This window comes from Hyphococcus luteus, assembly GCF_002943565.1.
Taxonomy (GTDB): Bacteria; Pseudomonadota; Alphaproteobacteria; order Caulobacterales; family Parvularculaceae; genus Hyphococcus; species Hyphococcus luteus.
Genome location: NZ_PJCH01000005.1, coordinates 443113 through 498424 on the forward strand (window position 1 = coordinate 443113; position 55312 = coordinate 498424).

A 55312-nucleotide genomic window follows, 5' to 3' on the forward strand; every position below is an offset into this window, starting at 1 on the left:
GACGGGGATCCAGATAATGCGGAACAGCCATTTCTTCATGATCGCATTGTCGCCGAAAGCGCCGTCATCCCGCAAGCCAGATCAGAGCGTCTTCATTCGCCGGGCCCCGGCTGCGGCTGGGAGTCGGCCTGTGAAAACCGGCCCGCCCCATTGAGGCGGTCGCGCAGCTCCTTGCCGGCCTTGAAAAACGGCGCCCATTTCTCCTCAATATGCACCGCCTCGCCCGACCGCGGGTTGCGCCCCACGCGCGAAGGACGATGCTTCACCGAAAACGCGCCAAAGCCCCTGAGCTCCACGCGGTCGCCGCGCGCCAGCCCATCGGAGATTTCCTGAAACACGATAGACACGATCCGCTCGATGTCCCGATGAAACAGGTTCGGGTTTTCGTCGGCGAGTTTTTGCACCAATTCCGACTTGATCATAACGGGACCCCTTTTCCCGGAGAGCATTGAAAACGCAGCGAAATTCAACCGGTTAACACTGTCAAAGGACGGATGCGGCGTCAAGGCGCTTTTCGCAGAGCATTCAAGGGATTAAGCCCTTTTTTATGGGACAGAGCGGCGATCAGGAAACCTCTTTCGGCTTTCGCACCGTGAAAACGGGCGAGAAGGCGCGCCTCGTGCGCTCGGTCTTCGACAGCGTGGCGTCGAAATACGACCTGATGAACGACCTCATGTCCGGGGGCGTCCACCGCATCTGGAAATCGGTGATGCTCGACCGCATCGCGCCCATGCCGGGCGAAGCGTTGATCGACGTCGCGGGCGGGACCGGCGACATCGCGGCGGGATTTTTAAAACGCGCCGACGAGCGCCCTTCGGCGGGAACGAAACCGCCGGCGACGGCCGTCGTCTGCGACATCAATTATGAGATGCTGAAAGCCGGCGAAGCGCGCGCCGACATGGCGCGCTATGGCGAGCGCCTGACCCGCGTGACGGGCGACGCGGAAGATCTTCCGTTCCCGGATAAATCCTTCGACGCCTATACGATCGCCTTCGGCATCCGCAATGTCACCGACATGGAGGCGGCGCTCCGCGAAGCCTGGCGCGTGTTGAAACCGGGCGGGCGTTTCTTCTGTCTTGAGTTTTCGCATATGGCGACGGAAGGCTTGCAGAAAATTTACGACGCCTATTCCTTCAACGTCATCCCGAAGCTCGGCGAGATGGTCGCCGATGACCGCGAGTCCTATCAGTACTTGGTCGAATCCATTCGCCGCTTTCCCGCGCAGGAGGCCTTCGCCGCAAAAATCCGCGCCGCCGGTTTCGCGCGCGTGAAATATGAAAACCTCACTGCGGGGGTGGCGGCCATCCATTCCGGCTGGCGGGTTTAGGCGCGCGCATGATTTCCGCCCTTGCCGATTATGGACGCCTTCTCCGCGCCGGCTGGACGCTGTCGCGCCGGGACGCGCTTGTGCCGCGGGAGTTCGCCTATCTCGCCCCGGCGCCGGTCCGGGCCTTCGGCGCGCTCTCGCGCCTCGGCGCGAAAGGCAGGGACGAGCGGCCGGGCGAGCGTCTCGCCCACGCCTTCGAAAAGCTCGGCCCCGCCTATGTGAAGCTCGGCCAGTTCATGGCGACGCGCCCCGACATTATCGGCTTCGACATGGCCGCCGATCTCGGCCGTCTTCAGGACAAGATGCCGCCTTTCTCCGAGGCCGAGGCGCGCCGGGAAATCGAAACCGCGTTCGGCAAGCCGGCGGACGCGCTTTACGACGGCTTCACCGCGCCCATCGCCGCGGCGTCGATCGCGCAGGCGCACAAGGCGCAGCTGAAAGACGGGCGCAAGGTCGCGGTCAAAGTCCTCCGCCCCCGGATCGAACAAAAGGCGGGCGATGAATTCCGCGCTTTCGGGCGCGCCGCCCGCGCCGTCGAGGCGGTCTCGAAAACCGCGCGGCGCATGGAGCCGGTGAAATTCGTCGAAACCTTGAAAGCCGCCGCCGCCATCGAGCTCGATTTGCGCATGGAGGCGGGCGCGGCGTCGGAACTCGCCGAAGATCTCGCCGACGAACCGAAAGTGCGCATCCCCGAAGTCATCTGGCCCTTGACCGCCAAGCGCATCCTCACCATCGAATGGATCGACGGCACGCCCTTGGGCGATGTCGCGGCGCTCGACAAACGCGGCGTCGACCGCCAGGCGCTCGCCCGGCTCGTCATTCATGTGTTTTTAAAACAGGCGCTTCATACGGGCTTTTTCCACGCCGACATGCATCAGGGAAATCTCATCGTCGACAATGAAGGCCGCCTCGGGCTCGTCGATTTCGGGATCATGGGCCGGCTTGACGAGAACACCCGCAATGTCTTCGCCGAGATCATCTACGGCTTCATCACGCGCGATTACGCGCGCACCGCGGACGTGCATTTCGCCGCCGGCTATGTGCCGCCGGGCCATTCGCGCGAAGCCTTCGCCCAGGCCCTGCGCGCCGTGGGCGAACCTTTACAGGGACGCAATGCGGCGCAAGTCGACATGTCCCGCGTGTTGCAGCAGCTCTTCGACGTCACCGCGCTCTTCGACATGCATCTGCGCCCCGAACTCGTCCTCCTCCAGCGCACCATGGTGACGGTGGAAGGGGTCGCGCGCCTCCTCGACCCGGAGATCGACATGTGGGCCGCGGCGACGCCCGTGGTGAAGGAGTATGTGAACAAGGCGATCGGCCCCATGGCCCAGGCGGAAAAGCTGAAGGCCGCGGCGATAAAAGCGGTCGAGCTCGCGCCAAAGCTCCCCGACTATATAGAAACGCTGCACCGGGCGGCGGAAAAAATTGCGGCGGAAGAGGCGAAAGCGGACGAAAAGGCCGCCGCGCGCGGCGCGGGCCTCGCCCTCTGGACGCTTGCGGGCGCCGCGCTCCTCATCGCCGCCGCGCTCCTCATTCAGTAAAATTGAATCGATTCCGGTTACCGATTTTTCGGAGCTCTCACCGATCTTTAATCAAATTATCGGGAGGGCTCCCTCATGTTCGGATTGAAATTCGGCGGCGCCAGGAAACAGGAAGCGGCGCCGCAAGGGGAAACTGTCACCGCACGGCTCAATGCGAAGCTCCAGCCCATCGACCGCGGCGATTATTACGAAGACCCGCTGACCGAAACGCTCGAAAAGGCCGGGCTCGGCGAAGTGACGGGCGGCGGCACGCAGCTTTCCGAAGAGCCCTGCGGGATCGAATTCTGCGATCTTGAAATCCGCATGAACGAGGTCACCGAAGAAGGCCTCGCCATGGTCATCAAGCGCCTCAACGATCTCGGCGCGCCTAAGGGCTCGCGCCTGATCATCGAATCCACCGGCAAGGAGATTCCGTTCGGCGTCGCCGAAGGCCTTGCGGTTTATCTCAACGGAACCGAGCTTGAAGACGAGGTCTACCGCACCTGCGACGTCAATTTCGTCATCGACGAATTCGACCGGCTGCTCGCCGGCAAGGGCGCTTTTCGCGGCTATTGGGAAGGCGACCGGGAGACCGCGCTTTTCTGCTACGGCGCGTCCTTCACGGAGATGAAAACCGCGCTTGCGGATTTTCTCGCCGACTATCCCCTTTGCGAGAAGGCCCGGGTCGAGCAGATCGCGTGACTTTAAGGGGCCGAGGCCTTATTTAAGGCCCATGAACGAAAGACGCATTCTTCTGATCATCGGCGGCGGCATCGCCGCCTATAAAAGCCTCGAGCTGATCCGCGAGCTCGCCCGCCGCGGCGTGAAAACCAGCGCCATCCTGACCAAGGCGGGCGCGGAATTCATCACGCCCCTGTCGGTCTCCTCCCTCACCGGCGAAAAGTGCTTCACCGATCTCTTCGACCTCACCGACGAAGCGGAAATGGGCCATATCGAGCTGTCGCGCTCGGCGGGCCTCGTGGTCGCCGCTCCGGCGACGGCGGACCTCATGGCTAAGGCGGCGAACGGGCTTGCGAACGACCTCGCCTCCACCGCGCTCCTCGCCACCGACAAGCCGGTGATGATGGCGCCGGCCATGAACGTCAAAATGTGGGAGCATGCGGCGACGCAGCGCAATCTCGAAACCTTGAAGGGCGACGGCGCGATGATCGTCGGACCGGAAAAAGGCGACATGGCCTGCGGCGAATATGGCGAAGGCCGCATGGCCGAGCCCGCCGACATCGCCGACGAGATCGAGGCGTTTTTCCTGAAAGACGCCGCCGGACCTCTTTCGCACCGGCGCGTGCTCGTCACCGCCGGGCCGACGGTGGAGCCTATCGACCCGGTGCGCTTCATCGCCAACCGGTCATCGGGCAAGCAGGGCTACGCCATCGCCGCGGCGCTCCGCAATCTCGGCGCCGACGTGACCCTCGTCACCGGCCCCACCAACGAAAAACCGCCGGCGGGGATCAATGTCGTACGTGTGCAGACGGCCCGCGAAATGATGAGCGCCAGCGAGGCGGCCCTGCCTTTCGACTGCGCTGTATGCTGCGCCGCCGTCGCCGATTACCGCCCGGAGATTGAAACGCCGCACAAGATCAAGAAAGAGCGCGGCGGGCTCACCGATATTCCGCTGACGGAAAATCCGGATATTTTGAAAACCCTGTCGAAAATGACCGAAGGCCGCCCGCGCCTTGTTATCGGTTTTGCGGCGGAGACCGACGACGTGCTCGGCCACGCCGAAGCCAAACGCAACCGCAAGGGCTGCGACTGGATCGTCGCCAATGACGTCTCGCCCGGCGAGCACTGCGCCATGGGCGGCGAGCGCAACACCGTCATCCTCATCACCGAGGACGGCGACGAGGAATGGCCGGAAATGTCCAAGGGGGAGGTCGCGCGCAAACTCGCCGACCGCATCGCCGGCGCGCTGAAAGGCCCGGCCCTCGTCAAAGCGGCGGAATAGGAGCGAGCCCCTTGGAAGTCGCGATCATCGTCCCGCTCATCGTCTTTGCGAGCATCGTCCTCATAGTCGGCACGCCGTTTTACTTTCACCACCGCAACCGGCGGGTGATTTACGAGGCGATCAAGACGAGCGTCGAGAAAACCGGCGAGGCCGATCCGAAACTGATCGCCGCCATCACGACGGACGCCATCGGCCCCAACGCCGATCTGCGCCGCGGCCTTCTGCTCGTCTCGCTCGGCGCGGCGCTCGCCGTTATCGGCGCGCTTTCCGAAGCCGATATGATCGGCGCGCCCTTGTGGACCGTGGGGCTCCTGCCCGGCCTGCCGGGCCTTGCCTATATCGTCTTCCACTTCTTCGTTCCGCGCGAAGCCACGGTCTGACGTCATGACGCGGGGGGAGTTTGCGTTCATGCGCCGGCCCGACGACATGCGCGCGGGGACGTGATGGAAAGCGTTTTCGCGTTTCTTCACGCCATGATCGGCGAACGGCCCGTAGAGATCGCCGCGTTCTTTCTCGGGCTGGCAAACATCATCCTGCTGGTGCGCCGCTCGATCTGGAACTATCCGTTCGGGATTGTCATGGTCTCGCTTTACGGCTGGATCTTCTATGGCGAGAAGCTCTATTCCGACGTGCTCCTGCAGATCTTCTTTTTCGTGGTGCAGATTTACGGCTGGGCCCACTGGATGGGCCGGCGCGACGAAGCGGGCCGCGTCATCGTCACGGCGCTCGGCGGGCGGGCCGCCCTCGCCTATGCGCTCGCCGCGCTCGCGGGCGTTGCGGCGCTCGGCGGCTTCATGGCGACTTACACCGACGCGAGCTTTCCCTTCTGGGACGCTTCGGTGGCGGTCCTTTCCGTCATCGCGCAGATCCTCCTCGCCCGCAGGCGGCTTGAGAACTGGCTTGTCTGGGTCGGGGTGGACGCCCTTGCGATCGGGCTTTACTGGACGAAGGGACTTTATCCCACCGCGGCGCTTTACACCCTGTTTCTCGTGATCGCCGCCATCGGATATGTGAACTGGCGGCGCGCCTTTGCGCGCGGCGAAGCGATTGAAGAATGAAGGGCCGTAAGTGAGCTTGAAGACCCAGAAACGCCTGACGCTCCTTGGCCCTGAAAGCGTCGGCAAGACGACGCTGGGCGAACGGCTCGCCAGGCGCTTCGACACAAGGCTGGTGCGCGAATATGGCCGCACCTATGACGAACAATATATGCAGACGCGCTTTAAACAGGGCAAAGGCTGGCGCGAGCAGGACTTTCTCACCATCGCCGAGACCCATGCGGCCATGCGCCAGGCGCTGGGCCCCCTCGCCGGCCCTCTCCTCATCGAGGACACCGACGAATTGATGACTTCCGTCTGGGCGGAATATCTTCTCGGCGCGCCGTCGGCGAAACTGGAATCCATGGCCCGCGCCAATCTCGCCGATCATTACATCCTGATGACGCCGGAAACGCCGTGGACGGACGACGGCGTCCGATACGCCGGCCGGCGCGACCAGCGCGACTGGTTCTTCGAGGCCGCAAAAAAACGCCTCGACGATTGGGGCGCCAGCTACACCGTGATCACCGGCGCCGACTGGGACGACCGGGAGAGGCAGGCGATGGAGATTGCGGAAGGGATGATCTCTTAACCCCCGCCGCTCATCCCCGCGAAGGCGGGGATCCATGTTGCAAGCTCAAAATTCTATTTTCTGGATTCCCGCTTGCGCGGGAATGAGCGGAGTTTTTTGCTTTTTACCCTCACTCCAATAACGCGAACCCTACCCTCGGCTTTCATCACATCCGATGAATTCCGGCCGGAATCCCGCATTCGGTGCGGAGTTATCCACGCCTTTCCCGGCGGCCTTATCATCCTTCATTGTCATCCCGGGGCTGACGAAGTCAGAACCCGGGATCCGTTATGGGTCCCGCATCTCGCGCAGCCATATTTCATATTGCAGCGCGTGGGGATGACAGAGGGAAAGGAAGGTTCGCCCCATGAAACACGCCGTGGAACATTTTACGCAAATAGCGCCAAATCGGCCTGAAAGCCAGGAAAGACGCCATTTCAAAAGAAGGAGACATGGAAATACGCAAAATTGTTTCACGGGATAAGGAGCGTGCATGGGAAGCGTTTTGATTCATCGGTCTTCGACTCCCCACGCTTTAAGCGTGGGGTCCAGAAGACCCGCACTCTGGACGCCACGGTCAAGCCGTGGCGAGTCGCAAAAGGAGGGCGCGCCTAAACATCGACGCCAAGTTCTTTCAGCTTCTCCGCCATGGCGTCCGGCGGCGGCGCTTCGACCGTCACCGGCTCCTTGTTTTTCGAAATGGGAACGACAAGACGGCGGGCGTGCAGCATCATCGGCCCCGCGCGCTCTTCCGGCGATAACTCCCCATACTGAGGATCGCCGAGGATCGGCGCGCCGATGGAGGCGAGATGAACGCGGATCTGATGGGTGCGGCCCGTCTTCGGTTTCGCCTCGATGAACGCGAACCCGTCTTTTTGTTTGAGCGTTCTGTAGGTGGTGACCGCGCTTTGTCCGTCTTCCGCAATCACCACGCGCCAGCCGGAACCGCGCGTTTCCTTCTTCAAGGGCGCATCGATAGTCCCCGAGAGTTTTTCGGGGACGCCTTTGGTCACCGCCCAATAGGTCTTTTCGACCTGGCCCTCGGAGAAGAGTTTGCCGAGCTTTCTCAAAGCCTTGGGATGACGCCCCAGAACCAGGCAGCCGGAGGTGTCGCGGTCGAGCCGGTGGGCGAGCGCGGGAAGCCGCGGCAGGCCGAAGCGCAGCGCGTCGAAATAATTCTCGAGATTCTCGCCGCCGCCGGGTCCGCCATGAACTGGCAGCCCCGCAGGCTTGTCGATGACGAGCATCAGCCCGTCGCGATAGAGAAGACGGTCGAGGAGAAAGTCCGGCGGATAGGCCATTCAAGCGCCGGCGCGCTTCGTCCTTCGAGACGCAAAAAATCCTTCATCCTGAGGGCGCGCATGACATGCGCGCGTCTCGAAGGAGAAGGATTTTTCGCTCCTCAGGATGAAGCGCTCCATGTTTATCTTACCCCTTGCTGCGGAGAAAATCGCGCAGGGGCGCGAACCCCCGCACCAGGTCTTCATAAACCTTGCGCTTGAACGGCACGATAAGGTCCGGCGCCTCTTCAAGTTCGCCCCAGCGCCAGTCGTCGAATTCCTGGTAATCGTCCGCCTCGAGATCGATTTCGCTTTCCTCGCCGGTGAACAGCATCGCCGCCCATTTCTGGCGCTGGCCTTTCCAGTTTTTCTTTTTGTAGCCGGGGGGAAAAGCGTAGGCGAGCCAGCCCGGCGTCACGCAAAGAAGCTTTGCGGAGGCAACCCCCGTCTCCTCCTTCAGCTCGCGGAAGGCCGCGGCGGCGACGTCTTCTTCCGCATCGATGCCCCCTTGCGGCATCTGCCAGCGATATTGATCGCGCTCCTCGCCGAGATCGGCGAAATCGCCCACGCGCCGGCCGAACCAGACCTGACCCTGCCGGTTAAACAGGCAAACGCCCACATTGGGGCGGAAACGGCTGAGGAGGTCTTTCTGGCTCATGGGGGCTCGCAGAAGGGCTGGCGGGAAACGCGCCCTCCGGCTTTAGCGGGACGCGGCGGCGGTCCGCAAGAGCGCGGAGGCGGGCGCCTTTTCAAAGCCCTTGCGCTCAAGCGTTCGCGTCCACTCGGCGAGCGCCTCGATGGTCGCGGCGTAGGCGTAAGTCTTGCCGAGGGCCTGGCCGTCGCGTTCGGCGATCTTTTCGAGCTGGCGGAGTTCGCGCTCCACCGCGCGCAGATCGGCGTCGTCCGCCGCGGCCGGGATCATGCGCGACACGCTGGCCATGGCGAGGCCGGTTTCCGCGCCCGCGCGGCCCGCCGCGCCGGTGTCGTCGATATAGCCGACGCCGGCTTCTCTCAGACGCTTCAGGACCGGCGCAATGGCGTCCGCGTCGGCGGAGAATTTGGCGCCGAGATAGTTGGTGGCCGCGAAATAGGCGCCGAACCGGGCCATGAGCCAGTCGAGGCGCTGCAGGTTTTCCGCTTCGGAGCGCGAGGTCAAAAGCGCCGCCGCCCCGAGCGCTTTCACATTGGCGCCGTAGCCTTCCATGGGCAATTCGATCAGCACTTCATGGCCGGCCTGGCGCGCCTTCTTCGTCCAGAAGTCGAGATTCTTGGCGTAAGGCGCGAAGGACAGCGAAACCTCCGGGGGCAGATCGTCGATCGCCCGTTCGGTCACCGTCGCGTTAAGGCCGAGCCCGCCGACAATGACAGCGATGCGCGGGAGGGAGCGGTCGCCGTCGAAGGGCCGCGCATAATAGCGCAGCGCCTTGCGTCCGTCGGGCGCGATGCGCGGCGTCCGGCCGAGCGCGGTCGTGCGCAACAGCGCCGCATCGGCGTCGGGGATCGGGCGCACATGCGGCGTCAGCGACGCGGCCCTGGGCGCTGTGGCTTCTTTTTTCTTTCCGCCGGGAATGGTGATGACGATGTCGCCGGACGCGACATTCTCATCGTCCTCGCCGGGCGCGTCTTGGTTTTCCGCGAAGAAGTCGTTGGCGCCGGGATAGATGAGCTCGAGGCTGTCCTCGGCGTCTTCGCCCGCCATCATCTCCGGTTTGTCGGGCGCGTCCGCAGGTTCATTCTGCGCGACCGGCGCGGCGATGCGCTCCTCGCTGCCGGGCGCACGGGCGAGGCGCTCCACAGCGTCGACAGGCAGCGCGATGCGCTGAGCCCCCTCGCCGCTATTGGCGGCGTGAATGAAATACCCAGCAGCGCCCGCCAGAATGACGAAGGCGCAGCCCCAGGCCAAAGCGAGGCGGCTCAAAACCGGCGGTCTCAATTTTCTGCGGCGGGGCATCCCGTTTCGCCTGCTTGTCGCTCACGCGTTCAACGCCGCGCGCTCATCAGGGCGCGGCTTTCCGGCCTGCAATGTACGAAAAACAGAGTTAACCAAATGAAAACGGGCCCCCAAACGGAGCCCGTTTTCCAAGAATTCTCTCAGCGCGGTCGCTTAATGGGCCCGCGCCGCGCCGGCGTCGGCCAGCGCCTGCCTGTAGGCGGTGGCGTCGGCGAGGATTTCAAGCGCCCTGTCGAGCTGGCAATCCTCGGGGGTTTCGCCGTCTTCCTTATAAGAGCACAGGAACGGTTCGACCTTCGGCGCTTCGGCTTCGACAGCTTCTTCGTCAGCCTCGTCCTCAGCGACGTCGAGCGCGTTCGGCAGGTCCTTCTCCCCCGGCCGTTTGGCGACTTCGTCCTGTCCCGGATAGATCACCGGCATGGCGATGTCCGGATCGATGCCGTGCGCCTGAATAGAGCGGCCCGACGGCGTATAATAACGCTGGGTCGTCAGGCGCAGCGCCCCTTGAAGGCCGTTCTGCAAGGGGATCACCGTCTGCACCGAGCCCTTGCCGAAAGAGCGCGTGCCGAGCAAGAGCGCGCGGTTGCGGTCCTGCAGGGCGCCGGCGACGATCTCCGAGGCGGACGCCGAGCCGCCATTGATCAGGACGATCATCGGCTTGCCGTGAAACTTGTCGCCGGAGGTGCCCATCTCGCGCATGGAATCGCGCGGACGCCGGCCGCGGGTGGAGACGATCTCCCCGCCATCGAGGAAGGTGTCGGAAACCGCCACCGCCTGATCGAGAAGCCCGCCCGGATTCCAGCGCAGATCGAGGATGAGGCCTTTCGGGCCGCCCGGAATCTCTTCCTCGAAGCTTTTCAGCGCTTTTTCGATGCCGTCGTCGGTCTGTTCGCTGAAGGTCGAAATCCGGATATAGCCGAAATCGCCCTCGACGCGCGACTTGACCGATTCCACCGTCACGATGTCGCGCACAATGGTGAGATCGAAAGGCTCCTTGTTGCGGTCGCGGACGACGGCGATGTCGACTTTGGTGCCTTTTTCGCCCTTCAGTTTCGAAATCGCCTCGTCGATGGACATGCCCATGACGTCCTCGCCGTTGATTTCGACGATGAGGTCGTCGGTCTGCATGCCGGCGCGGGCGGCGGGCGTGTCGTCGATCGGCGCGACGACTTTCACATAACCCTTGTCGGGGCCTTCATTGTCCATCACGACCTGAATGCCGAGACCGGCGAAGGAGCCGCGGGTCTGCTCCTGCATGGTGCGGTAGTCTTCGGCGGTCAGATAGCTCGAATGGGGATCGAGCGTGTCGAGCATGCCGTCGATGGCACCCTTGATGAGATCGGAATCGTCCGGGTCGGCCACATAGTTTTCATGCACCTGCTCGAAGACTTCGCCGAACAGGTCGAGCTGGCGGAAGGTGTCCGCCGAGATCGAAGCGCGCGCGAAAACGGCGCTCGAAAGCGCGCCGAAAACGAGCGCGCCGCCGCAGGCGGCCGCGACCAGCGCGCCGCCGGAATAACGTCTGCCGCCCGACTTCGTCGTTGAGGAGCGGAGGGCGGATTTGGGGCTTTTGACCATCAGTAATCTACACCTTGCATTTCGCGCCCGACCTTACATCAGGCTGTCCATAGTCTTGCGCGAGAGCCACAACGCGGGGTTAACAGGCTCTCCGTTTTTGCGGATCTCCAGATCCAGCGACGCGCCCCCGCCGGCCATTTGCGCCACCGGCTCCCCGGCGGTGATGCGCTGGTGCTCGCTCACCAGAATGCGGCCGACGCCAATCAATAATATATGGTAGCCTTCGCCAACGTCCAGAACGATCATATTCCCCACAAGCCCCCAATTTTGCGCAAAAGCCACCCGTCCTTCAAACGGGGCCGTCACAATGGCTTGATCGCGCACGGAAAATCGCAATCCCTCGAAAACGCCGCCATCGGGCTTCGGCTTGCCGAAACGTCCCGTTAACCGTCCTGCGACAGGCGCGCGCAGGGCCCCGAGGGCGTCGCTGAAGGCTTTGGCGGTCAGCACGGGATCGGGCGGGACCCGCTTGATGCTGGGCAGGTTGGGCGTCGAGGAGACCGCAGCCGGCGCCTCTTTCGGGGGCGGGGGTTTAAGGCGCGGGGTGATGGAATGGGCAAGCCGCGTGAGGCGCTCGATCACCTCACGCAGATTCGACGCCTGGGCGGCGATGCGCGCCGTCTCGCGCTGGGCGGAAGCGGCGAGCGCTTCGGCGACGTCGCGCTCCTTTTCCTTCTGCGCCATCAGGTCGGCGAGGACGTCGCGGCGGCCCGCAAGCTTTTCATTCTCGGCGGCGTAACTCGCCCGGTCCTCTGAAAGCTCTTCGGCGAGCTCGGACAGGCGCTCGATGGCGGCGCGCAGGCGCGCCGCGCGCGCCTCCACCTCGGGCGCCGCATCGGAAAGCAGCATCGCCGCGCGCGCCGCCTTGTTGGCGTCTTCGGGCGAGACCAGGAGGGCCGGCGGGCGGGACAGCTCGAGCGACTGCAGCGCCGCAAGCACTTCGGAGAGATTGGCGCTCTCCTTTTTAAGCGCCGTTTCGGCTTCGGCCTTTTCCACTTCAAGATCGTCGATCGAATCTTCGAGATCGGCGATCCTGCGCTCGGACTCCTGAATGGAGTTCGCGGTTTCAATAAGGCTGTTCCTGAGCGCGGCGACTTCGCGCTGTTTCGCCGCCGCCTCGTTCTTGAGACGCTTTTCCTCCTTGGCGCGTTCTTTCAGCTGTTGCTCGACTTTCTCAAGGTCGTTCGGATCCACATCCTGCGCGGCGGCGGAGGACGACAGCAAAAGCGCCAGCAAGAGAAATCGCCAGGTCATGAGCGGCGCCTCTTAAGAGCGATGATAAGGATGGCCGGAAAGGATCGTCATGGCCCTGTATAGTTGCTCCGCCAACATCGCCCTGACAAGCATATGCGGCCAGGTTGCGGCGCCGAAAGAGACAAGCCGCGCCGCCCGCGACCGCACGTCATCGCCGTGCCCGTCTGCGCCGCCGATTAAAAACGCCGCCGACGCGGCGCCGTCATCTCGCATGCGCTCAAAGACCCTCGCAAATTTTTCGCTGGAAAGATTTTCCCCACGCTCGTCGAGCGCGATCACGACGGCGCCCTCCGGGACGGTTTTCAACAGGAGTTCGCCTTCGCGTTTCTTAAGGGCCGCGCCGGACAGGGATTTGGGCGCATCCAGTTCGCTCAGCGCGAAGTCGGAAAAGCCGATGCGCCGGCCGAAGCCCTGGGCGCGGTCGAGATAATCCCCGACCAGCGCCGCTTCGGGACCGCCGCGCTTTTTTCCGATGGCGGCGATCTCAATCCGCATGTCTTGCCGGGGCGCTTACGCGTCCGCTTTTGCGGGCGCGTGGGCGGCTTCGGACCAGACGCGCTCAAGATTGTAGAAGTCCCGAACTTCCGGCCGGAAAAGATGGACGATGACGTCCTCGGCGTCGATCAGCACCCAGTCGCAGGTTGTCGCGCCTTCGACGCGGACGCGGCCGAGCCCCGCCTCTTTGAGGCGGCGCATCACCTTGTCGGCCATCGCGCCCACATGGCGCTGAGAGCGCCCGGAGGCGATGACCATGGCGTCGGCGATGTCGGATTTCCCCTGAAGGGAAATGGTCACGACATTCTCCGCCTTGTCGTCATCAAGCTCTTCAAGGATGAGAGAGAGAATTTTCCGGCTGCGTTCCTCCGGGGACAAATGCGAGAGCAAACTCCCGTCTCCTTCAGCCCCCGACTGTTCCGGTCCTGTGTGATCCGGAACGAGCCCTAATGCGGCCTTTCCCGCGGCCGCGGCGCCATGCTGTGCGTTCAGCTCCAGTCTCCATACGCTGCGCGGGGCACGTTTCCCGCATTTCCAAATATAGGGCCGTTCCGGGGGCGCTCCAACCGGGAGCGTCAAATTATTTGTTGCTTAAAAGGCACGCCGCGAACCAGCCCTTTGGGTCGGTCCAGGCTTTTTCGAGCCGCCAGGGGGTCTCCTTAACCAGATCCTCGATTTTTTCGAGGGTGAATTTGTGAGAGTTTTCCGTATGCAGGGTCTCCCCCTCGGCGAAGGAAAACGCCTTGCCGTCGATGACGATCTCGGTCGGCCGGACCGCGCGCAGATGCATCTCGATCCGGTCTTCCGCGTCATTATAAAAAGCGTAATGCTCGAAATCGCCGATATTGAGCCGCGCATCGAGCTCGGCCTTCATCCGTGTCAGGAGATTCATGTTGAAGGCCGCCGTCACGCCTTCCGCGTCGTTATATGCCGCTTCGAGAATCTTTTTGTCCTTGACGAGGTCGACGCCGAGGAGGAACTGCGCGCCTTCACCCAGCGTGTCCGACGCTCTTTTCAAAAACGCCTCCGCCGCATCGCGCGACATGTTGCCGAGCGTCGAACCCGGAAAATATCCAAGCCAGTGGTTCGGCTCGGGAAGCACGTTTTTGGGGAGTTCAATCGGCGAATGAAAATCGGCGCAGATCGCCGCCACCGGAACCGGCAGCACATCCGCCATGGAGACCGCCGCTTCGAGCAGATATTCCCGGGAAATATCCATCGCCACATAGGCGGCGGGCTTTTCCAAACCGTTCACCAGCCATTCGATCTTCTCGCTCGACCCGGACCCGTATTCGAAAATCGCCGCGCCCGGCCCGACCGCGCCGGTGATCTCGGCGGCGTTGTCCTCGAACACGGCCTTTTCCGTTCGCGTCGGATAATACTCCTCAACCTCGGTAATCCGGTCGAACAGCTGAGAGCCGTATTCGTCATAGAAATATTTCGGTGAAATCGATTTCGGGCTTTTGGACAGCCCTTCAATCGCATCGGCGTGAAAGTCTCCCTGATCGGGATGCAGATCGAGGAAAAAGGCAAGCGCGCCGCAAGGCGCGATAAGGTCGTCGTCGCGGTCTATGGTCTGTGAGTGCTGGATCTTTCTGCTCCTTATCGCAGTTGAGGAAATCGAGTTGTCCGTGTCCTGAAAGAACACCCAGACAGGCGGTTCGGTTGCGCAAAGGTCCGTCGCTTTATCGGAATCTATCCGATAAGACGAAAGCGCCTCAGCCGCTTCGCTTTCAAGCGCCTCGGTTTCATGGCCGGGCCGGTTGAAAACGGCCATGGGAACGGCCTCGGCGATATGGCGCCAGTCGCGCCAGCGGTGAAAATTTTCAAGCCCGTCCGCGCCCATGAGCCAGACAAAGTCGGCGTTCGGATTGAGCGCTTTCAAGGCGTCGATGGTGTCGGCGGTGTAGGTCAGCCCCTTGCGGCGTTCGAAATCGCTAACGACAATGTCGGGATGATGGCTCACCGCCCGGGCGAGCCGCAGACGGTCTTCATAATCCGCATAGCTGCCGGGATCTTTCAGCGGATTGCCCGGCGTCACCAGCCACCAGACGGCGTCGAGGCCGAGGCGCTCGAGCGCAGCGAGGGAAATCTCGCGATGACCCTGATGCGGGGGATTGAAGGAGCCGCCCAAAAGCCCGATGCGGCGGCGTTCTATGGCATTGCTGGACGGCAAGCAGACTCCCCCGCTCCTGACGGCGCGCTTTACTTAGAGGCTGAGCCCGGGGATTCCAACCGGAGAAAATATCAAAGCTTCGTTAGTTAATGACGAAAGATGGGGATCAGGGCGTCCAGCCGTCATCCCCGCTTTCGTCCCCGTCTTCCTTCGCCGGTTCAGGCGTTTCCGGCGCCTCAGCTTTGCGCGTCGCCGCAGCAAGCCTCATGAGCTTGTGCAAGAGCGGCTGGACGCCGGCGCCGGCCGCAGCGGAGATCGCGTAAATTTCAGCGCCGGCGGCGTCTTCGAGCGCCGCCTTGCGGGTCTCAAGCTCCTCCGGCGTAAGCGCGTCAATCTTGTTGAGCGCGACGATTTCCTGCTTGGCGCCAAGCCCCTCGCCGTAAGCGTCGAGTTCATGCCGGACGGTTTTGTACGCTCCGGCCACGTCTTCCTGCGTGCCGTCCACGAGGTGAAGCAGCGCCGCACAGCGCTCCACATGGCCGAGAAACCGGTCGCCGATCCCGGCGCCTTCATGAGCGCCTTCGATAAGGCCCGGAATATCGGCGAGGACGAAACTCTGTCCTTCGCCGACACGCACCACGCCGAGATTGGGATGAAGCGTCGTGAACGGATAATCAGCGATCTTCGGTTTCGCCGCCGAGACCGCCGCGAGAAAGGTCGACTTGCCGGCATTCGGGAGGCCCACAAGACCGATATCCGCGATCAGTTTGAGGCGCAGCCAGATGGTGCGCTGCTCGCCCGGCTGGCCGGGATTGGCCCGGCGCGGCGCCCGGTTGGTCGAGGATTTGAAATGGGCGTTGCCGAACCCGCCATTGCCCCCCTTGGCCAGAAGCACGCGCTCGCCCGGATGATCGAGATCGGCGATCAGCGTTTCCTCGTCCTCTTCGAAAATCTGGGTGCCCACGGGCACCTTGATGACCTTGTCATCGCCGCCCGCGCCGGTTTTGTTCGAGCCCTCCCCGGGACGCCCCTTTTCAGCCTTGAAATGCTGCTGGTAGCGAAAGTCGATCAGCGTGTTGAGATTTTCCACGGCCTCGGCCCAGACATGGCCGCCCGCGCCGCCGTCGCCGCCATTGGGGCCGCCGAATTCAATAAACTTCTCCCGCCGGAATGACAGACAGCCATTACCGCCGGCGCCGCTTTGAACATAGATTTTCGCGCGATCGAGGAATTTCATGAGAGCCGTCTACACGCCCGGTCCCGCCGGGCCAACCGGATTCCTCAAATGCCCGGTTCTCAAATGACTGTGACGCAGACGTGCCTTTTGCGTCCGGGGCCCGTATATGAACCGCCGCCCCATCCGTGACGCAAAGGAAAACCCCGATGGCCGACGCGCGCATTCTCTTCGATCCCATCAATCTCAATGGCTTCGCCCTCAAAAACCGCATCGTCATGGCGCCGATGACGCGCAGCTTTTCGCCGGGCCATGTTCCGGGCGAGGATGTCGCCGCCTATTACCGCCGCCGGGCCGAAGGCGGCGTCGGCCTCATCCTTTCCGAAGGCGTTTCCGTCAATACGACCACCGCCACGGGCACGCCGAATGTCCCGAATATCGTCACCGACGAGGCGAAAGCCGGATGGAAGCGCGTCATCGACGGCGTGCACGCCGCCGGCGGCAAGATGGGCCTGCAGCTCTGGCATGAAGGGGCCATCCGCGATCCTTCGAAAACCGAACATCCGGACATTCCCTCCTGGTCGCCGTCCGGCTTCAAGATGAAAGGCAAACCGCTCTGGGAGCCCATGAGCGAAGCCGAGATCGAAACGGCGATCACCGAATTCGTCGACGCCGCCGTCGCGACCAAGGAGCTCGGCTTCGACTGCGCCGAAATTCACGGCGCTCACTCTTATCTCATCGACGGCTTTTTCTGGGCCGAGACCAATCTCAGAACCGACCAATGGGGCGGCGACTGGAAAGGCCGCACGCGCTTCGCGTCTGAAATCATCCGCCGGACGCGGGAAAAAGTCGGGCCGGATTTCCCGCTGATTATCCGCCTGTCGCAATGGAAGCAGCAGGATTACGCTGCCAAGGTCGCGGCGAGCCCCGAAGAGATGGCGCAATGGCTGACGCCTTTGGTCGAAGCGGGCGTCGATATTTTTCACATGTCCCAGCGCCGTTTCTGGGAGCCGTCATTCGACGGCTCGAGCCTCAATGACGCCGGCTGGGCGAAAAAGCTCACCGGCAAGCCGTCGATCTCGGTGGGCTCGGTCGGGCTCTCCGGCGAGTTCACCGCCGCCTTTGGCGGCGAAAGCTCGGAACCTGAAAGCCTCGACCGCCTGATTGAAATGATGGCGCGCGAGGAGTTCGACCTCATCGCCGTCGGCCGCGCCTTGTTGCAGGATCCGGAATGGGCGCTCAAAGTCCGCGAGGCGCGCACAGACGATTTGAAGACCTTCACCAAAGAGGCGCTCGCGACGCTTTCCTAAAAGAAAGGCCCGGCCATGATTATCGTCCATCATCTCGAAAACTCCCGCTCGCAGCGCATTCTCTGGCTGCTCGAAGAGCTGGGGCTTCCTTACGAGGTCAAGCGCTATAACCGCGACAAGACCACCAATCTGGCGCCGGCTGAGCTGAAAGCCGTTCACCCCCTCGGCAAATCGCCGGTGCTGGAGGACGAAGGCGAAGTCTTCGCCGAAACCGGCGCCATCATCGATCATGTACTCGATCAGTATGCGGAGGGGAAACTGCGTCCGCCGCGCGGCACGCGCGAATTCGAACGTTATCGCTACTGGATGTATGCGGCGGAAGGAAGCTACATGCCGCCGCTGGTGTTCACGCTTTTCCTTAATCGCATGGAGACCGCGCCTATGCCTTTCTTTGCGCGGCCTATTGCAAAGAAACTCGTCAAGGCGGTGCGCGACGGTTATCTCGATCACACCATGAAAGCGCAATATGATTATCTCGAAGCTGCGCTTGCTGATGCGCCCTGGCTTGCGGGCGGCGACATCACCGCCGCCGACATCATCATGAGCTTCCCCGCAGAGGCGTTTTCGGCCCGCGGCTCCAAAAATCAAAATGGGGGCGATTATCCAAACATCGCCGCCTATCTGATGCGCTTTCAGGCGCGGGACGCCTACAAACGCGCGCTGGAGCGCGGCGGGCCTTACGCGCTTCTCAGAGCCTGACCCCATAACCAGCCCACTCATTCGGAGAGAAGAAGATCAGACGCTCTCATCATCAAAACGATGTGTTTCCGGCTCTGCTCTTTAAGAGCAAGAGCTCGGACGGCATCGGGTTCTGGCTGACGAACGTCTGTCCATCCGTTTCATCAGGGATCTGCACGTCCTGAACAGGGCTCTTGGATAACGAATTCGTGCGCGCCCGCCACGCCTGCGCCATAATCGGGACTTTCTTTGGACGCCGGCGTTACCTAGATAGGATGCCGAAAAGCCGGAGTTTTACGCCATGAGCCTTGCGGTGATGTCCGCCCTTTCGCTGATCTGCCTCGACGCGGCCGCAACGGCGCGCGCGCCGCTGCCGGCTCCGCCGACTGAAGCGACAATGGCGGCTGCGTCGGTTGCCATGGCCGCCGCGACTGCACAGACGGAAAGCGCCGCGCCCGAGACAACGCTCGAAACGACGGCGCCGGAAACGACAAAAGTTGACGCCGAACCGGCGCCGCTTCCCGAGGCGCAGGATCTTGCCGTCGAGGGCGTCGCCGGCGACCCGCTCGTCTTCGCGGAAGAAAGCGACAAAGCCGTCGCCGACAAGCTCATCGCCTATATCGAGAATATCGACACGCTGCAGGGCGACTTCACGCAAGTCGCGCCGTCAGGCGCGGTGTCGGAAGGCAAGTTTTACCTGCGCCGCCCGGGTCTGTTGCGCTTCGAATACGAACCGCCGCAGCCGCTCTTGATCGTCGCCAATGGCGGCATGGTCTATGTGCATGACGACGCGCTCGACACCACCGATTCCTATCCGGTGGGGAAAACGCCGCTGAAATTTCTGCTCGGCAAAAAGATCGACCGCGACGACGCGAAGATTGTCGCGGTCGATCGCGGCGTCGACAATGTCGCCGTCACATTCGCGTCAGAAGACGAAGAGACCGAAGGCGACCTCACCCTGATCGCGAGCGCGCCGGATCTTGTTTTGCGGCGCTGGATCGTCCGCGATCTCCAGGGCGGGATCACCGTCGTCACGCTGGACAACATTGTCGCAGGCAAGCGCCTCGCCAACCGGCTTTTCGCCGCGCCCGAAGCGGGCGGCCGGTTTCTGGACAGATAAAGGGCTTGCCGGGACCGCCTTGCCATTTTGTAACAGTGTCACACGCAAGTTTTTTTTCGCGTTCCTATTGAAAAAACGCCTCCTGATGCGTTAATGTAACAGTACGCGATAGGCATCAAAGGTTGGGCCGGCGTTGCCCCCCCGCTTGCAGGCCCGACAGAGCCGGTCGCGTCGCCGGAATATCCCCTCCCGGCGTAGGCGCAACAGCGCAGCTTGGCGTCCGATCTTAACAGGTCGGACGCCTTTTTCTTGCCCCCTAGTTCTCGCATGCTCGGATCGCTACATGCCGGGGGAAAGGATTTTCCATGGACGACACCGAACTCGAAGCGCTGGAGCGCGAATTGCCCGGCCTCGCCCGGCTCTCCCGTTTCGCCCGCTCCCTCGACCGCATTCCCTGGTTCGCCAATATCGGCGAGGGACTGACCCCCGGGGCGAAAGCGGCGGCGGACGACTATTGCGCCGGGCTCGGCTTTCCCGACGCCGAGATCGCCATGCTCCTCGATTGGGAGGATGCGGCGGCGGTCGCCGAGAGCCTCGACTGGCAGAGCCCCGCCTGGGAGGCCGAAGAGTCCCTGCGCGCCGATCTCACCGGCCGTGCGCTCGATCTGTTGTCCGAGGACGCCCTCAGGATCGGCATGGCGCTGATCGCGGAAAAGGTCTCGGAGCCCGCCAAGGACGCGGTGGAGGAGCTTTCCTATCTCAGCGATCTCGACGACGAGCAGATCAAAACCTTATGCGTCGGCGCGGCGGTGCAGGCGGCGAACGGCGCCGCCCTCGCCTTGATCGCCGCCGCCGACACGGACTTCGAAGCCGAAAACCACCCGCTGGCGGCGAAGTTCCGCCTGTTCGAATTCGGCCGCTGGCCGGTCTCGATCACCGGCTCGTCCTTCAACCTGTTCTAAAATCCATCAGGGCGGCCACAAGCAGATAAACGGCGATGGTCGTCAGGATGATCTTGAAGCCGCGCCGGAAGGTCGCCTCCGGCATGGCGCGCAAGTAGTGCGTGCCCGCATAGGTGCCGGCGAAGCCCGAGACGAGGATCGCCGCGATCAGCCAGGCCCAGTCCCCATAGGCGAAACCCAAAAGCCCGAACGCGGCGATCTTGAAGACATGCTGGATCACCATGGCGGCGGCGTGCGTGGCCACAAGATTGAGCCGTTTGAGCCCCGTGACGGAGAGCATCGCCGCGACGAGTGGCCCCGTCGCCCCGAAAAACATGGTGAGGACCCCAGTCACGACGCCGGTGATGAAAAACGTCCAGGGGCCGGGGGCGAAGCCTTTCAGCTTCGGGCCCCAGAGCGACCAGATGACGAACATGCCGACCCCGCCGCGCAGGAGCCAGACCGGCGTCTCCATGGCGAGCCGCCCGCCGATCGCCGCCCCGATGAGCCCGCCGAGGCTGAACCACAGGACGATGCGCCAGACCACCTCTTTCCTCTGGAGATAGAAACGCCCGCCATTGGCCCCGGCCTGCGCCGCCCCGTGGACCGGCACCACCGCCGCAGCGGGGAAAACCGTGCTCATGATGGCGAGGAGCGCCAGCCCGCCGCCGAGCCCGAAAGCCGCAGTAATCGCCGCGGTGAAGAAACTGGCGAAGACCACGAGGCCGGCCGCCCAGAGCGGCGCGGCCTCTGGTAAAATTCCGGCGAACGCGTCCATCGCCGCCGCTCCTACGCCGCGCCGGCTCTCCCGGCAATCGCCCCCGCGCCCAAAACCCGGCTTGACGGTCCCGCGCCCGGACCCTATGCGAGCCTTGTCTTTCACCCTCCTTTCCTCCCGGCCAGCGAGTTCAGCTTCCCATGAAAATCACCACCTGGAACATCAACTCCGTCCGTCTACGGATTGATCAGGTCACGCGATTTCTGAAGGAGGAAGCCCCCGACGTCTTATGCCTTCAGGAAATCAAATGCCTTGAAGACAACTTTCCGTCGAAAGCGCTTGTTGCGGCCGGCTACGAACACCACGCCGTGTCGGGACAGGCGGGCTATCACGGCGTCGCCATCGTTTCGAAACTGCCGCTGAAGAATGTCGAAAAGCGCGGCTTTTGCGAAAAAGGCGATTGCCGCCATATCGCCGCGAGCCTGCCCGGCGGCTATCGCGTGCATAATTTCTACGTGCCGGCCGGCGGCGACGAACCGGATCCGAAAAAGAACGACAAATTCGCCCACAAGCTCGACTTTCTGGACGAGATGGCGGGCTGGTTTTCAGAACTCGGGCCGCGCTCGAAAGCGATCCTTGTGGGCGACCTTAACGTGGCGCCCTGCGAAAACGATGTCTGGTCGCACAAGCAACTCCTGAAAGTCGTCTCGCACACGCCGGTCGAGGTGGAGCGTCTCGCGAAAGTCATCGACGCCCATGGCTGGATCGACGTCGCCCGCGAACTTATTCCCGAGCCGGAAAAGCTTTACACCTGGTGGTCTTATCGCGCGAAGGACTGGCGCGCCTCGAACCGCGGCCGCCGGCTCGACCATATCTGGGTCAGCCCCGCCTTGAAAAAAGCGGCGCTTGGAAAAGGCCGCGACGCCTATCGCATCCACGATGACGCCAGAGGCTGGGAGCGCCCGTCGGATCATGCGCCGGTCTCGCTGACTTTCGACCTTTGAGCAGAAGAGCGCTGACCCGCAGGGACCTCCCTGTCATGGCCTATCCTTGTGCGACTCGCCACGGCTCGACCGTGGCGTCCAGAAGATTGGGGGCCGCTGGACCCCACGCTTAAAGCGTGGGGAGTCGAAAACGGGCGGCCAGGGTTTGCGGCGCGCGCTGCCGTGAAACAATTTGCGTATTTCCATTTTCTCCTTCTTTTAAAACGGCGTCATTCAAGGCTTTCAGACGAGTTTGGCGCCATTTGCGTAAAAATGTTTCACGCGAGAACGCCTTGCTTTCCGCTGTCCTTAGCGCAGGCCCGCGTCAAGGCTCTCAAGGGACAACCCTTGAGAACACAATAAAGCCTTCGCAGACCCTGCGGACGAAATTTAATTTATTAAATTCTATCCCCGCTTTGGCGTCCGGCTTTATGCTGGCGCCCGCCGCCGCCGCTCGCCGTCAGACAAAGGGCGCAAGCGCGGCGGTGAGCGCGTCAATGTCGTTTTCGTCATTATAAAGATGAACCGAGACGCGCACCGCGCCGAGGCGCGTGTCGTGGGCGACGCCCGCTTCGGCGAGCGCCGCCGCCGCCGCATCGTAATCGCGCACGCGGATCAACGCAGCGGAGCCGCGCGCGCCCGCTTTCGCGCTCGACAACACCGCCTCGTCCGGCAGCGCATCGAACAGCCGCGACAGCAACGCCTGGTTATGAGCGTAGATCGCCTCGACGCCATGGGCGTTGATGATCTCATGCGCGGCGCGCGCGCCGGCGAAAGGTGCGATCGAGGGCGTGCCGCCCGTAAAGCGCGCCGCGCCCGGCGCATAGTCGAAATGATGAATGTCGAATTCGAACGGGTCGGCGTGGGAGAACCAGCCCACATCGAGGGGCGCGCATTCATTTGCAGTTTCAGGATCGGCCCAGAGATAAGCCGCGCCCGCCCCGCCGCACAGATATTTCAGCGACGTCCCCACGGCGAAATCCGGGCGCCAGTCATTGAGCTTGAGGGGAACCGTTCCCGCCCCTTGCGCGGCGTCGATCAGCGAATATACGCCCGCCGCGCGCGCCCTTTTTGAAATCTCCGCAATCGGGGCGAACACGGAGGAATTCGAATAAACCAGCATGGGGACGACCATCTGCACGTCGCCGGCGAAAGCCCTTTCCCACGCATCCGGATCGGCGAGCGCCTCGCCGCCAGGCAGAAACTCAAGCTCATAGCCATGACGCGCCCCTTGCGCCAGCGCAAAGCCGACCGTCGGGAAAGCGTCTTCGGTCAGGACGATTTTGTTACGGCCCGGGCGTTCCGGCAGCGAGAAAAGAATTTTCGCAACGCCGGCCGACACATTCGTTTGCGGACAGATGTCTTTCGCATCGGCGCCGATGACCGGCGCCAGTCCTGTTTTGAAACGTTCGAGCGTATCGAACCATGGCCCCCAGACATTGAAGCCTTCGGTGCGCCAGGGCTGAGCGTAGCCTTCGGCGAGCGCCGCGTCATAGCCTTTGGGCTGCGCGCCGACGGAATGAGAGAGGAAGTAATGCTTCCCCGGCAGGTGAAACTTGTCCTTGTCCATTTTATCCTGTGAGGCGTCTTAGCTCGTCACGCGTCATGGCCCCGGGCACCACCGTCACCGGGATCGGCCGGCCGCCGAGATAAGCGGGCTTTTTCGCCAGCGAGGCGACCAAAGGACCCGGCCCTTCCGCTTTCGCCGAAGCGCCAAGCACGAGAATCGAAATCAGGGGGTCCTCCTCGATCAGCCTGCTGATCTCATCGACCACTTCGCCTTCGCGAATGAGCGTTTCGGGATCCTCGCCCGATTGGGCTTTCACCTCCGCGGCGAATTCATGCAAGAGGGTTTCGGCCTTCTCTTCCGCTTCGGCGCGCATGGTTTCCGCCACTGTCGCCCAATGGCCGAATTCCGGCGGCTCGATAATGGCGAGGAGCGCCACCTTCGCATTGGAGCGCTTGGCGCGCCGGCCGGCGAAAAACGCCGCCAGGCGCGCCTCGGGCGCGTCCGACGCGATCACCAGGAATTTTATCCGGTCGCCATTTGCCGAAGAGGTCTCGCTCATGGGCTCACCATGCCCCATAACGCCGCCATCCGTCTACTTGAGCGCCATACCTTGACCGGGCATGCCGGCGGGGCTAGGCGCAGCGAGAAAAGGGAGCGCCCATGCGCGGTTATTTCGGGATCGGATCGGAACGCATATCGAAGGCGATGAATCTCGGCGCCGTCCTCAGAACCGCGCACGCCTTCGATGCGAGCTTCGTCTTCACCGTGAACGCCCATCACAACGCCCGCGAGGTCAATCTCGCCGACACGTCCAAGAGCGGGACGCATGTGCCGCTTTACGAATGGGACAGCCTCGAGGAGATGCGCCTGCCCAAGGGCTGTGTCCTTGTGGGGGTCGAACTCGACGAGACCGCCGTCGACCTGCCGAGCTTCCGCCACCCGCTGAACGCCGCCTATTTTCTGGGCCCGGAAAAGGGCAGCCTGTCGCCGGAGGCGGCGGCGCTGTGCACGCATCTTGTGAAAATTCCGACGCGCTTTTGCGTCAATCTGTCCGTCGCCGCCGCCCTCGTCATGTATGACCGCACGGTCTCCATGGGCGGCTATGCGCCGCGCCCGGTTTCCGCTGGCGGTCCGGTCATGGCGCCGCCCCCGCACGCCGAATGGCGCAAGCCCCGAAGGCGTTGAACAAAAGAAAAACGCCGCCGGAGACCGGCGGCGTTTTTCCTGACTGAAAGACAGCCCCGCTTAACGGCGACGTGTCTTGCGCTTGGCCTTTTTCTTGGCGGTCTTGCGCTTGGCGGCTTTCTTCGCCGGGGCTTTTTTCTTGGCGGTTTTCTTTTTGGTCGCCTTTTTCTTCGCCGGGGCGGCGGCGCCGTCGGCCATCTTGTCGAGGGCTTCGGCATAGGCGCGCAGCGCCTTCATGAAGGCCGCCTGCTGGGTTTTCGGCAGGACCGCAAGCGCGGCGTTTTCAGCCCGCGCCACCTTGGCGTTGGCGGCGTTAAGCATGCGCTTGCCGGCGGCGGTGATCGAGACGGCGTTGGCGCGGGCGTCTTCCTTGGTGCGCTTGCGCGACAGGAGGCCCTTTTTCATCATCCGCGCGATCATGTCGGCGAGCGTCGAGCGGTCGATGCCCGTATGCTGGACGAGGTCGGTCTGGCTCAGCCCGTCATTGGCGGCGACCACATGCAGCACTTCATATTGCCGCGGGGTCGGGCCGGAAGCGCCAACTTCGGTCGAATAAAGGTCATGGGCGTATTGCTGCGCGCGGCGCAGAAGATGGCCCGGGGAGTTCTTGAGAGAGTAAGCCATTTTATTCTCCGTTCTTGGCTCTTGATGGGTGATTTGACCGCCAAAGAGCCGCTTGCTGCGGCTTTAGGTCAACAGAAAGTCCGTTTACGGCTAATATCGCGGAGGAGCAGCGGAAACGGCGTGCGGCGTTCTGCGCGAGATCAGAAAACAGGACGTTTTGCATGAGTCTCATGGCTGTGTAAATTGGCCGCTCGTTCATTCGCGCTTTAATCAAGGCGCTTCCCGCAACAAGCAGCGAAAGGCGTGTCTTGAGAAATGCATATCGCGCATCATTGATTAAATTGCAACCGTGTCCGCTGCGATAAATAGGCTTTAGGCGGATATTCAGCGGACTGTGATCAACTTTTTGTCAGGATAGAAACAATGGCGAAGCCGACACAACCCCCGCATTTCAAAAGAGAGATTCCGCCCGGGGACAATATGGAGCGCTCCGTATGCGCCACATGCGGGTTTGTGGACTATGAGAACCCGAAAATCGTCGTGGGATCGGTGGCGACGTGGGAAGGTAAAATTTTGTTATGCAAACGCGCCATCGAACCCCGGCTCGGGTTCTGGACCCTGCCCGCGGGCTTTCTGGAGCAGCATGAATCGGCCGAGGACGGCGCGGCCCGCGAAGCCTATGAAGAGGCCACGGCCTCTATAGAGATCGAACGCCTTCTGGCGGTCTATTCGATCCTGCGGATTTCGCAGGTGCAGCTCATGTTCCGTGCGCGCCTTTTGTCGCCGGAAATCGCCGCAGGCCCCGAAAGCGAGGCCGTGGGGCTTTATGACTGGGATGAGATACCATGGGCGGACCTTGCTTTCCCGAGCGTCAACTGGGCGCTCCGGCATTATAGCGAGACGAAAGACCGCAGCGACTTTCCGCCCTTCTCCAACCCCGTGGAGGGGCTTTAGGTTTCCGCCTTTTCGTCTTCCGGCGTCTTTTCTTCCGGCGCCGGGGTCGCGCTGTCCTCTTCCTCAGGCATGTGTCTGGCGATGAGCGGCGCCTGGAAGGCGGTGAAGACGAGACTGACCAGTGTAAAGCCGAAGACCTTGAGATTAACCCAAGCGCCTTCGCCGGAACAGGCGGCGGCGCCAGTGAGATCGCAATCGCGCATCAGCCAGCGCCAGGCGATTTCATTGGCGACAGCCAGCGCGAAAAAGAAGATCGCATAGCGCTTGGTCAGCACCCGCCAGGCGTCGTCGGGCAGGTGAAGCGCGCCGTCGAACACGATCTTCAGGAAGTTCTGCCGGCTGAAGAGCCCCGCCGCCAGCACCGCCGAGAACAGCGCATAGACGATGGTCGGCTTCATGTAGAAAAACGTCTTGTTGTGAAGGATCAGCGTCAAGGAGCCGAGCACCCCGACAATGACGCCGGTGACGAGCAGCATGGGCGCAACCCGGCGCTCCTTCCAGACCGAATAGATGAAGGCGATGAGAAAGGCCGGCATGAAAAGGCCGACCGCGAGATACATCTCCTCGCCGTCAGCGATGGTCCAGTCGCGCCCGACAATCTTGCCGGCGAGCGGGGCGATGCGCTGGCCCAGAAAATAAGCGACCATGAACACCAGCAGCGGGCCCATATCGACCGCGAATTTAGCGCCGCCGGAGAGTTTCTGCCCTTTGGCCGTTTCTTCTGATACCGTCATTTTACGCCTTTTCGTTTTCGGGAACCGCTGTATCCGCGACGCCGGCAAGCGCCGCGGCGAACTCACCCGCATTGAATTCCTGTAAATCCTCGACGCCCTCGCCGACCCCTATGAAATGGATCGGCAGCTTGAACTTGTCGGCGAGCGCCACAAGGACCCCGCCCCGCGCCGTGCCGTCGAGCTTGGTCATGACGAGGCCGGTGACCCCTGCGATCTCGGTGAAGACTTTCGCCTGGCTGATGGCGTTCTGACCCACCGTGGCGTCGAGGGTGAGGATCACATTATGGGGCGCCGTCTCGTCGAGCTTTTTGACGACGCGCACGATCTTGGCGAGCTCTTCCATCAGCTCTTTGCGGTTCTGGAGCCGGCCCGCCGTGTCGATCATCAAAATGTCCGCGCCTTTTTCCTGCGCCTCCTTGACCGCATCGAAGGCGAGCCCCGCGGCGTCGGCGCCGGTGGGGCGGGAGACGACAGGGGCGCCGGTGCGTTCGCCCCAGACCTGGAGCTGCTCGATGGCGGCGGCGCGGAAGGTGTCGCCGGCGGCCAGCATCACCGACTTGCCCTCATCGGCGAATTTCTTCGCCAGCTTGCCGATGGTGGTCGTCTTGCCGGCGCCGTTGACCCCGACCATCAGGAGGACCTGGGGTTTCTTCGCGCCGTCGATGACGAGCGGCTGTTCCAGCGGGGCCAGCGTCGCCGCCACTTCTTTCGCAAGCGCGGCGCGCACCTCCTCGGCGGTGATGTCCTTGTCGTATTTCTCCCCGGCGAGCGCCTCCGTGATCCGGGTGGCGGCCGGGACGCCGAGATCGGCGGTGATGAGGAGGTCCGTCAGCTCCTCCAGCATCTCGTCGTCAAGCTTGCGCTTGGTGAAGATCGCGGCGACGCCTTCGGTCAGCTTGCTCGAGGATTTCGACAGCCCGTCGCGCAAGCGGGACAGCCAGCCCTTTTTCTTTTCGGGCTTTGCTTCCGGTTCGGGTTCCGGCTCAGACTCCGGTTTGGGCGGGGGCTCAGGCGCCACGGCGACGGAGTCCGGCGCCGCTTCTTCAGCGGGCGCTTCGGGCGCAAGGTCCTCGGACGTCTCAGCCTCTTCGAGCGCCTCAGCTTCCTCGGGCGGAGGGGCGGCCTCTTCCTCCTCCGGTTTTTTCTTCCCGAACAAACCTGACAAAAATTTATTGGCCACGACGCGTCCGACCCTCTTTAAAAAGTTTCTGTACGGAATTATTATAGAGGCGCGGCTGGACTTCTCCACGCCGCTTATGGAGACCCCTATGGCGAACGCCAAACCTCAAGCCAAACCCGCCGACAAGAAACCGCAAACCAAACCTGCGGGCAAACCTGCGCCGAAACCGGCCGGCAAATCCGGCAAGTAACGGATTGCATCGTCTGGAGCGCCGGGCGAAAAAGTGGAATCCGGTTTTTCGCATAACCGGCGCGACAACTGAAGACTCCACAGCATCGGGCGGCGAAACGCAATTGCCCGATGCTGTTGAAAGAGCCGCCCCCAAAGGGCGGCTTTTTTCGTTAAAAATGTCCGCTTCCGGCAGGCTCACAGGCACGCTCCGACAAGCCCGTCGCCTTCGCGGCCCGTGACCGTGACTTTAACGACCTCGCCGACTGCTGCGGCGGCGCCCTCCACGCGCACAGGCGCGAAATTGCCGAGCCGGGCGCGACCGCCGCTTTCCTGAATGGCGTCTTCCCGGCGCCCCACAAGCCCGTCGAGAAACCCATGCAGCGCCGCCTCGCCCTTTTCGCGCAACCGCGCGGCGCGGGCTTTCACCTCGGCGCGCGGCAATTGCGGCATGCGCGCCGCCGGCGTTCCCTGACGCGGCGAGAACGGGAAGACATGGAGGTAGGAAAGCCCGGCCTCGTCGACGATGTCGAGGCTACGCTGAAACATCTCTTCGGTCTCGGTCGGAAAGCCCGCAATGATGTCGGCGCCGAAAGCCACATCCGGCCGGCGCGCGCGCACCGCCGCGCAAAGGCCGATCGCCTGCTCCCGGCTGTGGCGGCGCTTCATGCGTTTCAGGATGAGATTGTCCCCGGCCTGTAAGGAAAGGTGAAGGTAAGGCGCGACGCGCTCGTCGCCCGTAATGCGCTCAAACAGTTCATCGTCGATCTCCGCGCCGTCGATGGAAGACAGGCGCAGGCGGTAAAGATCGGGAACCGCATCGAGAAGCGCGGCGACGAGACTCCCCAGTTTTGGCGCGCCGTCGAGGTCGGCGCCGTAAGAGGTGATGTCAACGCCGGTCAGCACCAGCTCGCGATGGCCGTGATCCACAAGCCGTCGCGCCTGATCGATCACCTGATCGATGGGCGCCGAGCGCGCATTGCCGCGCCCGTAAGGAATGATGCAGAAGGTGCAGCGGTGATCGCAACCGTTCTGAATCTGCAGGAAGGCGCGGGCGCGGTCGCCATAGCCGTCGATCATGTGGCCGGCGGTGTCGCGCGCCGACATGATGTCGTTAACGCGGATGATGTCGTCATCATCCGGAGCGGGCGCAGCGTCAGCCAGCGCCGCCCACTGCGCGGTGTCGAGCTTTTCCTGATTGCCGATCACCGCGGAGACTTCATCCATCGCGGCGAACCCGCCGGGCTCTGTCTGCGCGGCGCAGCCGGTGACGATGATGCGCGCCTCAGGGCGTTCGCGTTTCAGCTTGCGGATGCGCTGGCGCGCCGAGCGGACGGCTTCGTTGGTCACCGCGCAGGTGTTGACCACCACCGCGTCGCGGCAGCCCGCGCCGTCGGCGAGACGGCGCATGGTTTCGCTTTCGGCCGCGTTCAGCCGGCAGCCAAAGGTGATGATCTCGGCAGGGTCCGCCATGGCGCGCTATTTGGGGCATCTGCGCCCAAGGCACAAGGCGCGATGCGTTTGGATCAGGTGGCCACGGCCCCGTCGGCCCCGGTCCTTTCGCCCGAGGCGCCGGTCCGAACGGCCCCCTTTTCACCAGCCTCGCTATCGCCGGCTCCGTTTCGGTCAGCCAGCGCGGCGTCGCGCAGGCAGCGCATCACCTGATAGAAATCGTGGCGGTCAACGCAGTCATTGAGTTCGCCGGCGCTCGTGAAACCCGGCTTGCTCGCCAGCGCTTCTTTCAGGATGGCCGCGGCTTCCGCGCTGGAGAGCTGGCCCGAGACCGCAAGCTGGGCGATGTAATAGGCGCGCTTTAAAGGGGTCGTCGCCTCTTCGGGCTTTAAGGCGTCCTTGAGGCGAAGAATATGCGCGTTTTCGGTTTTGACCCTGAGCCGCGTGTTGCGCTCCCCGTTTTCGACAAGAACGCCGTTGATCATCAGCTCTTCATGAGGACGCAGTTTCAGGATCAGCCCGCCCATAAGTCTCTCTCACCCGCTATCCGCCGCACGATAATCACGCCTTGCGGTTTTCGCAACCGCAGATTGCACTATATACAACTATAACGAGAAAATTTATGACCCCTTAAGAGGCGGCGACGAACGGCGGCAAGCACAGGCGGGCCGCGCTTTTCATGTCAGTTTTCCATGGAGAGAATGATGGAAAAGCCGACGACCATGAAGATCGCGAGCGGGAAAAAGGCGCCGATGATCGCCGGCACGACGCCGAGCGCGCCGAGCGCAAGCGCGAGATTTTCAGCGACGAAATAGCCGAAGCCGAGCGCCGCCCCGGTGACCGCGCGCGCCAGAAGCACGCCCTGGCGGTGAACCCCGAAGCCGGCGATAGCCCCGAGCAGCGGCATGACGAGCGTCGCCATGGGTTTGGAAAAGCGGCTCAAAAGCTGGGTCATGGGCCCCCTTGTGTCGGCCCGGTCCTGCCCCAGCTGGCGGATCTGAGCGGCGAGCTCCGGCAGGCTGGTCTGTTCCGGCTCCAGGGTCATGGCGAACAGGAGTTCAGGGTCGAGGCTGTTGGTCCAGATCAGTTCCGCCGCATAACTCGCCTCCTGGGTCAGCGCGTCGAGCGTGCGCACCGCGTAAAGCCGCCAGGCGCCGTCCTCGAAACGGGCCGCCCGCGCTTCGATTGTTTTGGAGATGAGGCCGTCACTCAGATCGACGATGCTGACGCCGGTGAGCATGACCGCGTCATCGAGACGCGCGGCGCTCGCCGCCGAAATGAACTCGCCGTCATAGGTGATGCGAATGTCCGTGCGCGTCTCGCTTTCGGGCGGCAGCCCGGCGGCGTAGTCGTTCACTTCCCAGTAATCGAGCTCTTCCGAGGCGCCCACCACGACGAGTTCATGGAAAACGAAATGCGACAGCGCAATCAGCGCGCAGACAAAACCGAGCGGGAACAGAACGCGATGCACCGACATGCCGGCGGCGCGCATCACCGTGATCTCGCTCGTATGGCTAAGGCCCGCCAGCGTCAGAACGACGCCCAAAAGCGCGGCGAACGGCGTGAACTGGCTGATGATCTGCGGCGCGCGCAGGGAGACGTAACGCACCATGGAATCGACCCCGGCGCCTTCCGCGGAGAGGATGTCGCTCGACCGGTTCAGAAGATCGAGCATCTGCAAAATGATGACGAAAAAAATGAGCAGGCCCGCGAAGCGGAGCAAAAACATCCGCCCGACATAATGCGTGAAAATATTGCGTGCGAAAATCATTCAGCCGCGTCCGCCGCCGGCGCAGCGATGCGCACCGTTTCTTCCGTTCGCCGCGACATGACCTTCGCGGAGCGGGCCTGATCGATCGATCCGCTGTAAAGAAAGGCGGAGAGGAGAACGAAGATGAAGAACACGCCCCACATGCTGACGAGCGGCGACAACTCGCCTTTCGCCGCGACGACCATGCCCCATTCCTCCAGGATCTCGTGATAGACGATGAGGATCGCGACGCCCACGACCGGCTTTAAATTTGAGGCGCGCCGGCGCCCCGTCACGCCCATGGCGACGCCGAGGATCGGCAACACCAGAAAGGTCAGGGGATGCAGGATGCGCCAGTGCAGGCCGGCTTTGTAATCACTATAGAGCTCGGCAGTTGGCGGTTCAGCGCGCAGATATCGCACAATCTCATTGATGGTCGCCTCGCGCTCGTCGCCGCCGCGGTCGCGGAAGACGCCAATCGCCGGCAGGTCGAGTTCGAGGTCGAAACTGTCGGAGTCGAGCGTATCGATTTTGTCGCCAAGGGCGTTGATGAAAACCTGGCGTCCGTCCTGAAGTTTTAAAAGGAGCGAACTGATTTCCGGCGTTGTCGAGATGGAGCCGTAACGCGCGGTGATGATCGTCTTGCCGCCGTCGCTCGCTTCACGCTCAAGATAGATGTCGCGCGCCTCGCGCGTTTCGGCGTTGATTTCGCCGAGCCGAATGGTGACGCCGTCGCTGATCTCGACAAACTCGCCGGCCGGGATCTTGATGCCGAGCGCGCCGGAAGTCACGTCGAAACGGATCTCCTGATATTTATAGCGCGCGAAAGGCTGGACATAGGCGACGAGGAGAAAGTCGAGCGCCATCAAAAGGACGATGAGCATGTAGACCGGGCGCATCAGCCGTCCGAAAGAGGCGCCGGAAGAGCTCAAGGCGTCGAGCTCCGACGACATGGAGAGATTGCGGAAGGCCAGCATGATCCCAAGGAAAGCCCCAAGCGGCAGGGCGAGCCCGAAATAATGGGGCACCAGATTGGCGAGCATGCGCCACACGACGTCCACCGGCCCCTGCTCGGCCAGGACGAAATCGAACAGCCGCAGCATGTGCTCCATCAGGAGCAGCATCCCCGCCACGCACAGCGCCAGGATCAAAGGCGTGGCGACAGCGCGCAGGATATAGCGGTCAATAAGATGCATGAACGGGAACGCACCTGTGAAAAGGCGAACAAGACGGCGCGCGGGAAGCGCCGCCGGAAACACGGTCTGTAGCGAATTCCGCGCCGTTTCGGAAGGCGATCCTGAAAAAACCGCCGTTTTTCAAGCCCTGACCGCCTCCGGCGGGGCGGGGCGGTATTCGGTGCGGGCAAGATGGGCGGTGGCGAAGAACATGGCGATGTTGAAAACTTGAGAAAGCCCCGCCTCGGCGACCAGCATGCCCGCCACCGCCGCCTCCGGCGCGCCGACGATCGGGGCGAGGCTCAGAGCCGCGCCGAGATAGACGATGTCCTGGTTGGGCAGGAAAGGCACGCGGCTGAGGACCAGCTGCATGGCGATGAAGGTCATCCAGGCCATGACCGGCGCGCCGGGGAGCGCGGAGGCGTACATCGCCGCATGGAGGAGGATGATCAGCGCCTGGCGCCCGCTGTGAACGCCGATGAGCTTGGGCATCACGCCCTTCGGCAGCGCCATGAGCTTGTCCCGGAAAATCATGACGAGGAGCGACAGCGTGCCGGCGGAAAGAAAAGCGAGGGCGAACAGCCAGCCGGCGCCGGGAAACGCGTCGAGCCCCGCCTTGAGGCCGCCGGTCGCGGCGAGGGCCAGGATCAAGATCACCGTTGCGGCGTTCGAGGCGAAGGCGGAGAGAAGGTTGTTGTCCTTGACGCCGACGAGAATTTTCTTGTGCGGCAAAGCGAGGCGCCGGCGCGCCCAGATCGTCAGGAAAGCTTCGCCGGAATAGCCCATGACCGCGAAATTATAAACGCGCTTTCTGATGAAGACGAAGAAGTGGCGCACCAGCGACTGCGACCAGACGATCTCGTAAATGGCGAGCTCGGATATGGGCAGCGCCAGAAACCGCAAAAGAAAGAAAAGATAAAACCAGGGCGAAGACGGCAGGGCGCCGATCACCTCGCGCCAGCCGAGATGGGTGAGCTTGTAGACGAGATACGCGACGATGCCGGCGAGCAGCGCGTATTGAATAACTTTCAACGCCTTTTGAACGTCTTCGCGCTCACGCAAGCGCCGCCAGCGATCGCGCGCCCTCGCGCCTGCGGATTTGAGCAAGGGAACGATCATTGCCGGGGGGTTGCGTTTCAGGCCGCGTGGCGGCGCGAGGCCGCTGCGGGACGGGCGTGACGCCGGGAGGGCTGAAACTGGTCGAGCGCTTCGTAATAATGCCCCACCAGCTCGGCGAGCACCGCGTCCCAGGAAAACCGCCCGCTCTTTTCGCGCGCGGCTCGCCCGTAATGCTGGCGCAGGGCCTTGTCGCCCGCCAGCTGCGCCAGCTTGTCGGCAAAGCCCGCCGCATTGGACTCGGCGAGATAGCCGGTGACGCCATCTTCGATGAGCGACCGGCTGCCGGCCGCCGCCGCCCCGATGGAGGGAAGGCCCGAGGCCATGGCTTCGAGCGTCACATTGCCGAAGGTTTCGGTGATCGACGGATTGAAGAATATATCGGCGCTGGCGTAGGCGCGGGCGAGCTCTTCGCCCTGCAGATAACCGGTGAAAACGCCGTCCGGCAGGAGCTGCGAAAAGTTTTCGCGCTCCGGCCCGTCGCCGACGATCAGGGCTTTCAGATTGGGCGTTGACGCTCTCGCCTGCTGGAAGGCGTCGACGAAAATGTCGATGCCTTTTTCAAGGACGAGACGCCCCACAAAGGCGGCGACCACATCATCCGTCCGGAAACCGTTCGCCTCGCGCCAGGCCATGTCGCGGCGCGCCGGATTGAAAAGATCGCCGTCGACGCCGCGCGTCCATAGGCGGATGTCCTCGCCGATGCCGTCGCGCTCAAGCTCATCGACCATGGAATGGGACGGCGCGTAAACATGTTCGCAGCGGCTGTAGAAATAGCGCATATAGCGGGTCAGGTATTTTTCGAGCCAGCCCAGATTGTAATAGCGCGGATAGGTGTCGAAGCGCGTATGGAACGAGGCCACCGCCGGCACGCCGAATTTGCGCGCGTAATTCAAGGCGCCGAAGCCGGTATAGTCGGGCGCCGCGATATGGACGATGTCGGGCCGGAAACTGTCGAGGGCGCGTTTGCATTTCCCGTGAAGGCCGAGCCCGAAGCGATATTCGCTGCGCTTGCCGGGGAGGGCGAAAGAAGGAACGGAAATCAGCGTGCCGGAATGCTTGAAGGCCGGCGTGTCGTTGGTCGGCGCAAAAACCAGCGCCTCGTGCCCTTCGCGCTCGAGATAGGCGACAAGCGAATTGAGGGCGCGCACCGGCCCGTCCATCACATAATTATAATTGCCGGAGAATAGAGCAACGCGCAGCTTGCGGTCTGTTCTCGAAAAGGACGCGCTCATCGCTTCGCTCAATACTGCTTTCCGACTATTCCTGGCCTGCCAGTCTGACTTGGGGCGCTGAGCCCGGGGCGAGAGAAACGCCGCCCCCTCTGGAGCGCGAAAAGAGCACTATCGGCGCCAATGATCAACTCCTCGCGAGCGCCGAAACAGCGCGCCCGGCGCCCGTTTTAAGCGTCGCGCTGGCCCTCGATCCAGTCGATGAAAAGGGCGGAGATGTCGGCCCCGCCAAAACGGCGCACCTCTTGCACGCCGGTGGGCGACGTGACGTTTATTTCCGTCAGATAATCGCCGATGACGTCGATCCCGGCGAAAACCAGACCCCGCTCGGCCAACACCGGACCGATCCGGTCGCAGATTTCCTGATCCCGCTCGTTCATCTCCGCCGCTTCGGCGCGCCCGCCCACATGCATGTTGGAGCGCGTCTCGCCCTTGGCGGGCACCCGGTTGATCGCCCCCACCGCCTCGCCATCGAGCAGGATGATGCGCTTGTCGCCCTTTTTCACGTCGGGCAGGAATTTCTGAATGATCGCGGGCTCTTCATACGCTTCGGCGAAAAGCTCCAGAAGCGCGTTGAAATTGCCGTCGTCGCTCGACAGCTTGAAGACGCCGGCGCCGCCATTGCCGTAAAGCGGTTTGACGATGACGTCGCCGTGCTGTTCCCGGAAGGCGCGCATCGCCGCTTCGTCGCGGGTGATGAGCGTCGGCGGCGTCAGATCCGCAAATTCGGTGACGAAGAGTTTTTCCGGCGCGTCGCGGATCGAGCGCGGATTGTTCAGCACAAGGACATCCGGGACGAGACGTTCGAGAATCTGCGCCGCCGTGATGTAAGCCATGTTGAAAGGCGGGTCCTGGCGCACCAGCACCACATCCACGCCGCGAAGATCGATCACCTCCGGCGCGGCGAGTTTCACATGCTCGCCCTGATCGCGCTTTAAATGCTCGACCTTGCGCGCGCGCGCCCTGACAGAGCCGCCGTCGAGCTGCAGCATTTGCGGCTGATAGACCCAGATTTCGTGGCCGCGCCCGAAAGCTTCAAGAGCCATGTCAAAAGAGGTGTCGGCGTCGACGTCGACCGCCTCGATAGGGTCCATCTGAATGGCGATCTTCATCATAAAGCCTGTCCTGAATAAGGGCGTCTAAAGCTTTGCCGGGGCGGGAAGCGCGACATGGCTGACGACCTTTTCCACCCCCGCGACGGTTCGCGCAAGCTCCAGCGCGCGGTCAAGTTCGGCCTCGCTGCGGGCGACGCCGAGAAGATAGACGACGGCGCCGGAAACCGCGATCTTGTAATGGGAGCCGACGACGTCCTTATCGGTCATCAGCTTCAGCCGCAGAGCGTTGTCGATGCGCGCGTCTTCAAAGCCCTGCCCCATGGAGGTGCCGTCGCCGATGAAAACTTCGTCGATCACTTCTTTGACATTCTCCGCTTTCCAGGCGTTCTCGATGAGTTTTTCCCGGCCGGCTTCGGTCGGCATGGTGCCGGTGAGCAGGAGCCGGCCCTCGTAAAGCGTGATGTCGACATCGCCATAGTCATGCGTGCGGTCGGAAAAGAGCACGCTTTTCAATTCAGCGTTGCCGGAAAGGTCGGCGAAGCTGTCGTCGAGATTGCGGCTCGAGGCGCAGGCGGACAGCAAAAGCGCGGCGGCCAGAACCGTGAGACGGATGACGGATTTCATGTGGAGACTCCTTTGCGCGCGGGGCCGGTTTTCTTCGCGGGCGAACCTTTTTCTATCCATTGTTTCGCCTCCGAAGAAAACCGGCCCGCGCCTCAATATTCATTCACCTTCGCGCCAGGCGTCCGGCTTGTGGCGCACCCGAAGCCCCGAGACCGCAAGGATATCGTAACGCATGACGCACTCTGCAAGATGGGCCCGGCGCGCGAGAAAAAGCCCCGCCGCCCGCTCGATGCGCCGGCGCGCGGACGCCGTCACCGCCTCCACCGCCTGATCGGCGGTCCCCCGCGCTTTCACCTTGGCGAAGACAAGGAGGGGTCCCCGTTTCGCGATCAGATCGATTTCCCCGGCAGGCGTCTTGAAGCGCCTTTCGAGGATCGCAAAGCCTTTCAGCATAAGCGTGAGAGAGGCCAGAAACTCCGCCCGGCGCCCGCCCCGCTCGGCCCTGCGCCGGCGGTCGGTCTCTGCGCCCGGCGTCACCTCCCGTCCTTGAGGGCGAGGGCGCGGGCGTAAGCCGCCTTGCGCGGGACCAACAGCGTTTCGGCGGCCGCGGCCGCAGCCTCCTTGACGCTCATGGTCTGAAGGGCGGTTTCGAGAAAAGCGTCGATATCTGCATCTCCGGCTTCTCGGCTTTCCGGCGGAAAGACGAGAATGACGATTTCGCCTTTGGCCGGCGTCTCTTCATAAAGCGCGGCCAAGTCGGCAAGCGTTGCTTCGCGGAACTCCTCATGCAGCTTCGTCAGCTCGCGGGCGACGACGGCGCGCCTTTTGCCGAACGCTTCCGCCATCGCCGAAAGCGCGCCCGCAAGACGCGGCGCGGTTTCATAAAAAACCAGCGTCGCATCGACCGGCGCCAGCGCCGCCAGCGCTTTTGCGCGCGCACCCGGTTTCGGCGGCAAAAAGCCCGCAAAGAAAAACCGGTCGCTTGGCGCCCCCGCGGCGGAAAGCGCCGCGACGCCGGCATTGGCGCCAGGCACGGGGAAAACGGCGATCCCGGCGTCCCGCGCCTCGCGCACCAGCTTGTAGCCGGGATCGGAGATCAGCGGCGTGCCCGCATCGCTGACGAGCGCGATCACCGCGCCGTCTTGCAGTTTTTTAAGAATGCCCGGCCGGGCCCTCGCCGCATTGTGCTCATGATAGGGCGCGCGCGGGGTCTCTATCCCGTAAGCGCTCATCAGCTTCGCCGTCTGGCGGGTGTCCTCGCACAGGATGAGATCGGCTTTCTTGAGGATTTCCACCGCGCGATAGGTCATGTCGGCGAGATTGCCGATGGGCGTCGCCGTCACATAAAGGCCAGGTTCCGGGTGTATGGCAGAGGCCAAGGTCTTGTTCGTCCTAGGGTTCGTTGACTTTAGCCATGAACGGCGGGAACGGCGGCGTCAATCGCCCCCTCTATTACCAAGTTCTGGCCGTTTACGCCGCTCCCGGCGGCGGCTAGTCTCGCGGCCCATCCTTGGGGCACTCGGGCCAAGGAACATCAGGGCCAAAACGAAGGACGTTGAGCGCATGCGGTTTTTCCTCACCCCGACCTTGAAAGCCTTGCTCGCCTTGCTGGCGGCGGCCGCGCTTGCGGCCTGCGAAACAGGCGCGCCGAGCCGGCCTTCCGCCGGACCGGTGATCTCCAGCGACGAGCCGCTTCCGCCCTCTCCTCTGGAGGAAGGCGAAGGCGTTTTCGAGGAAGCCGAGCGCTATGACCGCCGTGCTTTCGTGCGCCCGCCCCATATGGAGGGCGAGGAGCCGGTGCGGGTCGGGCTTCTCCTGCCCTTTTCCGCCAAGAGCGAAGCCGCCCGCCGGGTCGCCTCGTCTATGTTCGACGCCGCCCAGCTCGCTGTCTTCGACGCCGGCGAGAAGAACTTTCTCCTGATCCCCAAAGACACCCGCGGCGAGGCCGAAGGCGCCGCCGCCGCCGCCCGTTCCGCGCTTTCCGACGGGGCGGAGATCATTCTCGGGCCGCTGTTTGCGGATTCGGTCGAGGCCGCCGCCAATGTGACGCGCGCCGCCTCGACGCCGATGATCGCCTTTTCATCCGACCTCACCGCGGCGGGCGACGGCGTCTTCCTTCTTTCCTTTCCGCCGGAACTCGAGATCGCCCGGGTCACCGAATATGCGATGTCGCAGGAAATGACGCGCTTCGGCGTGCTCGCGCCCATGACCAAATATGGCGACCGCGTCTCCGGCGCCTTCGCCGAGGAAGTCTTCGCGCGGGGCGGCGTCATCGTGCATGAGGAACGCTACCAGCAAGAGCCCGACGCCATGCTCGCGCCGGCCAAGCGCCTCGCCAAATATTCCCAGCAAATCATTCCCGAGGAAATGCGCCACGGCTATGAGGGCGACCGCTCAGAGCCGCTGCCCGAAGACGCCAGCACCGAAGCCGGCTACACGCAGGGCTATCAGGCGGTGCTGATGCCGGAACAGGGCACGCTGCTCCGCGCCCTGGCGCCGCTCCTGCCCTACTACAATGTGGACATCAACCGGGTGAAAATTCTCGGCGTTTCGACCTGGAACAATCCGCGCCTGACGCGCGAGCCGGCGCTGCGCGGCGGCTGGTTTGCGGCGCCCGATCCGACCATCACCGCGAATTTCGAAAAGCATTTCAACGACGCCTTCGGCGCCAACCCGCCGCGGCTCGCCTCGCTCGCTTATGACGCGACGCTGCTTTCGGCGCGGCTCGCCGCAAACCACCGCCGCCGCGACCGTTTCGACGCGGAGTCCATCGCCGATCCCAACGGCTATTTCGGCGCGGACGGGCTCTTCCGGCTCAACCCGGACGGCACGGTGGACCGCGGCCTCGCCATTCTTGAAATCCAGCCCGGCGGCATTCAGGTCATCGACCCGGCGCCGCGCAGCTTCTCGCCAGCCTACTAAATCCGTTTTCAACAAGAAGAATAATCCGCAAAGGGAGCTTTTCTTGGTCCGCGTTCTTTCCCGCCCCACCCTATCAGCTTTGGCGCCGGCGCTTGCCGCGCTTTTCCTTGCAGGCCCCGCCGCCGCCGAACCGGCGCTGGAGCATGAAACGGCGCCGCTGCTGATCGCCGCCGCTGAAAAAGCCAAAGCCAACGCCGGCAATCTCTACGCCTTCACCGTGGAGCACTGGTCGAGCAATGGCGAGAAGGAAGCCCTCGTCACACTGCATTACGATCCGCGCCTTGACGAAGGCGCGCGCTGGCAGGTGCTGTCGCCGGCGGAAGACAACCTCGACAAGGCGGCGAAGAAAACGCTTTCCAAGCTGCGCAAGGCGGAGATGGACGGCAATCCGGTGCTCTATGACAAGCTCGACGAAATGATCGAGGCCGCGGAGTTCGTGGAGGAAGACGAGACGCAGGCGGTCTATGTGGCGCAGGTCGATGAGGACGAGTTCCCGAAAGACGCGCTCGAGGTTTACATCACGCTTAACAAGCCCGGCGCCTATGTCTCGAAGATCGAGGTGCGCTCGAAAAAAGCGTTCAAGCCCATGGCCATCGCCAAGGTGGAGCATCTCGTCGAAAGCCGCCGCTTCGCGCCGCCTGAAGGCGACGGCCCGGCCTTCATCGCGTCAACGCAGGGCCTCGTCGAAGGCGAGGCGATGTTCCGGCATTTCGAACAGCACACCCGCCAGACCTTTTCCGACATCGAAAAAGTCGGCGTCGCAGAAGAGGCGGCGGGGGAGTAAATTAGCCGCTCATTCCCGCGAAAGCGGGAATCCACACATAAATTGAGCTTTAGGAGCGGTGAATGCAATTCCTTGATGGGAGCGCTGAAGCGCGCCTTTGGGCGCTTGAGCGGCGGCTCTTATGGATTCCCGCTTTCGCGGGAATGAGCGGAGAGTGTAAGCGCAAACCATGCAGAAATTCCTCATCACCACCGGGATCATCCTCTTGGTCACGGGGCTGTTCTGGCCGCTGATTTCGAAGCTCGGATTGGGTCGCCTGCCCGGCGACATCCGCATCGAGCGCGAAGGCTTCGTGTTCTATTTCCCGCTCACGACGATGGTCATCATCTCAATTGTCCTGACGCTGATTTTCAGGTTTTGGGGGAAGTGACCTTTAACGCTTGAATCAGTCTAGTGCTGAAATAGCGGCCGTTTTACGTTCTTTACGACACCGTCTGACGATATGCGCATTAGACTTGAAAACCGGTTGTAATATGGCTCGCAAATAGCCTCTGAGGCACCTGCCTCTTCAGCCGTCACTAAGCCATATTGTTTTTGCCAATCTGTATCAAAAGCTTTTTCATCCAAGAAGCCCGCAAAACAAAACCGTTCCAAGGCTTTTTCTTTTTTGCTGCGCAAAAGCGCCGCCTTCGATTGCATCAAAGCGGCGTCCCCAAGCGTCATCGATCCACGAGGAGCATCAAAGGCGTTGAGGAAAAACTCGTCCAACAGGCGATCGGCGCGGGCCTCATTGCCGGCCGATAAAAATTGAATCGCCGCCAAAGAGAGAATGCTCGGATACAGCCTGTCTTCGCCGGCAGCCTTATATCTTTTGGCAAGGAGCTCAGCCGCCCTGGCGGCTTGGCGCATCTCATGCTTAGTGCAGTTAGGCAACGCTATGGACGCAGCCTCAAGCGAGGTCTTCTCTTCACATGAACGCCTTTCGCTAGACGAAAGCGATGCCTCATCATTGCAACCAAGCGGATTTTCATATGCGTAGAGGTCGCCCTCGCTTTTTCCGCAACTGGGCGAGACCAAACAAGCGATGACTACGAATGTCGCAAGCCATGGCTCTGGTCTCATTGGTCAAACCCCTGTCGACCCAAACCCGCCGGTCCCGCGCGCGGTGTCGTCAAGCTCATCGACTTCCTCGAACGCCGCCTGGAACACCGGCGCGAAGACCATCTGGCCGATGCGGTCGCCGCGCTGGATGGTGAAGTCTTCGCTGCCGTGATTGATCAGGATCACCTTCAATTCGCCGCGATAGTCGGCGTCGATTGTGCCCGGCGCGTTGACGCAAGAAACGCCGTGTTTCGCCGCCAATCCGGAGCGCGGGCGCATCTGCGCCTCCCAGCCCGGCGGCAGGGCTATGGCGATGCCCGTCGGCGTCATATGGCGCTCGCCGGGTTTTAAGATGACGGGCTCGGTCACCGCCGCGCGCACGTCGCAGCCGGCCGCGAGCGCCGTTTCATAGCGCGGCAGCTCGAGCCCCTTTGCATGAGGCAGGCGTTTCACCTGCACTTTGAGCATCGCCGTTTCAGGATGGGATTTCAGCGCGGTCGCGGACATGGAATTCTCCTCACTCATCCAGACCGATTATCGCCTGACTCGCCCGCATTTGTTTCCCCAATTTATCCCCGCCATTTTCCCGAGAGTTTTCCCAAAAGAAAAGGGCGCCGAAGCGCCCCTTGAACTCCTGAATGATGCAACGCCTAGAGCGCGGCCTGAAGCTCTTTCAGGCGGTCGAGAGACTGTTGCGCGGCGAGTTTTTTCTCGTCCGTGTCGGCGTCGGCGAGGTCTTCCTCGGCGTCCTTCACCTTCTGGGCGATCGCCGCCGCATCGAGGTCTTCGGCCTTCATCGCCTCTTCGGCGAGGAGGGTGAGGCCCGCCGGGGAAATCTCCGCGAAACCGCCGCGCACGAAGATGCGGGCTTCGTCGGACCCGGTGCGGATGCGCACCATGCCCGGCGCCAGCGTCGTCATCAGCGGCGAATGGTTCGGCAACACGCCGAGCCAGCCTTCCGTCCCCGGAATGTCGACCTGGTCGACATCCGCGGACATCAGCTCTTTCTCCGGAGAGACGAGGTTGAAGTGAAGTTTATCGGCCATATCCCGTTACGCCGCTTCCGCCGCGAGGCGCTCGGCTTTTTCGACCGCGTCGTCGATAGATCCGACCATGTAGAACGCCGCCTCCGGCAGGTGGTCGTATTTGCCTTCGATCAGCCCTTTGAACGAACGCACCGTGTCCTCGACCGGCACCTGAATGCCCGGGAAGCCGGTGAAGACCTGCGCCACGTCAAACGGCTGCGACAGGAAGCGTTCCACTTTGCGCGCACGCGCGACAACGAGTTTGTCTTCTTCGGAAAGCTCGTCCATGCCGAGGATCGCGATGATGTCCTGCAGCGCCTTGTAGCGCTGAAGGATGCCCTGCACGTCGCGCGCGACCTGATAGTGCTCCTCGCCGACAATGCGCGGGTCGAGAATGCGCGAGGTGGAGTCGAGCGGGTCGACGGCCGGATAGATGCCTTTTTCGGAAATCGCGCGGTTCAGAACCGTCGTCGCGTCGAGGTGCGAGAACGATGTCGCCGGCGCCGGGTCAGTGAGGTCGTCGGCGGGCACGTAAATCGCCTGCACCGAGGTGATCGAGCCTTTGGTGGTCGTCGTAATGCGCTCTTGCATCTGGCCCATGTCTGTGGCGAGCGTCGGCTGATAGCCCACCGCCGAGGGGATGCGGCCCAAGAGCGCCGACACTTCCGAGCCGGCCTGCGTAAAGCGGAAGATGTTGTCGACGAAGAAGAGAACGTCCTGGCCCTGATCGCGGAAATGCTCCGCGACGGTGAGGCCGGAGAGCGCGACGCGGGCGCGGGCCCCCGGCGGCTCGTTCATCTGGCCGTAAATCAGCGAGCACTTGGAGCCTTCGGCCGAGCCGCCATGCTCTTGCGGGTTCTTGTTCACGCCGGATTCGATCATTTCCCAGTAAAGGTCGTTGCCTTCCCGGGTGCGCTCGCCGACGCCGGCGAACACCGAGTACCCGCCGTGCACTTTCGCGATGTTGTTGATGAGTTCCTGAATGAGAACCGTCTTGCCGACGCCCGCGCCGCCAAAGAGGCCGATCTTGCCGCCTTTCGCATAAGGGCAGAGGAGGTCGACGACCTTGATGCCGGTCGCCAGCATTTCCGCTTCCGTGGACTGCTCGACGAAGGACGGGGCCTCCTGATGGATGGCGCGCTTCGCCGAGGTCTTGATCGGACCGGCCTCGTCCACCGGTTCGCCGATGACGTTCATGATGCGGCCCAGGGTTTCGTCGCCGACGGGCACGGAGATCGCTTCGCCGGTGTCTTTCACCGCCGCGCCGCGCACGAGCCCTTCGGTCGAGTCCATCGCGATGGTTCTGACGGCGTTTTCGCCGAGATGCTGGGCGACCTCGAGAACGAGACGCTGCCCGTTATTATCGGTTTCCAGCGCATTCAGGATGGCCGGCAGTTGGTCGTCGAAAACGACGTCCACGACGGCGCCGATTACCTGGCTGATGCGGCCTTCATTGCTCATTTTTACGTCCTTCGCCTTAGTTCGTTCTTTGCGTTCGTAACTCGTTTTATAGCTGGCGGTGATCGTCTTGCCTTGAAAACGCTCCCCGCCATCCATGTCGTTTTGCGTCGCTTCGAGATAAGGGGCGGGCAAGGCCGTCATGGCGCGCCGCCCGCTCAATATCCGCAACACAATGAGGATGAACCGCACAATCTGCGAACTGACGTTCAAAGAAGCCCCCGCTTCCCACCCGGCCCGGAGAGGCCGATACGCTGCACCGCAGCAATTCTAGGGGCTTCATGTCATGTTGCGCAAGTGTTGCGCGATTTTATCCTAAATTCGCCTCCAATCCTGACCGGCGCAGCCTTTAAAGGGCCTCAGCGCCGGAGATGATTTCAATCAGCTCTTTCGTAATCTGGGCCTGACGCGCGCGGTTATATTGCAGCGTCAGATCGTCGATCATTTCCCCGGCGTTGCGGGTCGCGTTGTCCATGGCGGTCATGGATGCGGCCTGCTCCGAGGCGACGTTCTCGAGAAGCGCGCGGAAGATCTGCACCGCCACGTAGCGCGGCAGGAGCGCGCGCAGAATTTCGGTCTCGTCGGGCTCGTAATCGTAGATCGCGCCTTTGAGGTCCGGCGTCTCGACGCCTTCCGGGGCTTCGGCCGGAATGACTTGCTGCGCGGTCGGGATCTGCGTGACGACATTCTTGAACTTGCCGTAAAACAGCGTCGCGACGTCAAACTCGCCGTCCTCGAACATGGAGAGGACTTTTTCGGCAATCTCGTGCGCCTGTTCGAAACCAACCTGTCTGATCTCGACGAAATTCGTCTTCCAGACGACGAGGTCGCCGTAAAGGCGCTTCAGCATATCGTCGCCCTTGCGGCCGACGGTGACGATCTTGACGGTTTTGCCCTCGCCCTGAAGCCGGGCGATGGCCTCGCGCGCCTTCCTGACGATGGACGAGTTGAAGCCGCCGCAAAGCCCCTTGTCCGCCGTCGCGACGATCAGGAGATGCGTTTCGTCCTTGCCGGTCCCCGAAAGCAGCTTCGGTGCGTTGGGATTTCCCTTGGCGCTCGCCGAGAGATTGGCCAGCACCGCCTCCATCCGCTCCGTATACGGACGGGCCTGCGTGGCGCGCTCTTCAGCCCGGCGCAGTTTCGCCGCGGCGACCATCTGTTTCGCCTTGGTGATTTTCTGCGTCGACTTGACCGACGAGATCCGGTTTTTGAGGTCCTTCAAGGAGGGCATTTACGTCGCCTTATTCCTTACGCAAAGTTCTTCGCGAACGCATCGAGCGCGGATTTCAGCTTTTCTTCGGTTTCCGGTTCGAGCTTGCCGGTCTCGCGGATCGTCGAAAGGATGTCCGCATGATCGGCGTGGAGCTTTCTGAGAAACTCCGCCTCGAACGCCTGCACCTGCGAGGTCTTGATCTTGTCGAGATAGCCTTGCGTGCCGGCGTAGATGACGCAGACCTGCTCTTCGACCTGAAGCGGCGAGAATTGCGGCTGCTTCATCAACTCGGTCAGCCGGTCGCCGCGATTGAGAATGCGCTGGGTCGAGGCGTCGAGATCGGAGCCGAACTGGGCGAAAGCCGCCAGCTCGCGATACTGCGCCAGCTCGCCCTTGATCTTGCCGGCAACCTGCTTCATCGCCTTGATCTGGGCCGAAGAACCCACGCGGCTAACGCTGAGGCCGACGTTCACCGCAGGACGGATGCCCTGATAGAAGAGGTCCGTTTCAAGGAAGATCTGGCCGTCGGTGATCGAAATCACGTTGGTCGGGATATAGGCCGAGACGTCGTTGGCCTGGGTTTCGATGATCGGCAGCGCGGTCATGGAGCCGAGGCCGTTGTCCTCGTTCAGCTTCGCCGCGCGCTCGAGCAGGCGCGAGTGCAGATAGAAAACGTCGCCCGGATAGGCTTCGCGGCCCGGCGGGCGGCGAAGCAGCAGCGACATCTGGCGATAGGAAACAGCCTGTTTCGACAGATCGTCATAGATGATCAGCGAATGCATGCCGTTGTCGCGGAAATATTCGCCCATGGCGCAGCCGGAGAAGGGCGCCAGGAACTGCAGCGGCGCCGGTTCGGACGCGGTCGCAGCGACGACGATGGAATATTCCATGGCGCCGTTGTCTTCGAGCGTCTTGACGATCTGCGCCACGGTGGAGCGTTTCTGACCGACGGCGACGTAAACGCAGTAGAGCTTCTTCGATTCGTCGTCGCCTTCGTTCACCGCTTTCTGGTTCAGCATGGCGTCGACGCAGATCGCAGTCTTGCCGGTCTGGCGGTCGCCGATGACGAGTTCGCGCTGGCCGCGGCCGACAGGGATCATGGCGTCCACGGCCTTGATGCCGGTCTGCACCGGTTCGTGTACGGATTTGCGCGGCAGAATGCCCGGCGCCTTCACGTCCACAAGACGGCGCTCCGTCGCTTCGATCGGGCCCTTGCCGTCGATCGGATTGCCTAGCGGGTCGACGACGCGGCCGAGAAGGCCCTTGCCCACGGGCACGTCGACGATGGACTTGGCGCGCTTGACGGTGTCGCCTTCCTTGATCTCGCGGTCTTCGCCGAAGATCACGACGCCGACATTGTCCTCTTCGAGGTTCAGCGCCATGCCTTTCACGCCGTTGGCGAACTCGACCATCTCGCCGGCCTGGACATTGTCGAGGCCGTAAACGCGCGCAATGCCGTCGCCCACCGACAGCACCTGGCCGATTTCGGAGACTTCAGCGTCCTTGCCGAAATCCTTGATCTGCTGTTTCAGGATGGAGGAAATTTCCGCCGCATTGAGTTCCATGAGCGTTAGGCCTTCTTCATTTCGGTCTTCAAACGATTGAGTTTGGTCTTAAGCGAAGCGTCGACCATGGTGGAGCCGATCTTGACCACAAGACCGCCCAGCAAATCCGGGTCGACGCGGGTGTTGAGATTGACCGCCTTGCCGACCATGCGTTCGATCTCAAGGCGCAGGGCCTTGACCTGATCGTCGGTCATGGGGGCGGCGGTCGCGGCCTCGGCGCTCACTTCGCCGCGCTCGTCGGCGGCGAGGGCGCAGAAAGCGCGGATCATGTCTTCGAGCGCAAATAGGCGCCGGTTTTTGGCGACCAGCTTCAGAAAGTTGGCGGTCAGCGCGGAAAACCCCGCGCGTTCGCCAAGCGCCGTCATCGTGTTCACCTGTTCGGCCCGGTCATAGACGGGGCTCGCGAGAAAGCCCTGCAGATCGGGCGAGCCGTCGATCGCGGCGCGAAGGCTTTTCAATTCCTCTTCGACTTTTTCGATCGCGCCGGCGTCGCGGGCGAGATCGAAAAGCGCGGTCGCATAGCGGCCGGCGACGCCGGAAATCGGGGCGTGATCGGCTGACGCGCTGCTGCTGGCGGACGCTGTATTCGCAGACACGGTCGCTATTAGCTCCTCAAGGATACGGCGCCGCAGGGCCGCGACGCATAAGATATTGAATTTACATACGAAAAGAAGGCAACGCTCGGTTCCAAACGCGCCCTCTCCATAAGATCGCGCGAGGCGATAGCATGGGGCCCGCCGCGACGCAACAACCGCGTGTGCGGCGGAATGGCGAAAGCGCGACGCCTTATGCTTTTTAGGCGTTTTCTAGAGGCTGAGCCCCAGGCGCAGACCCATCTGGTCGAGGCCTTCATTGTCCGAGCAAAGCCCGGCGTTGGAGATGTGATTCCAGTGGAAAGAGGCGCTGAGGCGGTCCGTCAGCCGGTAGCCGACATCGCCGGCGAGGCGGAACAGAACGCGGCAGCCGTAAAACACCGTGTTCGAGGCGCGGGCCATATCGACCGCCGGATCGTAACGGTCGGTTTCGCCATTATGGATCGCCGCGCCGACGCCGCCCGAAACGAACCAGCGCGAGGCGATGTCGATCGTCCAGTCGAGCCCGGCATAGGCCTGGCTGGTGGCGTCGCTGTCGGTTGCGATGGTCGCGCCGATAACCGGACGCGGCGCGCCGAGAACAGAAAGAAACCGGGGCGATGAAAAGACCGCCTCGCCGTTGAACGCGACGCCCTGCTCCTTGTCGGAACCGAAGCCGCAGCAGTCTTGTGCGTAAACGCCGGCGCGCAGCTCCTCAATGGGATCGGCGAAAGCCGCGCCCGAGGCCAGAACGGCGCATCCTGCGACAACGGCGAGAAGTTTTTTCATGAAGCCCCCTTAACGACCCTGGACCGATAGATTTGTTGCGTACTCAATCCAGGGTTGTGCAACCCCCGTGCCAAACTATGCGAGCCTGAGCCTAAGACGGTTCGCCCAGAAAAAGGAACTGGTGAAAGGACCTAGAGAAAGGAATACGGATTGATGTCGACGCTCACCCGAACCGCGCCCGGGATCTTCACCGTTTTCAGCCAGTCGGCGAGATAGGCCTGCAAGTGCACGTTTTTGCGCGTTTTGACGAGAAGGCGCATGCGCGCCATGCCGCGCAGACGATAAATCGGGGCCCGCGCGGGGCCTAACACGTCAACCCCTTCCGCATTCGGCGCCGCGGCGCGCAAGCGCCTGGCGGTCTCCTCAAGCGTTTTTTCTTCGAGGGAGCGCAAGGTAATCGCCGCCAGCCGGCCGTAAGGCGGAAAGCCGAGTTCGCTGCGCCCCGCCGCTTCCGCCGCGAGAAACGCGTCGCGATCCCCCGAGGCGAGCGCCGCGAGCACCGGCGCTTGCGGTTGATAGGTTTGCAGCAACGCCCGCCCCGGCTTTTCCGCGCGCCCCGCCCGGCCCGTCACCTGGCTTAAAAGCTGATAGGTGCGCTCCGCCGCCCGCAAATCGCCGCCGGCGAGCCCCAGATCCGCATCCACGACCCCGACCAGCGTGAGATTGGGAAAATGGTGGCCTTTCGCCGCCACCTGGGTCGCGATCAGAATGTCGATGTCGCCTTCGCGCATGGCGTCGAGCACCGCGCGCACGGACCCCGGGCCCGGCGCCGTATCGGAGGAGAGGACCGCAATCCGCGCCGCCGGCCAACGCTCTTTCGTCTCTTCCGCCACGCGCTCGACGCCGGGCCCGCAAGGCGCGAGCGAGTCGACCGCATTGCATATGGGGCATGCAGACGGTTTCGGCATGGAAAAGCCGGTGTGATGACAGACGAGCCTGTTTTCGAAACGGTGCTCGACGAGCATCGTGTCCGAACCCGGCGCGGTCATTTTGTGGCCGCAGCGCCGGCACAGGGTTAGCGGCGCATAGCCGCGGCGGTTGAGGAACAGGAGAGATTGTTCGCCTACGGACAAATTTTTCGAAACCGCATCGACCAGAACCGGCGACAGCCATTTGCCCGCTTCGGGCGGGTCTTCACGCATGTCGATCAGCGCAATGTCAGGCATCGCCGCGTCGGCGAAACGCGAGGACAGCCCCACCGCCTCGTACCGGCCTTCATCCACATTGACGACGGTCTCAAGCGACGGCGTCGCCGACGCCAGCACCACGGGAAAGCCGCCGAGACTGCCCCGCGCGACGCTTAAGTCGCGGGCGTGATAGATGACCCCTTCTTCCTGTTTATAAGCGTTGTCGTGTTCTTCATCGACGACGATGAGCCGCAGCTTTTTGAAGGGCAGGAACAAGGCCGAGCGCGCGCCCACCACAAGCCGCGCCTGGCCTTCGGCGACGCGCCGCCAGGTGCGCCGACGCTGCGCGCCCGTCAGGTCCGAATGCCAGGGCGCGGGCGCGGCGCCGAAGCGTTCCTCAACGCGGGAAAGAAAAGGCAAGGTCAACGCAATTTCCGGCAACAGGATCAACACCTGCGCTTCAGGATCTTTTTGGAGCGCGGCCGCGGCGGCTTCGAAATAGACTTCCGTCTTGCCCGAGCCGGTGACGCCGTCGATGAGCACCGCCTTGTGCCCGCCTTCAGCGATCACATCGCCGATCATCTGCGCAGCGTATTGCTGGTCTTCGGAAAGAGCGTGGCCCGCACGGGTCAGATCGGGCTCGACGAAAGGCGGATCGGGATCGATTTCGACTTTTGCAAGCGCCCCCGCATCGGCGAGCCCGCGCACCACCCCTTCGCTGACGCCCGCCGCGCCCGCAAGCTCCGCCGCCGACAGGGGCGCTTCGCCTGCAGCGGCAAGCACGGCCTTGCGCTGGGAGGTTAACCGCAACCCGTCCGGCGCTTCCTGCCTTTTCACGAAAGCCGTCTGCATGCGCGGGCCTTCAAGCGCATCGGACACCCGCATCACCATGCGCAAGACGGCGCCTTTCGGAAACATCGTATAGGCGGCGGCCCAGTCGACGAAGTCGACCACATCCCGCGACAAGGGCGGCGCATCGAAGACCGCCGAGATCGCTTTCATTTTCTCGGGCGCAAGCGCGTCGCCCTCCGACGGCCAGACAACGCCCGTCACCTCGCGCGGCCCGAATGGCGCGGCCACAAAACCGCCTATGGGCGGCGCGGGCGCGGCGCACAGATAATCGTAGGCTTTCGGCAGCGGCAGCGGAAACAGGACGCTGATGCGGGCGGTTTCGCCCGTCTCCTCTTCCGGTTTCGCCTTTTCTTGTCTCGGTGACGCCTTATTCATCTGGCCGCGCTTGATCCCCAGAGCAGTTTCGGCTGAATTACGCGCCAAGTCCTAGCAGTCATTTTCAGGCGAAGCGCCATGCGGCTCATCCTCTTGTCGATCCTTGTTTTCGTCGCCGGCGCCGGCGGCGCATCGGCGAAGTACAGCTTTTGCAACAAGTCAAGCTACGCGCTTTCCGCCGCGATCGGCTATGTGGACGGCGACCGGCTGGCGACGCGCGGCTGGTGGCGCCTGCGCCCCGGCCAGTGCAAGGTGGTTCTCACCGAACAAGCCAAGCCCGGAAAATACTTCGTTTATGCGGAAGCCATCCCCGGACACAAGGGGCCTTTGCGCACCTGGTCGGGCGACACGGCGCTTTGCGTTGAAAACAACGGCTTCTTCAATCTGCGAAACCAGGATGTGTGCCGCGGCGATCCCATGCGCCAGCGCAAATTCTTCAATGTCGAAGTCACCGAAGCGGCGGGCGGCAACTGGCAGACCGATTTCACCGAAGCCTCGACCTACACCGTCTATTCCGCCGAGGTCGCCGGCGTGCAGCGTCTTCTCTCCGACATCGGCATCGACGCGGGCGCCGTCGACGGCGCCATGGGCCGTGAAACCCAGCGCGCGCTCGCCAATTACCGCAAGGAAAAGGGCCTGCCCGAAGGCTATAATATCGACGACGAACTTATCGACGCCTTGATCGAGGACGCCAACGCCCGCGAGGCAAAGCTCGGCTTTTTCTATTGCAACAAGACCGACAACGCCGTGTGGTCCGCGATCGCCGAACCCGAAGACGAAGAGAGCTACCGCTCCAAGGGCTGGTGGAAAATCGAGCCCGGCGATTGCGCCAAGATCATCAAGGGCTCCCTCGAAAAGGATCATTACTACGTCTACGGACTGATTGAAGCCCCGGCGGGCGACCGGTCCATCGCCGGCGGCGATAAAAGTTTCTGCGTGAACATCGTCATGTTCAATGCGGCAAACGATCTTTCCTGCGCCGATCAGGAGCTTGAGGAAGCCGAGTTCCGCCGCATCGAAATCGGTGGCGCGGAATCGGTCACCTTCGACTTCACGCCGGAGATGTTCGCCGCGCCCCCGCCCGAAGCGCCGGCGCAAACGCAGTAATTCCATTCCACGCCGCCGAACATAGCAGTTCGGCGCGAGCTATGAAGGCGAGACCTTGGCCGAAGCGCGTCCCGATTTACGTCATGTCGAAAACTGGGTCTTCGACCTCGACAACACCCTTTACGCCGCCGAATGCCGCCTTTTCGCGCAGATCGACGCGCGCATGACCAATTATATCCGCGAGCGCCTCGACCTCCCCCATGACGAGGCGCGGCGGCTGCAAAAGGCCTATTACGTCGAATACGGCACGACCATGAGCGGGCTCATGAAGAAACACGATGTCTGCCCGGACGATTTCCTCGACTACGTCCATGACATCGACGTCAGCGTCATTCGCGAAAACAAGCCGCTCGCCGCAGCGCTCAGCGCCCTGCCGGGACGCAAATTCATTTTCACCAACGGCTCCGTGGCTCACGCGGAGAACGTCGCCGGGGCGCTCGGCGTTCTTTCCTGTTTCGACGAAATCTTCGACATCAAGGCGGCGGGCTATGCGCCAAAACCAAGGCCCGAGCCTTACGACAAATTCCTCGCCTCCCACGGCGTCGACCCCGGAACCGCGATCATGTTCGAGGACATCGTGCAAAATCTCGAAGCGCCGCACGCGCTCGGCATGACCACCGTGCTGGTTCATTCCGACGCCGCCTGGCTCGACGACGAGCCGCACGAAAAAAGGCCCGCCCGGCCGGGAGACTCCGGCGCCCATGTGCATTATGTAACCGACGACATCGCCGCCTTCCTGTCGGGCGCCGCGCTGACGGCGGCCCCGGAATAAGACCCGAGAAAACAAAAGAGAGACCATGACCGATACGACTTCGCTCGAAACCGTCATCAATGACGCCTGGGAAAACCGCGCCGACATCTCTTTCGAGACGCAAGGTGAAATCCGCGAGGCGGTGAACGCCGCGCTGGGATTGCTCGACAACGGCGAGGCGCGCGTCGCAGAGCCGCATAAAGGCGGCAATCTGATCGACTGGCGGGTCAATCAATGGCTGAAAAAAGCGGTGCTCCTGTCTTTTCGCCTTAACGACAACCGCGTCATGGACGGCGCCAACGGGCCGTGGTTCGACAAGGTCGATACGAAATTTTCCGGCTGGACCGATGAAGACTTCCGCAAAGGCGGTTTCCGCGTCGTCCCGCCGGCGGCCGTGCGCCGCGGGTCGTTCATTGCGCGCGGCGCCGTTTTGATGCCGTCCTATGTCAATCTCGGCGCCTATGTGGACGAAGGCGCGATGATCGACACCTGGGCGACGGTGGGATCGTGCGCGCAGATCGGCAAGAACTGCCATATCTCCGGCGGGGCCGGGATTGGCGGCGTGCTCGAACCCTTGCAGGCGAACCCGGTGATCATCGAGGATAATTGCTTCATCGGCGCGCGCGCCGAAGTCGCCGAAGGCGTCATCGTGCGCGAAGGCTCGGTCCTGTCCATGGGGGTTTATCTCGGCGCCTCCACGAAAATCGTCAATCGCGAAACCGGCGACGTGAGCTATGGCGAAGTGCCGCCTTATTCGGTCGTCGTGTCGGGTTCGCTGCCGTCAGCCAAAGGCGGGCCCAATCTTTACTGCGCCGTCATCGTCAAACAGGTCGATGAAAAGACCCGCTCCAAAACATCCGTGAACGATCTTTTGCGGGACTAGCGCGATCTCAATATAGGCGCCTCGCCACGGCTCGACCGTGGCGTCCATGTTTTCCGGCGTCCACTGGACCCCACGCTTAAAGCGTGGGGAGTCGGAGAAGATAGATTGCGCGATTAATAAGGCTCGCCGTTCTTGCGCAAGACCGTCCAGGCGCCGTTTTCCTTGACGACTTTCATGTCGACCTCCGGGTCGGTGTAGGTCGCGACTTCGTCGAGAGAGCGGGTTCCGACCTCCAGCAACACCACGTCGGCGTCCGACCGGTTGACCACCATATGACCGTTGGCGACGCCCGCCTTGAAGGTCGCGACATCGCCGGCTTTCAGCACGGTCTCGCCGTCATCCTCGACCAGCACCGCCTCGCCTTCGAGCATGTAGATGAACTCGTCCTCTTTCTGGTGCCAGTGCTGATGGGCCGACGCCGCGCCCGGCGCCAGGCGCGTGAGGTTCACGCCGAACTGATCGAGCCCGCCGAGATTGCCGAGAGCGATTTTCGAGCGGCCTTTGCAGTGGTCGGCGAGCTTGCCCGGGTAAAGACAGGATGTCCGCACCGGCGCGTTCGATAAATCGATCTTCGGCATGAAGCGCCTCCCGCTTGTTTCGCCTCAAAGCCTAGTCTACCTCAGGCGCATGAGTGAAATCGACAAGCTTGCGCATTCCCCGCTGGATCTCGCCCGAGAACTCATCCGCCGGCCCTCCATCACGCCGGCGGATGCGGGCGCGCTCGACGTGTTGCAAACGGCGCTCGCCAGCCTTGGCTTTCGCTGCACCCGCCTTCCCTTCGAAGACATCGACAATCTTTACGCCGAAATCGGCGAGGGGATCCCGCATCTTTGTTTCGCCGGGCACACCGATGTGGTGCCGCCGGGAGACGAAGCAGAATGGGCCGCGCCGCCTTTCGATGCGATTGTCAGCGAGGGCAAGCTCTGGGGCCGCGGCGCGTCGGACATGAAAGCCGCCATCGCCGCTTTCGCGAGCGCCGCCGCCCGCGCAGTGAAAGAGGGCAAGGTGAAAGGAAAGCTTTCTTTCCTCATCACTGGCGACGAAGAAGGCAAAGGCGTCAACGGCACGGTCAAAGTGCTTGAATGGCTGCGCGAGCAAAACATCAAGATCGATCATTGCCTGGTGGGCGAGCCGTCGAACCCGGACGCCATGGGCGACATGATCAAGGTGGGACGGCGCGGCTCGATCAATTGCTGGCTTACGGTGACCGGCAAACAGGGCCATGTCGCCTATCCCGATCGCGCGAAAAACCCGGTGCCGGCGCTGATGCGAAAGCTATTGCGGCTCTCCGAAACGCCGCTCGACGAAGGTTATGAACGTTTTCAACCGTCCAATCTGGAAGTCACCAATATTCACATCGGCAATGAGGCGCATAACGTCATCCCCGCCAAAGCGACGGCGCGCTTCAATGTCCGCTTTAATCCGAACTGGACCGGGAAAAGCATCGAGGACTGGCTTAAAAGTCAGATCGAGCCCATCGCGAAAGAAACGAACGCCCGTTACACGCTCGATTGCGTCACCTCCGGCGAAGCGTTTTTGACGACCGACATGAAATTCATCGGCGTCCTTTCAGCTTGCGTCGAAGAGAAAACCGGCCGCAAGCCAGACCTTTCAACTACGGGCGGCACGTCCGATGCGCGCTTCATCAAGGACTATGCGCCGGTCGCCGAATTCGGCCTTGTGGGCGCCACTATGCACCAGGTGGATGAGCATGTGGCGGTAGGCGATATCGAATTGCTGGCCGACATCTACGAAGCGGTGATTGCGAGGTACTTCGAGACCTTCGCGCAATAAGCAAACCACGAAAAAACTCTCAATGTGTCATCGCCGGCTTTATGCCGGCGATCCAGTTATCGCCAGAGGCTGGATGCCCGGGACACGCCCGGGCATGACACGCAGAAGCGCGCACCAGACAAGATCAATACTCAGCCCTTACAAAATAAAGCCCTTCCGCCGGCGCGACTTGGCCGCAGCGCGTCCGGTCCGCCGCCTCGAGCGCAGCCTTCATATCCCGCACGCGCCATTTGCCTTTGCCGACCTCGACGAGCGACCCTGTTATCGAGCGCACCTGATGATGCAGGAAAGAACGCGCGACGCAGCGGATAAAAACATCTTCGCCCATGCGCGACACGGAAATCTCATCAAGGGTTTTCACCGGGCTGTCCGACTGGCAGGTCGCGGCGCGATAAGTCGTGAAGTCGTGCTTGCCGACGAGACATTGCGCAGCCTCGTGCATGGCCTCGGCGTCGAGCGCCT

The 55312-nt window shown here is 62.6% G+C and carries 59 protein-coding genes (2 of these 59 running past the window's edge); 21 read left to right on the forward strand and 38 right to left on the reverse strand.

What is annotated here, in order from left to right:
- Together CW354_RS07045 and CW354_RS07050 are read right to left on the reverse strand one after the other, a co-directional pair.
- A protein-coding gene (locus CW354_RS07045) for a LapA family protein (RefSeq protein ID WP_104829321.1) crosses the window boundary here: on the reverse strand, positions 1 to 75 show its start. 330 nt of this gene lie to the left of the window's left edge; only the first 75 of its 405 coding nucleotides appear in the window; it begins with the start codon at positions 73 to 75; its stop codon lies beyond the left edge, outside the window.
- A 17-nt stretch (positions 76 to 92) separates the two neighbouring features.
- Positions 93 to 422, reverse strand: coding sequence for an integration host factor subunit beta (locus tag CW354_RS07050; protein ID WP_104829322.1), 330 nt, complete (start codon positions 420 to 422; stop codon positions 93 to 95).
- A 125-nt stretch (positions 423 to 547) separates the two neighbouring features.
- On the opposite strand from CW354_RS07050, the gene ubiE reads away from it, so the two are divergent.
- The 7 genes from ubiE (at position 548) to CW354_RS07085 (ending at position 6436) form a co-directional block, all read left to right on the forward strand.
- Complete coding sequence (ubiE, locus tag CW354_RS07055; RefSeq protein WP_104829323.1) at positions 548 to 1327, forward strand: bifunctional demethylmenaquinone methyltransferase/2-methoxy-6-polyprenyl-1,4-benzoquinol methylase UbiE; 780 nt, start codon at positions 548 to 550, stop codon at positions 1325 to 1327.
- An 8-nt stretch (positions 1328 to 1335) separates the two neighbouring features.
- Positions 1336 to 2868 carry a 2-polyprenylphenol 6-hydroxylase gene (gene ubiB / locus CW354_RS07060; protein WP_104829324.1) on the forward strand — a complete coding sequence of 511 codons (1533 nt, stop codon included), beginning with the start codon at positions 1336 to 1338 and terminating at the stop codon, positions 2866 to 2868.
- Positions 2869 to 2943: 75 nt separating this feature from the next.
- A complete protein-coding gene (locus CW354_RS07065) occupies positions 2944 to 3549 on the forward strand; it encodes a hypothetical protein (protein WP_104829325.1) in 606 nt (201 codons plus the stop codon).
- Between the two features lie 31 nt (positions 3550 to 3580).
- Positions 3581 to 4810, forward strand: coding sequence for a bifunctional phosphopantothenoylcysteine decarboxylase/phosphopantothenate--cysteine ligase CoaBC (gene coaBC / locus CW354_RS07070; protein ID WP_104829326.1), 1230 nt, complete (start codon positions 3581 to 3583; stop codon positions 4808 to 4810).
- An 11-nt stretch (positions 4811 to 4821) separates the two neighbouring features.
- Positions 4822 to 5190, forward strand: coding sequence for a DUF6249 domain-containing protein (locus CW354_RS07075; protein ID WP_104829327.1), 369 nt, complete (start codon positions 4822 to 4824; stop codon positions 5188 to 5190).
- Between the two features lie 63 nt (positions 5191 to 5253).
- Complete coding sequence (pnuC, locus tag CW354_RS07080; protein WP_207764708.1) at positions 5254 to 5868, forward strand: nicotinamide riboside transporter PnuC; 615 nt, start codon at positions 5254 to 5256, stop codon at positions 5866 to 5868.
- Positions 5869 to 5878: 10 nt separating this feature from the next.
- Positions 5879 to 6436 carry an AAA family ATPase gene (locus CW354_RS07085; RefSeq protein ID WP_104829328.1) on the forward strand — a complete coding sequence of 186 codons (558 nt, stop codon included), beginning with the start codon at positions 5879 to 5881 and terminating at the stop codon, positions 6434 to 6436.
- Positions 6437 to 7026: 590 nt separating this feature from the next.
- Here the strand turns inward: CW354_RS07085 and CW354_RS07090 are convergent.
- From CW354_RS07090 to obgE, 9 genes are all read right to left on the reverse strand, one after another.
- Positions 7027 to 7716, reverse strand: coding sequence for an RluA family pseudouridine synthase (locus CW354_RS07090; protein WP_104829329.1), 690 nt, complete (start codon positions 7714 to 7716; stop codon positions 7027 to 7029).
- Between the two features lie 127 nt (positions 7717 to 7843).
- Positions 7844 to 8353: an RNA pyrophosphohydrolase gene (locus tag CW354_RS07095; RefSeq protein ID WP_104829330.1), complete on the reverse strand. Its 510-nt coding sequence runs from the start codon at positions 8351 to 8353 to the stop codon at positions 7844 to 7846.
- 42 nt (positions 8354 to 8395) lie between these two features.
- Positions 8396 to 9646 (reverse strand): divergent polysaccharide deacetylase family protein, encoded by a 1251-nt coding sequence (locus tag CW354_RS07100; RefSeq protein WP_104829331.1) that lies wholly within the window; start codon positions 9644 to 9646, stop codon positions 8396 to 8398.
- Positions 9647 to 9799: 153 nt separating this feature from the next.
- The gene (locus tag CW354_RS07105) at positions 9800 to 11224 is read right to left on the reverse strand and encodes a S41 family peptidase (protein WP_104829332.1); all 1425 of its coding nucleotides are present in this window, start codon (positions 11222 to 11224) and stop codon (positions 9800 to 9802) included.
- Between the two features lie 33 nt (positions 11225 to 11257).
- Complete coding sequence (locus CW354_RS07110; protein WP_104829333.1) at positions 11258 to 12478, reverse strand: murein hydrolase activator EnvC family protein; 1221 nt, start codon at positions 12476 to 12478, stop codon at positions 11258 to 11260.
- 12 nt (positions 12479 to 12490) lie between these two features.
- Entirely contained in the window at positions 12491 to 12973 is a 483-nt protein-coding gene (gene rlmH, locus CW354_RS07115) for a 23S rRNA (pseudouridine(1915)-N(3))-methyltransferase RlmH (RefSeq protein WP_104829334.1), read from the reverse strand.
- Positions 12974 to 12988: 15 nt separating this feature from the next.
- Positions 12989 to 13363 (reverse strand): ribosome silencing factor, encoded by a 375-nt coding sequence (gene rsfS / locus CW354_RS07120; RefSeq protein WP_104829335.1) that lies wholly within the window; start codon positions 13361 to 13363, stop codon positions 12989 to 12991.
- Positions 13364 to 13553: 190 nt separating this feature from the next.
- Positions 13554 to 15149: an L-histidine N(alpha)-methyltransferase gene (gene egtD / locus CW354_RS07125; RefSeq protein ID WP_104829336.1), complete on the reverse strand. Its 1596-nt coding sequence runs from the start codon at positions 15147 to 15149 to the stop codon at positions 13554 to 13556.
- A gap of 106 nt (positions 15150 to 15255) precedes the next feature.
- A complete protein-coding gene (gene obgE, locus CW354_RS07130; RefSeq protein WP_104829337.1) occupies positions 15256 to 16326 on the reverse strand; it encodes a GTPase ObgE in 1071 nt (356 codons plus the stop codon).
- A gap of 146 nt (positions 16327 to 16472) precedes the next feature.
- On the opposite strand from obgE, the gene CW354_RS07135 reads away from it, so the two are divergent.
- From CW354_RS07135 to CW354_RS07150, 4 genes are all read left to right on the forward strand, one after another.
- A complete protein-coding gene (locus tag CW354_RS07135; protein WP_104829338.1) occupies positions 16473 to 17573 on the forward strand; it encodes an NADH:flavin oxidoreductase in 1101 nt (366 codons plus the stop codon).
- A gap of 15 nt (positions 17574 to 17588) precedes the next feature.
- Positions 17589 to 18272 carry a glutathione S-transferase family protein gene (locus tag CW354_RS07140; protein WP_104829339.1) on the forward strand — a complete coding sequence of 228 codons (684 nt, stop codon included), beginning with the start codon at positions 17589 to 17591 and terminating at the stop codon, positions 18270 to 18272.
- Between the two features lie 280 nt (positions 18273 to 18552).
- Positions 18553 to 19371, forward strand: coding sequence for a LolA family protein (locus CW354_RS07145; protein ID WP_104829340.1), 819 nt, complete (start codon positions 18553 to 18555; stop codon positions 19369 to 19371).
- Positions 19372 to 19676: 305 nt separating this feature from the next.
- Complete coding sequence (locus CW354_RS07150) at positions 19677 to 20273, forward strand: hypothetical protein (protein WP_104829341.1); 597 nt, start codon at positions 19677 to 19679, stop codon at positions 20271 to 20273.
- Here the strand turns inward: CW354_RS07150 and CW354_RS07155 are convergent.
- Complete coding sequence (locus CW354_RS07155; RefSeq protein WP_104829342.1) at positions 20260 to 21030, reverse strand: sulfite exporter TauE/SafE family protein; 771 nt, start codon at positions 21028 to 21030, stop codon at positions 20260 to 20262. The two genes, CW354_RS07150 and CW354_RS07155, sit on opposite strands and share 14 nt — an antisense overlap.
- Positions 21031 to 21170: 140 nt before the next feature.
- On the opposite strand from CW354_RS07155, the gene xth reads away from it, so the two are divergent.
- Positions 21171 to 21974 (forward strand): exodeoxyribonuclease III, encoded by an 804-nt coding sequence (xth, locus tag CW354_RS07160; protein WP_104829343.1) that lies wholly within the window; start codon positions 21171 to 21173, stop codon positions 21972 to 21974.
- A gap of 439 nt (positions 21975 to 22413) precedes the next feature.
- Here the strand turns inward: xth and CW354_RS07165 are convergent, their stop codons facing one another.
- Together CW354_RS07165 and CW354_RS07170 are read right to left on the reverse strand one after the other, a co-directional pair.
- Entirely contained in the window at positions 22414 to 23523 is a 1110-nt protein-coding gene (locus tag CW354_RS07165; protein WP_104829344.1) for an aminotransferase class V-fold PLP-dependent enzyme, read from the reverse strand.
- A 1-nt stretch (position 23524) separates the two neighbouring features.
- Positions 23525 to 24022 (reverse strand): universal stress protein, encoded by a 498-nt coding sequence (locus CW354_RS07170; protein ID WP_104830035.1) that lies wholly within the window; start codon positions 24020 to 24022, stop codon positions 23525 to 23527.
- A gap of 101 nt (positions 24023 to 24123) precedes the next feature.
- Here CW354_RS07170 and CW354_RS07175 point away from each other — a divergent pair, with 101 nt between their 5' ends.
- Complete coding sequence (locus tag CW354_RS07175; protein WP_104829345.1) at positions 24124 to 24648, forward strand: RNA methyltransferase; 525 nt, start codon at positions 24124 to 24126, stop codon at positions 24646 to 24648.
- A 60-nt stretch (positions 24649 to 24708) separates the two neighbouring features.
- On the opposite strand, the gene CW354_RS07180 is transcribed toward CW354_RS07175, so the two are convergent.
- Complete coding sequence (locus tag CW354_RS07180) at positions 24709 to 25272, reverse strand: MarR family winged helix-turn-helix transcriptional regulator (protein ID WP_104829346.1); 564 nt, start codon at positions 25270 to 25272, stop codon at positions 24709 to 24711.
- A 363-nt stretch (positions 25273 to 25635) separates the two neighbouring features.
- On the opposite strand from CW354_RS07180, the gene CW354_RS07185 reads away from it, so the two are divergent.
- A complete protein-coding gene (locus CW354_RS07185) occupies positions 25636 to 26166 on the forward strand; it encodes an NUDIX hydrolase (protein WP_104829347.1) in 531 nt (176 codons plus the stop codon).
- On the opposite strand, the gene CW354_RS07190 is transcribed toward CW354_RS07185, so the two are convergent.
- The 12 genes from CW354_RS07190 to rsmI form a co-directional block, all read right to left on the reverse strand.
- The gene (locus CW354_RS07190) at positions 26163 to 26900 is read right to left on the reverse strand and encodes an inner membrane-spanning protein YciB (RefSeq protein WP_165793567.1); all 738 of its coding nucleotides are present in this window, start codon (positions 26898 to 26900) and stop codon (positions 26163 to 26165) included. The two genes, CW354_RS07185 and CW354_RS07190, sit on opposite strands and share 4 nt — an antisense overlap.
- 1 nt (position 26901) lies before the next feature.
- Positions 26902 to 28080: a signal recognition particle-docking protein FtsY gene (gene ftsY, locus CW354_RS07195; RefSeq protein ID WP_165793568.1), complete on the reverse strand. Its 1179-nt coding sequence runs from the start codon at positions 28078 to 28080 to the stop codon at positions 26902 to 26904.
- Positions 28081 to 28446: 366 nt separating this feature from the next.
- A complete protein-coding gene (gene mtaB, locus CW354_RS07200; RefSeq protein WP_104829349.1) occupies positions 28447 to 29721 on the reverse strand; it encodes a tRNA (N(6)-L-threonylcarbamoyladenosine(37)-C(2))-methylthiotransferase MtaB in 1275 nt (424 codons plus the stop codon).
- A 53-nt stretch (positions 29722 to 29774) separates the two neighbouring features.
- Positions 29775 to 30227, reverse strand: a complete 453-nt coding sequence (locus tag CW354_RS07205; RefSeq protein WP_104829350.1) for a flagellar biosynthesis repressor FlbT — start codon at positions 30225 to 30227, stop codon at positions 29775 to 29777.
- Positions 30228 to 30382: 155 nt separating this feature from the next.
- The gene (gene lptG, locus CW354_RS07210; protein WP_104829351.1) at positions 30383 to 31471 is read right to left on the reverse strand and encodes an LPS export ABC transporter permease LptG; all 1089 of its coding nucleotides are present in this window, start codon (positions 31469 to 31471) and stop codon (positions 30383 to 30385) included.
- A complete protein-coding gene (locus CW354_RS07215) occupies positions 31468 to 32646 on the reverse strand; it encodes an LptF/LptG family permease (protein ID WP_133162210.1) in 1179 nt (392 codons plus the stop codon). The genes lptG and CW354_RS07215 overlap by 4 nt, the downstream gene beginning before the upstream one ends.
- Before the next feature lie 120 nt (positions 32647 to 32766).
- The gene (locus CW354_RS07220; protein WP_133162211.1) at positions 32767 to 33732 is read right to left on the reverse strand and encodes a hypothetical protein; all 966 of its coding nucleotides are present in this window, start codon (positions 33730 to 33732) and stop codon (positions 32767 to 32769) included.
- A gap of 29 nt (positions 33733 to 33761) precedes the next feature.
- Positions 33762 to 34976 carry a glycosyltransferase family 4 protein gene (locus CW354_RS07225; RefSeq protein WP_104830037.1) on the reverse strand — a complete coding sequence of 405 codons (1215 nt, stop codon included), beginning with the start codon at positions 34974 to 34976 and terminating at the stop codon, positions 33762 to 33764.
- Between the two features lie 167 nt (positions 34977 to 35143).
- Positions 35144 to 36088, reverse strand: coding sequence for a glutathione synthase (gshB, locus tag CW354_RS07230; RefSeq protein WP_207764709.1), 945 nt, complete (start codon positions 36086 to 36088; stop codon positions 35144 to 35146).
- 24 nt (positions 36089 to 36112) lie between these two features.
- The gene (locus CW354_RS07235) at positions 36113 to 36652 is read right to left on the reverse strand and encodes a BON domain-containing protein (protein ID WP_165793569.1); all 540 of its coding nucleotides are present in this window, start codon (positions 36650 to 36652) and stop codon (positions 36113 to 36115) included.
- Between the two features lie 99 nt (positions 36653 to 36751).
- Positions 36752 to 37129: a YraN family protein gene (locus tag CW354_RS07240; RefSeq protein ID WP_104829355.1), complete on the reverse strand. Its 378-nt coding sequence runs from the start codon at positions 37127 to 37129 to the stop codon at positions 36752 to 36754.
- Positions 37126 to 37971 carry a 16S rRNA (cytidine(1402)-2'-O)-methyltransferase gene (rsmI, locus tag CW354_RS07245; RefSeq protein ID WP_207764710.1) on the reverse strand — a complete coding sequence of 282 codons (846 nt, stop codon included), beginning with the start codon at positions 37969 to 37971 and terminating at the stop codon, positions 37126 to 37128. The genes CW354_RS07240 and rsmI overlap by 4 nt, the downstream gene beginning before the upstream one ends.
- A gap of 184 nt (positions 37972 to 38155) precedes the next feature.
- Here rsmI and CW354_RS07250 point away from each other — a divergent pair, with 184 nt between their 5' ends.
- From CW354_RS07250 to CW354_RS07260, 3 genes are all read left to right on the forward strand, one after another.
- On the forward strand, positions 38156 to 39514 hold the full coding sequence (locus CW354_RS07250) for a penicillin-binding protein activator (protein WP_165793570.1): 1359 nt from the start codon (positions 38156 to 38158) through the stop codon (positions 39512 to 39514).
- Between the two features lie 43 nt (positions 39515 to 39557).
- Positions 39558 to 40298 carry a hypothetical protein gene (locus CW354_RS07255; RefSeq protein ID WP_104829357.1) on the forward strand — a complete coding sequence of 247 codons (741 nt, stop codon included), beginning with the start codon at positions 39558 to 39560 and terminating at the stop codon, positions 40296 to 40298.
- Positions 40299 to 40467: 169 nt separating this feature from the next.
- Complete coding sequence (locus CW354_RS07260; protein ID WP_104829358.1) at positions 40468 to 40668, forward strand: DUF2905 domain-containing protein; 201 nt, start codon at positions 40468 to 40470, stop codon at positions 40666 to 40668.
- A 20-nt stretch (positions 40669 to 40688) separates the two neighbouring features.
- Here CW354_RS07260 and CW354_RS07265 read toward each other — a convergent pair whose 3' ends face one another.
- The 9 genes from CW354_RS07265 to CW354_RS07305 all read right to left on the reverse strand — a co-directional run bounded on the left by CW354_RS07265 (position 40689) and on the right by CW354_RS07305 (position 50315).
- On the reverse strand, positions 40689 to 41360 hold the full coding sequence (locus tag CW354_RS07265; protein ID WP_133162212.1) for a hypothetical protein: 672 nt from the start codon (positions 41358 to 41360) through the stop codon (positions 40689 to 40691).
- 3 nt (positions 41361 to 41363) lie between these two features.
- A complete protein-coding gene (dut, locus tag CW354_RS07270; protein ID WP_243396326.1) occupies positions 41364 to 41846 on the reverse strand; it encodes a dUTP diphosphatase in 483 nt (160 codons plus the stop codon).
- Between the two features lie 143 nt (positions 41847 to 41989).
- Positions 41990 to 42385 (reverse strand): F0F1 ATP synthase subunit epsilon, encoded by a 396-nt coding sequence (locus CW354_RS07275; protein ID WP_104829360.1) that lies wholly within the window; start codon positions 42383 to 42385, stop codon positions 41990 to 41992.
- 6 nt (positions 42386 to 42391) lie between these two features.
- Complete coding sequence (gene atpD / locus CW354_RS07280; protein ID WP_104830041.1) at positions 42392 to 43921, reverse strand: F0F1 ATP synthase subunit beta; 1530 nt, start codon at positions 43919 to 43921, stop codon at positions 42392 to 42394.
- A 250-nt stretch (positions 43922 to 44171) separates the two neighbouring features.
- Complete coding sequence (locus CW354_RS07285) at positions 44172 to 45053, reverse strand: F0F1 ATP synthase subunit gamma (protein ID WP_104829361.1); 882 nt, start codon at positions 45051 to 45053, stop codon at positions 44172 to 44174.
- Between the two features lie 17 nt (positions 45054 to 45070).
- Entirely contained in the window at positions 45071 to 46600 is a 1530-nt protein-coding gene (atpA, locus tag CW354_RS07290) for a F0F1 ATP synthase subunit alpha (protein ID WP_104829362.1), read from the reverse strand.
- 5 nt (positions 46601 to 46605) lie between these two features.
- Complete coding sequence (locus CW354_RS07295) at positions 46606 to 47196, reverse strand: F0F1 ATP synthase subunit delta (RefSeq protein WP_207764711.1); 591 nt, start codon at positions 47194 to 47196, stop codon at positions 46606 to 46608.
- Positions 47197 to 47406: 210 nt separating this feature from the next.
- Positions 47407 to 47961, reverse strand: coding sequence for an acyloxyacyl hydrolase (locus CW354_RS07300; protein WP_104829363.1), 555 nt, complete (start codon positions 47959 to 47961; stop codon positions 47407 to 47409).
- 131 nt (positions 47962 to 48092) lie between these two features.
- Positions 48093 to 50315, reverse strand: coding sequence for a primosomal protein N' (locus tag CW354_RS07305; RefSeq protein WP_104830043.1), 2223 nt, complete (start codon positions 50313 to 50315; stop codon positions 48093 to 48095).
- 78 nt (positions 50316 to 50393) lie between these two features.
- Between CW354_RS07305 and CW354_RS07310 the strand changes: the two genes are divergently transcribed.
- Genes CW354_RS07310 through dapD form a run of 3 tightly spaced genes read left to right on the forward strand, consistent with a single transcriptional unit; the run spans position 50394 to position 53056 of the window.
- Entirely contained in the window at positions 50394 to 51422 is a 1029-nt protein-coding gene (locus tag CW354_RS07310; RefSeq protein WP_104829364.1) for a DUF1036 domain-containing protein, read from the forward strand.
- A gap of 55 nt (positions 51423 to 51477) precedes the next feature.
- The gene (locus CW354_RS07315; RefSeq protein WP_104829365.1) at positions 51478 to 52194 is read left to right on the forward strand and encodes a pyrimidine 5'-nucleotidase; all 717 of its coding nucleotides are present in this window, start codon (positions 51478 to 51480) and stop codon (positions 52192 to 52194) included.
- Between the two features lie 25 nt (positions 52195 to 52219).
- Positions 52220 to 53056, forward strand: coding sequence for a 2,3,4,5-tetrahydropyridine-2,6-dicarboxylate N-succinyltransferase (dapD, locus tag CW354_RS07320; protein WP_104829366.1), 837 nt, complete (start codon positions 52220 to 52222; stop codon positions 53054 to 53056).
- Positions 53057 to 53169: 113 nt separating this feature from the next.
- Here the strand turns inward: dapD and CW354_RS07325 are convergent, their stop codons facing one another.
- On the reverse strand, positions 53170 to 53634 hold the full coding sequence (locus CW354_RS07325) for a cupin domain-containing protein (RefSeq protein ID WP_104829367.1): 465 nt from the start codon (positions 53632 to 53634) through the stop codon (positions 53170 to 53172).
- Positions 53635 to 53683: 49 nt separating this feature from the next.
- On the opposite strand from CW354_RS07325, the gene dapE reads away from it, so the two are divergent.
- On the forward strand, positions 53684 to 54850 hold the full coding sequence (gene dapE, locus CW354_RS07330; RefSeq protein ID WP_104829368.1) for a succinyl-diaminopimelate desuccinylase: 1167 nt from the start codon (positions 53684 to 53686) through the stop codon (positions 54848 to 54850).
- A gap of 124 nt (positions 54851 to 54974) precedes the next feature.
- On the opposite strand, the gene truA is transcribed toward dapE, so the two are convergent.
- On the reverse strand, positions 54975 to 55312 hold the end of the coding sequence (gene truA, locus CW354_RS07335) for a tRNA pseudouridine(38-40) synthase TruA (RefSeq protein ID WP_104829369.1). The gene runs 400 nt beyond the window's last position; 338 of the gene's 738 nt are visible here — the last part of the coding sequence; the start codon falls outside the window, past its right edge; it ends in the stop codon at positions 54975 to 54977.

Coding starts and splice junctions, on each gene's coding strand:
- rlmH (WP_104829334.1), bottom strand. CDS start 12,973: ATGCGGATTGAGATCGCCGCCATCGGAAAAAAGCGCGGCGGTCCCGAA.
- dapD (WP_104829366.1), top strand. CDS start 52,220: ATGACCGATACGACTTCGCTCGAAACCGTCATCAATGACGCCTGGGAA.
- CW354_RS07140 (WP_104829339.1), top strand. CDS start 17,589: ATGATTATCGTCCATCATCTCGAAAACTCCCGCTCGCAGCGCATTCTC.
- CW354_RS07225 (WP_104830037.1), bottom strand. CDS start 34,976: ATGAGCGCGTCCTTTTCGAGAACAGACCGCAAGCTGCGCGTTGCTCTA.
- CW354_RS07180 (WP_104829346.1), bottom strand. CDS start 25,272: ATGGCTTACTCTCTCAAGAACTCCCCGGGCCATCTTCTGCGCCGCGCG.
- CW354_RS07105 (WP_104829332.1), bottom strand. CDS start 11,224: ATGGTCAAAAGCCCCAAATCCGCCCTCCGCTCCTCAACGACGAAGTCG.
- mtaB (WP_104829349.1), bottom strand. CDS start 29,721: ATGGCGGACCCTGCCGAGATCATCACCTTTGGCTGCCGGCTGAACGCG.
- xth (WP_104829343.1), top strand. CDS start 21,171: ATGAAAATCACCACCTGGAACATCAACTCCGTCCGTCTACGGATTGAT.
- dut (WP_243396326.1), bottom strand. CDS start 41,846: ATGTCCGCGACCGCGCTGAAATCCCATCCTGAAACGGCGATGCTCAAA.
- CW354_RS07305 (WP_104830043.1), bottom strand. CDS start 50,315: ATGAATAAGGCGTCACCGAGACAAGAAAAGGCGAAACCGGAAGAGGAG.
- CW354_RS07300 (WP_104829363.1), bottom strand. CDS start 47,961: ATGAAAAAACTTCTCGCCGTTGTCGCAGGATGCGCCGTTCTGGCCTCG.
- CW354_RS07250 (WP_165793570.1), top strand. CDS start 38,156: ATGCGGTTTTTCCTCACCCCGACCTTGAAAGCCTTGCTCGCCTTGCTG.
- CW354_RS07190 (WP_165793567.1), bottom strand. CDS start 26,900: ATGACGGTATCAGAAGAAACGGCCAAAGGGCAGAAACTCTCCGGCGGC.
- gshB (WP_207764709.1), bottom strand. CDS start 36,088: ATGATGAAGATCGCCATTCAGATGGACCCTATCGAGGCGGTCGACGTC.
- CW354_RS07275 (WP_104829360.1), bottom strand. CDS start 42,385: ATGGCCGATAAACTTCACTTCAACCTCGTCTCTCCGGAGAAAGAGCTG.
- CW354_RS07150 (WP_104829341.1), top strand. CDS start 19,677: ATGGACGACACCGAACTCGAAGCGCTGGAGCGCGAATTGCCCGGCCTC.
- ubiB (WP_104829324.1), top strand. CDS start 1,336: ATGATTTCCGCCCTTGCCGATTATGGACGCCTTCTCCGCGCCGGCTGG.
- CW354_RS07205 (WP_104829350.1), bottom strand. CDS start 30,227: ATGGGCGGGCTGATCCTGAAACTGCGTCCTCATGAAGAGCTGATGATC.
- CW354_RS07165 (WP_104829344.1), bottom strand. CDS start 23,523: ATGGACAAGGACAAGTTTCACCTGCCGGGGAAGCATTACTTCCTCTCT.
- CW354_RS07145 (WP_104829340.1), top strand. CDS start 18,553: ATGAGCCTTGCGGTGATGTCCGCCCTTTCGCTGATCTGCCTCGACGCG.
- ubiE (WP_104829323.1), top strand. CDS start 548: ATGGGACAGAGCGGCGATCAGGAAACCTCTTTCGGCTTTCGCACCGTG.
- CW354_RS07170 (WP_104830035.1), bottom strand. CDS start 24,022: ATGAGCGAGACCTCTTCGGCAAATGGCGACCGGATAAAATTCCTGGTG.
- CW354_RS07175 (WP_104829345.1), top strand. CDS start 24,124: ATGCGCGGTTATTTCGGGATCGGATCGGAACGCATATCGAAGGCGATG.
- CW354_RS07155 (WP_104829342.1), bottom strand. CDS start 21,030: ATGGACGCGTTCGCCGGAATTTTACCAGAGGCCGCGCCGCTCTGGGCG.
- dapE (WP_104829368.1), top strand. CDS start 53,684: ATGAGTGAAATCGACAAGCTTGCGCATTCCCCGCTGGATCTCGCCCGA.
- CW354_RS07135 (WP_104829338.1), top strand. CDS start 16,473: ATGGCCGACGCGCGCATTCTCTTCGATCCCATCAATCTCAATGGCTTC.
- atpA (WP_104829362.1), bottom strand. CDS start 46,600: ATGGAACTCAATGCGGCGGAAATTTCCTCCATCCTGAAACAGCAGATC.
- lptG (WP_104829351.1), bottom strand. CDS start 31,471: ATGATTTTCGCACGCAATATTTTCACGCATTATGTCGGGCGGATGTTT.
- coaBC (WP_104829326.1), top strand. CDS start 3,581: ATGAACGAAAGACGCATTCTTCTGATCATCGGCGGCGGCATCGCCGCC.
- CW354_RS07065 (WP_104829325.1), top strand. CDS start 2,944: ATGTTCGGATTGAAATTCGGCGGCGCCAGGAAACAGGAAGCGGCGCCG.
- CW354_RS07090 (WP_104829329.1), bottom strand. CDS start 7,716: ATGGCCTATCCGCCGGACTTTCTCCTCGACCGTCTTCTCTATCGCGAC.
- CW354_RS07185 (WP_104829347.1), top strand. CDS start 25,636: ATGGCGAAGCCGACACAACCCCCGCATTTCAAAAGAGAGATTCCGCCC.
- CW354_RS07325 (WP_104829367.1), bottom strand. CDS start 53,634: ATGCCGAAGATCGATTTATCGAACGCGCCGGTGCGGACATCCTGTCTT.
- CW354_RS07235 (WP_165793569.1), bottom strand. CDS start 36,652: ATGAAATCCGTCATCCGTCTCACGGTTCTGGCCGCCGCGCTTTTGCTG.
- CW354_RS07265 (WP_133162212.1), bottom strand. CDS start 41,360: ATGAGACCAGAGCCATGGCTTGCGACATTCGTAGTCATCGCTTGTTTG.
- pnuC (WP_207764708.1), top strand. CDS start 5,254: ATGGAAAGCGTTTTCGCGTTTCTTCACGCCATGATCGGCGAACGGCCC.
- CW354_RS07310 (WP_104829364.1), top strand. CDS start 50,394: ATGCGGCTCATCCTCTTGTCGATCCTTGTTTTCGTCGCCGGCGCCGGC.
- CW354_RS07285 (WP_104829361.1), bottom strand. CDS start 45,053: ATGCCCTCCTTGAAGGACCTCAAAAACCGGATCTCGTCGGTCAAGTCG.
- CW354_RS07215 (WP_133162210.1), bottom strand. CDS start 32,646: ATGCATCTTATTGACCGCTATATCCTGCGCGCTGTCGCCACGCCTTTG.
- obgE (WP_104829337.1), bottom strand. CDS start 16,326: ATGAAATTCCTCGATCGCGCGAAAATCTATGTTCAAAGCGGCGCCGGC.
- CW354_RS07260 (WP_104829358.1), top strand. CDS start 40,468: ATGCAGAAATTCCTCATCACCACCGGGATCATCCTCTTGGTCACGGGG.
- CW354_RS07050 (WP_104829322.1), bottom strand. CDS start 422: ATGATCAAGTCGGAATTGGTGCAAAAACTCGCCGACGAAAACCCGAAC.
- CW354_RS07110 (WP_104829333.1), bottom strand. CDS start 12,478: ATGACCTGGCGATTTCTCTTGCTGGCGCTTTTGCTGTCGTCCTCCGCC.
- CW354_RS07095 (WP_104829330.1), bottom strand. CDS start 8,353: ATGAGCCAGAAAGACCTCCTCAGCCGTTTCCGCCCCAATGTGGGCGTT.
- atpD (WP_104830041.1), bottom strand. CDS start 43,921: ATGGATGGCGGGGAGCGTTTTCAAGGCAAGACGATCACCGCCAGCTAT.
- CW354_RS07100 (WP_104829331.1), bottom strand. CDS start 9,646: ATGCCCCGCCGCAGAAAATTGAGACCGCCGGTTTTGAGCCGCCTCGCT.